Origin of the sequence: Halorubrum amylolyticum, assembly GCF_004114995.1 — an archaeon.
Classification (GTDB): Archaea; Halobacteriota; Halobacteria; order Halobacteriales; family Haloferacaceae; genus Halorubrum; species Halorubrum amylolyticum.
This window is the reverse complement of record NZ_SDJP01000007.1, coordinates 53,792-107,676: the sequence shown is the minus strand read 5'-3', so window position 1 is coordinate 107,676 and position 53,885 is coordinate 53,792. Positions and strand designations below refer to the sequence as shown.

Here is a 53,885-nt window from a genome sequence, read left to right as displayed (position 1 = left end):
TGGAGGTGGCCCACGTGTCGAGCACGTCGTTCTCGGGCTCGAACTCACCGTGGCCGCACTCCGGACAGGCGTCGACCGGCGGGTCGTCGGAGAGGGGATCGACGGGCAGGTCGGCCTTCTCGGCGACGACGACCTCGCCGCAGTCCTCGCAGTACCACACGGGGAACGGGATTCCGGAGGAGCGCTGCCGGGAGATGAGCCAGTCCCACTGCAGCCCCTCGACCCAGTGTTCGTACCGGCTGAACATCTTCTCCGGGGACCACTCCATCTCCCGGCCGATCTCGAGGTACTCGTCGGTCTTGTCGAGCATCTCGATGTACCACTGCTCGGTGACGAGGAACTCGACGCTCGTCCCGCAGCGCTCGTGGACGTTGACGGTGTGGGTGATGTCGCGGCGGTCGAGCAGCGCGCCCGCCTCCTCGAGGTCCTCGACGATGGCCTCGCCGGCCTCGTCGGCGTGCAGCCCCTCGTACTCCTCGGCGACCTCGGTCATGTGACCGGACTCGTCGATGGCGACCCGGAGGTCCAAGTCGTGGACTTGGTACCACTCGATGTCGTTCTGGTCGCCGAACGTACAGCACATCACGATGCCCGAGCCCGTCTCCATGTCGACGCGCTCGTCGGCGATGATCGGCACCTCGTGGCCGAACAGCGGGACCTCGGCGGACTCGCCGACGAGGTGCCGGTTCTCGTCGTCGTCGGGGTGGACGAAGACGGCGACGCAGGCCGGGAGGAGCTCCGGACGCGTCGTCGAGATGACGAACTCCTCGGGGTCGTCATCGGCCCCGTCGCTCCCGACGACCGGGAAGGCGATATCGTTGAAGTGGCTGGCCTGCTCGTCGTCCTCGGTCTCGACCTGCGAGATCGCGGTCTCGCACTCGGGACACCAGATCGCGGGCGCCTTCTCGCGGTACTCGCGGCCCTGGTCGTACAGGTCGAGGAACGACAGTTGGGAGACGCGCTGGACGCGCGGCTCGATGGTCTGGTAGGTGTGGTCCCAGTCGACGGAGACGCCGAGCGACTGGACGTTCTCGGTGAACTGCTCCTCGTACTGCGCGCACACCTCGCGGCACTTCGCTTGGAACTCGCGGCGCTCGAAGTCCTGATGGCGGATGTCGAGCTCGTCCTCGGTGAGCCGCTCGGAGGCGATCCCGTTGTCGTCGTAGCCGAACGGGAAGAACGTCGCCCCGCCGTTCATGCGCTCGAAGCGCGCGACGAAGTCCTGGAGGGTGAACCCGTACAGGTGGCCCATGTGGAGGCTCCCCGACACCGTCGGCGGGGGCGTGTCGATGGAGAAGACGGTGTTCGGATCGACCGGGTCGTCGTCGGGGTAGGCGTACGTCTCCTCGTCGACCCATCGCCGCTGCCACCGCGGCTCGACGGCGTCGGGGTCGTACTCACCACTGGGCATTTCACGCTCACGTTCCGCCGGTTCCCCCTTAACGGCCTCGGTTGTGTGGGGCGGAATTGCGCGGTCAGGCGCGACGAGGTGCGCGGAGAGGCGGTCAGACCGTGTCGTCGATGTCGTGGTCTGCGGCCATCTTCGACGCTTCCGCGGCGAACCGCTCGACCTCGTCCGCCGGGCTCTCGCCGAGCGCGGTCTCCTCGACCTCGCGGCCGGCGGTGATCCCGTCGCCCGTGAGGAGCCGCTGTTCGGCCAGCTCCTTCGTGTGCATGCGCTCGCCGTCCTCCGTGGCGTAGGTGAGCCGCACGAGCCCCTTCGAGTCGAACTGCCGGTCGACGAGCCAGACCGTGGTCATACGCGGCGATGGGCGCCTGCGACGCTTAAAAAGGACGGTCGCGGCGGACGGAGCGTCGATCGACGGCACCCCGATCTTGGCGATTGCGGTTGGCGCGCGCCTCCGAGCGCCCGAAGGGCGCGAGGAGCGCCGTGCGAGGGACGCGGCGACCAGAGAGGGACCGAAGGTCCCTCATGCAGCCGGCGCGTAGCGCCGGCGACGAAGGGAGCCGCGAGGTTGGGGAGGTGTGAGGTTGCGGTGCCGTGCGAGGCGGGGTGGGACTCAAAGGGGCACCCGGGAGGACGGGGCAGGCGATGTAAGCACCGCAACGAGGGAGCGGTAGCAACCGAGTGAGGCGCGCAGCGAGCGTGCCCCGTCCTCCCGGGTGGGGCTTTGGAGGTGTTCCCCGTTGATCCGCTGTCAGCGGCTTATAAGCGATCAACCGTGGCTTTAGCGATGGACGCATTCGAAACGATATCCCATCAATGATCGCATCGATCCGCGATCGGTCAGTGACCCGATTCAACGATCCATCGTAAGCCGTCGCCAGCGCTTTGTACCGCCTCGACGAACCGGGAGGCATGCGCGTGAAGTTCGACCGCGACACCTGCGTCGGGATGTTCCAGTGCGTCGCCGAGTGGGACGCCTTCGAGAAGAACCTGAACGACGGGAAGGCCGACTTGCGGGGAAGCGAGGAGGAAGAAGAGGACGTGTTCGTCGTCGACGTGCCCGACGGCGAGGAGTTCGACGCGAAGTTCGCGGCGCGGGTCTGCCCGGTCGACGCCATCGAGGTGTACGACGACGACGGCGAGCAGGTGGTGTAGACGACTCCGGATCTTCGATCGTTCGCTTCTAATCGACTGCTGGAAGATCGACGGTAAACGCCCCCAAAGCCCCAGCCACGACGGCTCGCGTGACTCGCTGCGCTCCTCGTCACTCGCTTCGCTCGTTCCTGCGGTGCTTGCGTCGTCAAGCGTCGCCCTCGCGACTGCCCCTTTGAGTCCCGCCCCGCACCGCAACCGCAGCCTCACACCTCCCCAACCTCGTCGCTCGCTTCGCTCGCGACTCCCTCGCACCGGCGTCGCCGGCGCTACGCGCCGGCTGCCAGAGGGACCGAAGGTCCCTCGCTGTTCGCGGCCCTCCGGGCCGCTCACCGGGGCGCGCCGATGTGAATACGTAGCAAGAGCGTCAGTCTCCGCCCGCTCCGGCTTATAAGCGCTCGGCGAGGTCCTCGGCGAAGTACGTGACGATCAGGTCCGCGCCCGCGCGCTTGAGCGACAGCAGCGACTCGTGGGCGGTCGCCTCGAGGTCGAGCCAGCCCTTCTCCGCGGCCGCGTGTATCATCGCGTACTCGCCGGAGACGTTGTACGCGGCGATCGGGTGGTCGAACTCCCGCCGGAGGTCGCCGACGATGTCGAGGTACGGGAGGCCGGGCTTCACCATCAGCACGTCCGCGCCCTCTTCGGCGTCGATCCGGGCCTCGCGGAGCGCCTCGCGGCGGTTCGCGGGGTCCATCTGGTAGTGCCGGCGGTCGCCGAACGCGGGCGCGCCGTCGGCCGCGTCGCGGAAGGGGCCGTAGAAGGCGGACTCGTACTTGACCGCGTAGCTCATCAGCGCCACGTCCTCGTGGCCCGCCTCGTCGAGGGCCTCGCGGATCGCCCGGATCTGTCCGTCGGTCATCGCCGAGGGAGCGACCATGTCCGCGCCCGCGGCCGCCTGCGAGACGGCGGTCCGGGCGAGTAGCTCCAGCGTCTCGTCGTTTTTGACGGTGAGCGTCGGGTCCGTCTCCGCCGACTCCTCGATCACGCCGCAGTGGCCGTGGTCGGTGTACTCACAGAGGCAGACGTCGCCGATCACGTACGCGTCGGTCTCGGCGGTGATCTTCCGGATCGCGCGCTGGACGACCCCGTCGTCCGCGTACGCGCGGGTGCCCTCGGGGTCCTTCGACTCGGGGATTCCGAAGAGGATGACGGCCTCGACGCCGGTCTCGCGGACCTCCTCGACGCGCGCGACCGCCTCGTCGACGGGGACTCGCTCGTGGCCTGGCATCGTCTCGATCGGCACGCGCTCGTCGGTCGTCGCGTCGACGAAGACGGGCGCGACGAGGTCCGACGCCGACAGCGAGGTCTCGCTGACGAGCGGGCGGACGCCGTCGGTGCGGAGCCGCCGCGGTCGGTCCGTTGGGTGCATGCCCGAGCGTTGGCTCCGGGAGGCCTTCTATGATCCGTCCGCGGCGAACCGGCAAACCGGCGAATAACGGGGAGCGAGGGGATCGACGGAGCGCTCCGGTCGGCGGCTACTCCGACGACTCGATGTCGATCTTGTCGCGGAGCGAGGCGAGCTCGTCGGACTCGGCGAGCTCCTCGACGCGCGCCTTGAAGTGCTCCTCGCAGAGCCCGACGACCACGCCGCTCTGCTCGGCCTCGTACGTGGCCTCCCGCTTGCAGTAGTGACACCGCATACGCGCCACTCTGTCGGCGTCGGGCTTAACCCTGTTCGTCGATCGGGAAGGTCGGGAATCCGAACCCGTTAGGCTGCGTCGGAGCGGGGGCCGCGATGAGGGTCCGGCAGCCGTTCGCGGACCGGCGCGAACGCTTCCGCCGTCAGCCCCGCCTCGGCGAGGGTGCGCTCGTGCACGTCGGTGCCGCCCGTCAACAGGAGGTCGCTCTCGGCGGCGACCCGCTCGACCCGCGCGTCGTCGACCGCACGCCCGTACGGGTAGAACCGCTCCACCGCGTCCAGCTCGCGGGCCACGTCGAGGGCGGCGTCCACGTCATCGTACCGGAAGGGGTGCGCGAGCCCGACGACCGCCGAGGCGTCCCGGAGCAGCTCGACGCCGCGCTCCAGCTCCGTCACCTCGCGCGCGACGTAGCAGGGACCGTCGTTCCCGATCAGCTCGTCGAAGGCGCCCGCGTAGTCGTACGGCGCCGGCGACTCGTCGATCGCGCGGGCGATGTGCGGGCGTCCGAGTCCGGGACGGAGCTCGACGCCGAGGTCGACCCCGAGCCGGTCCTCGACGGCGTCGAGGATCGCGGCCCCCCGCTGCTCCCGGTCGGTCTGGAGCCGCTCGATCTCGGCGTCGAGCGCGTCGGTGCGTTCGACCGCGTAACCGAGGAGGTCGAGCCGCTCGAAGCCGGCGTCGACGCGGAGTTCGATCCCGCGGACGACCCGGACGCCGTCGCGCTCGACGACCGGCGCGCCCACGTCCGGGTGCACGCGGTCGTGGTCGGTGATCGCGACCCAATCGAGGCCGGCCTCGCGGGCGACGTCGACGAGCTCGTCGGCCGTCAGAGTGCCGTCAGAGACCGTCGTGTGCGCGTGGAGGTCGGCGACGATCCGGTCCGTGTCCATGCCCGCCGTTCGACGACCGCGCACTAAGCGTCGGCGGTCGACCGGCGGCCGAGCATGCGAGTGATCGACAATATAAGGAAATATAATGTTCTTCTTCGGACTAAGGTTGTGCATGGACAATCATTAAGGACCGTCGGCGGCTCGTAGTAATTGATGCGCTTGAACGGCGTCGACGACCGACTCGAACGGCACCAATACCCGACGACCTCGGAGGAACTGATCGCGGCCCACGGGAACGCGACCGTAGAGCTCGCCGACGGCTCCGAGCGACTCGGAGACGTGCTGGAGCGGTTCGGAGAGCAGACGTTCGACGACGCGGACGACGTGTTCACCACGCTCCGCGCGGGCGTCTGTCACCGCGGGGTCGGTCGGCGGTTCTACTCGGACCGCGACCCGACGACCGACGACGACGGGCCGGCACCGGTCTCGTTCTGATCGGACGACGAAGCGGTACTCCGTTTTTCGAGCGATTCAGACGGAGAGCGACGCGCTCGCGGCTGGCGTGGTCACGTCCGGCGTCAACGCTGAGAGGGATTCGTACGACCTGTTGCCGACCGATCAGACCCAGTCGATCGCGGCCGACAGATCGAGCGGGACCGATCCCTTTCGATACCCTTCGACGCGTCCGTCCGGGCGCGCGCGGAGGACGACCGCCGGCCTGTGTCGGACCTCCGGTCGCGCCTCGCGCACGGCCGCCCAGTCGTCCGCGGGGAAGGAGGTGCAGTCCACGAAGAGGGTGGCGCCGCCGCCGTGCGCCTCCAGTTGCCCGCTCGTCTTCGTCTCCGCCGTGTCGCGGACCGCCGCGACGGGGTCGCTCGCGGAGCGCCCGGAGACGGGCTGCGGGCGCGTCACCTCGACCAGCGAGGCGGCCCCGGTGTTCGGGTCCGTCGCGCGGTAATCGAGCGAGTGGCCCGTGGTCACCTCGATCTCGGGAGTCACCTCGTAGCCGGCCTCGGTCAGGATTCGGGCCGCGGTGAACTCCGCGATCGCGGCGCTCATCCGGACCAGATCGAACGACGCCGAGGTTCCGAGCTTCCCCGCCATCACCTCGCGGTAGTCGTCGAGCGTCCCCGGATGAAGCGTCTCCTCGACGAAGCCGGTCCCCTCCTCCCGGGTCGCGTCGGGGAACCCGGCCGCGTGGTCGCGGAAGAACGCCCGGGTCGTCTCGGCGCCGTCCTTCGAGCAGAACACGGGCAGGAAGAACCACGAGACGTGCGGGTACGCAGCGAGCCACGGCTCCTCGTCGTGAAGCCCGGCGAGCAGCTCCCGCTGGACCCACCGCGCGACCGGGTAGGCGACCTCGTCGAACCCGTACTTGTCCGTCCGCCAGAGCTCGCTCGGCGTCTCCGTGTTGCCGACCCAGTACCCGACCGGCCCGCCGTTGGTCCCGCCCGGCGGGTCGCCGTCGTCGTCCGTCCAGCAGAACAGCGCGAACGAGCCGTCGTCCATGTCGAACCGCCGGGCCTCGTAGCCCGGCGGCGGGGCGAACCACGGGTCGCCCGCGGTTGCCCCGAGGTTGTCGTCGAGGGGGCGTTCGAGCCGCGCACGGACGCGGTCGGCGCTCCAGCCGCCGGACGCGCGCCTGAATCGGAGCGGTTTGGCCACGCCGGTGCTACCGCACGGTGGGGTTAATCGGTTCCGGTGGTCCGAAGCGAGCTACCGGAATCGGCCGGCGATCCCGTCCGTCGGTCGATCCTGCACTCCGATCAGTCTCGCCCGTCATTCCCTCGACAGACGTTTCGCGGATCGGATATTTCACCGACACATATAATACTGACAGTTTCCAAGCGAGAGTGTACCATGTCAATGGGTGCCTATGACGAGGCCGAGCACGAGCGTCGCGAGAAGAAGACCAGTGAAGTCGACGCCGATTTCGACGCCGAGCGGCCGGAGTACTCCGGATCGCTCACGTACGATTCCGGCGACTCCGCGGAGGCACTCCTCGACAAGTTCCAAGAGCTACAAGGAGAGTGAACCGACGGCTCGCGGACTTCTTCTCCGGTTCGGCCGATTCCTGACTCACTCGGACGTTCGTCGCTGAGTCGCGACGGCGCGATGGTCGTCAGGACAGCGCGACCCGTCAGAACGGTCAGGACAGCGCGATCGCCGCGGAACAGACGATCGCGACCGCGAGAACGTGGCCGACGACCGCCCCGAGCAGGACCGGTTCCTCGAGGAGGAACGGGACGAGCGCGAACTGGATCGCCGAGAACGCGACGTTCTCCGCGTCGAGCCGCCTGACTCGCGAGGTGGTCGCCGTCGGGGGGAGGTCGACGTAGACCGCGCGCCACAGCGCGACGACGGCGCTCCACCACGAGGTGCCGATCCGGTAGGTGAGGTCCCAGAGGATCGACAGCGTGAGGTAGACCACGGGAATCGGCGGGTCCGGGCCGAACAGCCGGGCGATCAGGGCGCCGTCCCACGCAATCACGTACGTGACGAGGGCGATGAACGCGAGCACGCCGAGGACGATCTCGATGCTCGACTCGAACAGCAGTCGCTTGTGCGCCGCCGGCGTCGGGAGCCGACGGTTGATCGCGCCGAGCCTGTGCATCTCGACGCTGCCGACGGCCGCCACCGCGACGGCGACGGTCCCGGCGACGACCGCGTCCCACAGCCCGTAGTACCAGCCGAGCGCCACCACCCCGGCCTGGTTTCCGGACCGATCGTTAAAAGGAGTCGCGCGGGAGTCGTGTCCACATGCACGCTGGCGAGTTCGAGGCGGTCCGCGGGGTGCCAGATCTGTACGTCCATGACACCGGGATGTACGGCACCGACGAGTACGGGGCCGTGTACGTGTACGACGCCGAGCGACCGGTCGTGATCGACACCGGAACGGGGGCGAACCGCGAGTCGCTGTTCGAGACGATAGACGAGATCGGGATCGGGCGCGAGGAGCTGGCGTGGCTCCTCCCCACGCACGCCCACCTCGACCACGCGGGCGGCGCGGGCCACCTCGCCGAGCGCTACCCGAACGCCGAGGTCCGCGTCCCCGAGAAGGGAGTCCGACACCTCGTCGACCCGGGCGCGCTCGTCGCCGGCACGAAGTCCGCCGTGCAGGACCAGTGGCAGTACTACGACGAGCCCGCACCTGTTCCCGAGGACCGCATCGCAGGGCTCGCCGACGGCGACCGGATCGATCTGGGCGACCGCGAGCTCGTCGTCCACGAGGCGCCCGGTCACGCGCCGCATCACGCGTTCTACCACGAACCCGACGCCGACGTCGTCTTCACCGCCGACGCCGCCGGGATCTACGTCCCCGAGGTCGACACGGTTCGCCTCACATCACCGCCGCCGCAGTTCGACCTCGACCAGTGTCTCACGGACCTCTCGGCCATCGAGGAGATCGATCCCGAGTACCTCTGTTTCGGCCACTTCGGCCCGCGCGAGTACGAGCCGTCGCTGATCGGCGAGGCGAAGCGGGCGTACGTCGAATGGGTCGAGGCCGTCCGGGAGAAGCGCGAGACGCTCGGCGACGACGAGGCCGTCGTCGAGCACTTCGAGGAGGCGAGCCGAGACGTGGAGTTCTGGAACCCGGAGCGCGCGCGGGCCGACGCGAGCCTGAACGCGCGCGGCGTGTTGACGTACCTCGATCGCGTCGAGGAGGAGTCGGAGGAGTAGGGACGCGGATGCGGAGGAAGACGAGTCCGGCGACGGAAACCTCCTAAACCCCGCGTCGCCTAGCCGTGCCCATAGATGGGCATCTTCGACACGATCCGCGCCGTGCTCGGGACGAGCGCCGAGACGGACGCGACCCGCGAGGCCGACCCCGAGGACCTCTTCGGGATGTCGACCGCGTACATGACGATGGAGGCTGACCTCGGCTACGACCACTGCGGGGAAGCCGCGCTGTGCTTCTCCGGCGTCGACAGCACCCGGTTCGACGACGCGGTCGAGGCGGTCGAGGCCATCCTAGAGGCCGGCGAGATCGACACCGGGACCGGATTCCACCGACACGAGGACGACCACGGCTACCAGTGGTTCGTGCTGGAGGACGACGATCCCGAAGATCTGGTGACGAGTATCCACTTCGCGGCCGACCAGTTCATCGAGGAGGGATTCGGCTCCCGCCTGCTCGCGGCCGTCTTCGGGTTCGAGAGCGGCGACGCGGACGCCTACTGGATCTACTCGTTCCGACGCGGCGCCTACTACCCGTTCTCGCCGAAGGGGACGAGCGACCGGAACCAGCAGGTCGAGTTCAAGCTCCAGTCCGTCCTCGACGGGGAGCTCGGCCTTGAAGACGACGAGTCCTACTGGTACCCGCTGTGGCCCGACGCGCCGGGGTACCATCCGTGGGAGTGACCCGATGACCGCGACGAAGGGCGATTCGGACCGTGCGTACGCCGGGCGGGACGCACCGCGAAAGCGGCTCCTCCGGGCGGTGGCCGTCCAGACCGCGGCGCTGAGCGCGGCCGTCCACATCCTGTGGGCGTGGCCGCGGCTCGGCGAACCCGCGGACGCGCGTCCCTACGTGTTCCTGCTCGGCGGGGCGTTCACCGTCGCGATCGCGGTCGCGACGCTGCGCGCGGACGAGTACCGGCGGCTGTACGCGCTCGGCGCCGGCACCCTCGCCGCGTTCCTCGTCGGCTACGCGGGATGGCACGGGGGCGGGACCGCGGCGGCGCTCGCGGGCGATCCGCTCGCGATCGTCGGCAAGGGCGCGGAGGTCGTCGGGGTCGCCGCGTTCCTCGCGCTGTACCGGCTCGCGCCGCCGACGAGCGTCGTGGTGGAACGACGGGAGGGGGGCGGGAACGAGGAGGATGGGACCGTGGACAACGGCGAGGACGCACGCGCATGAGCGAGACGTACCTGACGGTCGAGGAGTCCGCGACGGCGACGTTCGAGGTGCAGGGCTCGGAGTTCCTCGGGCACGTCGCGCCGGCCGACACGGTGGAGGCGGCCGAGGAGTTCGTCGACCGCGTTCGGACCGAGTACGACGACGCGACCCACAACGTGCCGGCGTACCGGGTGCCTGCCGGGGAGGCCTCGGCCCGGACGCCCGGCAGCGAGGTCATGCTCCGGGAGTACTCCTCGGACGACGGGGAGCCGACCGGCTCGGCGGGGAAGCCGGCGCTCAACGTGCTCCAGCAGCGCGAGATCCGGAACGTCGTCGCCGTGGTGACCCGGTACTACGGCGGGACGAACCTCGGCGTCGGCGGGCTCGCGCGCGCCTACTCGCGGGCGGTGAAGGACGGAATCGACGATGCCGGCGTGATCGAGGAGCGACCGCACCGCCGGCTGGTCGTGGAGACCGCGTACGACGACTCGGGGACCATCCGGGGCGTGATCGAGTCCTCCGGCGTCGAGTTCGACGCCGACTACGACGAGCGGGTGCGATTCGCGCTTCGGGTCCCCGTTGCCGAGGCCGAGTCGCTCGTTGAGCGGCTCAACAGCGCGACCAGCGGGCGGGTCGATATCGACCGGTAGTCGATGGATGATGGCGATCGATCGGTGGTAGCGATCGGCGGGGGGTGGCGAACAGGCGACGCGTGTCGGTGGTTCGGTTGCCCGCGGCGGTGCGTCGCGCTCCCGCCCAGTACGCCGCGGACGACGGTCAGGTCACGGCGGGGCTGGCGGCGGATTGATACTTCAACTGTCGGGCGCGTCCTAGAGGTCGGAGCGTCAAAGGGCGCTACGCGAACTTCCTGACGGTCATGTCGAGGGTGTCCAGATCGAGGATGGGCGCGTAGCCGGAGTCGGGGTCGATGTTGACGGACTTCTGGAAGTCGGTCTGGGCCTGCCAGCAGCCGGAGTTGACGGCGAGCACGTTGTGGTACTTCCCCCAGCCGAGCTTGTGGACGTGGCCGGTGTGGAACACGTCCGGCACGTCCTCGATGACGAGGTAGTCGCGCTCCTCCGGCGCGACGCGGGTGTGGCCGCCGAACTGCGGCGCGACGTGGCGTTTTTTCAACAGTTGGTACATCGCCTTGTGCGGCTCGTCGTAGCTCGCCTTCTCCTCGGGGAGCTCCGCGATCACCTCGTCGAGCGAGACGCCGTGATACATCAGCACGTCGACGCCCTCGACGGTGACGGTCGCGGGGTTCGAGACGATCTGGGCGTCGTGGACGTCCATGATGGAGCGGATCTCGTCGTTGAACCCGGGCTGGGGCTCCGCGAGCCGGACCGCGTCGTGGTTACCCGGGATCATCACGATCTCGGTGTCCGCCGGCACCTCCTTGAGGTGTTCCGCGAACGCCTCGTACTGGTCGTAGATGTCGACGATCTCCAGCTCCTCGTCCTGATCGGGGTAGACGCCGACGCCCTCGACCATGTCGCCGGCGAGCAGCAGATACTCGACCGGCTCGGCTTCGGGCGTGTGGAGCCAGTCGGTGAAGCTGCTCCACGCGTCGGCCATGAACTCGTCGCTGCCGACGTGAACGTCGGAGATCAACGCGGCCTGCACGTGGCGGTCGGCCCCCCCGGTTCGGTGGGTCCGAGGAACGTCCGGGAAGTGAAGCGAGTCGGCGAAGAGGATACCGGAGTCGTCGGCGAGCGTCCCCTCGACGGCGAGGCACTCGTCCATCAGGATCTCGTCGACGAGGTCGGCGAGGCCCTTGTCCTTCATGATCAGCGCGGGGAACGTTCCGGTCGTGTCCTCCAGTTCGACGAGCCAGTGGCCGGACTTGGTGGAGCGAACGTCGTTGACGAGCCCGATCATCGCGGCGTCGCTCCCCCCGGGCATCTCCGCGATCGCCTCGGCGGGCCGGTGGTTGACGCGGCCACGAAGCACCTTCGAGAGCCGCTCGTAGCGGTCGCGAAACGTCTTGACGAAGTCGCCGTACTCCCCGGTCCCGGTGCTTCGACCGGTCATGTCGTTGCCGACCTCGAGGTCGCGCAGATCGGGATCGTGGTGGGGGGTGGTGGCGGTGTTACGGTCGGCGTTGCGGTCGGGGTCGGACGGAAGGTTTGAGGAGGACCCCTCCATTTCGACTGGAGATCGCGTCTTCGAGGGTGGAGAGGGCGATTCGTCGCCGGTTCGGGTTGGAGGCGATTCGTCGGTCGGGGCGGAGTCGGGCTCGGTCGGGCCGGCGCCGGAAGGGGATCGGTCGTTCGTGACGGCGCGGACGTGGTCGGAGGTGATACGGAGGGCGTCGTCCGGGGCGCGGTCGACGACCGATTCGACGGCGGTAGCGGAGTCGGGCGCGCTCGCCAGGAGGGTGATCGCTTCGCGTTCGGCGTTGTATCCGTGTCTGGCGAGTTCCTTTGCGATCCGGGCGTTCGACTCCAGCGGCACGACATCTGAAAGGGGAGGGCGGCTCAAAACGGTTCCGGAGCCCCGTCGGTTACCCGAGATCGACCGCGACCGCGGCGACCGGGACCCGGAAGCTTATGACCGAAACCCGTCAACCCGAACGTAATGGACGAAGGGGATCGGTCGGGCGGCGACGAACCCGACCGGGAGACCGGATCGGCGGACAGCGATACCGGGAACGACGGTCCCGACGGGGGTGACCCTACCGCCGGCGACGACCGCGACGGCGACCGCTTCGCCGGCAACGGGTTCGCTGGCGACGATCCCATCGATGCCAGCGCGACCGACGGCGACGAAAGCAGCGAAAACGGCGAAAACGACGGGAGCGAGATGGGGTCCGAGAGAGATGTCGGGTCGGGTGGCGGGAGCGAGCGAGCCTCCAAGGATCGGAGCGAAACCGATCGGTCCGGAGTCGGAACGGGAGGGGACCGTACCGAAACGGAGCGATCCGGAGCCGAAACGGGACGGAGTTCGGACGCTTCCGACGGGGGGCTCCTGTACCGGTTCCGCCACGATAGGGAGGGGCCGCTGATGTGGGTCCGAGAGATGCTCTCCAGCGTCGCCATCGTGCTCGTGATCGGCCTGATCCTGTTCGGCGTCAGCGGCGTGTGGCCGCCGATGGTCGCGGTCGAGTCCGGGAGCATGGAGCCGAACATGGAGGTCGGCGACCTCGTCTTCGTCACGGAGCCGGGGCGGCTCGCGCCCGACGCCGCGGACAACGACATCGGCGTCGTGACCCACGAGGGCGGCGAGGCCGCCGACTACCGGACCTTCGGGTCCTACGGCTCGGTGGTGATCTACCGGCCGCCCGGGCGGACGGCCTCGCCGATCATCCACCGGGCGATGTTTCGCGTGGAGGAGGGCGAGAACTGGTACGACCGCGCCGACGACCGGTACCACAGCGCCGCCGACTGCGGCGAGCTCAACCACTGTCCCGCGCCTCACGACGGGTTCATCACGCTCGGCGACAACAACGGCGAGTACGATCAGGCGAACGGCCTCGCCGCGCCGGTCAGGGCTGACTGGGTGACCGGAGTCGCACGGGTTCGCGTGCCGTACCTCGGCTACGTCCGGCTGATCGCGACCGGACAGGCGGAGCCGGCCGACGTGGTGGCGACGAGCGTCGCGATTCGGGCGGAAGGGGTCGGGATCAATGGGGCCAGCGACGGGAGCGTGTCCGACGCGAAACCCATCGTTTCCGACGCGAATCCCATCATTTCGAGTGGAGACGCCGAACCGGTTGCGGTCGGCTGAAGGGAAAGGGGGATCGGAAGGAAGGCAGGGGATCAGAGGGAAGGCAGGGGATCAGAGGGAAGGCAGGGGATCAGAGGGAAGGCAGGGGATCAGAGGGAAGGCAGGGGATCAGAGGGAAGGCAGGGGATCGGAGAGAAAGCGGAAGGAAGAGAGAAATCGAAGGTCCGCTAATCGAGCCGTGTCAGTTATCGAACCGGGCCTGAACGAACGGCTGCGCGTTCTCGATGTCGCCGAGCCGGGAGTCCGACAGGAGGACGGCCTCGGTCTCCTCGACGGGTACCGACAGGCCCATCTCCTTCGTGCGGCCGTAGCGCCCCTTCGAGACGACGACGGCGTTAACGATCCCGAGCATGTCGAGCTCGCTGATGAGGTCGGTGACGCGGCGCTGCGTGAGCACGTCGGCGTCTATCTCCTCGCAGAGCCGCTTGTAGATGTTGAACACCTCGCCGGTGTTGATGTTGTGCACGCCGTTCTTTTCCAAGAGAATGACCGCGAACAGCACGATCTTGCTCTGGGTCGGGAGGGTGCGGACGACCTCGACGACGCGATCGAGCTCGATCTTGTCCTGCGCCTGCCGGACGTGTTTCTCGGCGACGATCTCGGCCTGCGAGCGCTCGGCGAGCTCGCCCGCGGTCCGGAGCAGATCGAGCGCGCGGCGGGCGTCGCCGTGTTCCTGCGCGGCGAACGCCGCACAGAGGGGGATCACGTCGTCGGTGAGCGCGTCCTGCTTGAACGCGATGTCGGCGCGGTGCTGGAGGATGTCGCGGAGTTGGTTCGCGTCGTACGGCGGGAAGACGATCTCCTCCTCGCCGAGGCTGGACTTGACGCGGGGGTCGAGGAAGTCGGTGAACTTCAGGTCGTTCGAGATCCCCATGATCGAGATGCGCGAGCGGTTGAGCTCCGAATTCATCCGCGAGAGGTTATAGAGGGTGTCGTCCCCGCTCTTCTCGACGAGCTTGTCGATCTCGTCGAGCATGATCACGACCACCCGCTCGTGGTAGTCGACCGCCTCGAAGAACGTCGAGTAGACGCGGTCAGTTGGCCAGCCGGTCATCGGGACCTCCTCCATCTCGTCGGCGTCGGCTTCGAGTTCGTCGATCCGCGCGTCGAGGTCGTCGACGGTCGCGAACTCGGTGTCGGTCAGGGCGGTCGGGTCGTCGACGGCGGTGGAGCGGAGCTCGCGACACCGATCGAGCCGGTCCGCGATGACCATCTGGTTCTTCTCGATGAAGGTGTTTGCGAGCTGCGCGAGGACGCGGTACTGCGTGTCCGTCACCTCGCAGTTGATGTACTCGACCTCGCAGGGCACGTCGTACTTCTGTGAGGTGGATTCGAGCTCCTGCGAGACGAACTTCGCGGAGGCCGTCTTCCCCGTGCCCGTCTTGCCGTAGATGAGGATGTTGGAGGGCGTCTCCCCGCGGAGCGCGGAGACGAGGATCGTCGCCATCCGGTTGATCTGGTCGTTGCGATGAGGGAGTTCGTGGGGGGTATAAGACGGACGGAGGACCTCTTTATTCTCGAAGATCGGTTCTCCGGAGAGCAGGTCGTCGAACAGGCCCTGATTCTCCTCGTCGTCGTCGAGGACGACGCCGTCGAAGTCGACATCCGGAGAGGACCGGTCTCGTCCGCCGCTTCCGACATCGATGTCCGCCGAAACGTCGTCGATGTCCGCCGAAACGTCGTCGATGTCCGCCGAAACCTCAGTCAAGGGGTCCGACTTCGGGTTAGCGTGCGAGCCTGACTCTACTGAGGCTGATTCCGTCGGGTCTGACTCCGGCGAGTCCGCTTGGGACGTCGAGCGATCGGACGGTGTCGATGAATCGAGCGACGGCGGATCGTCGAGATCAACGTCAGTTTCGTCGGTTTCGTCAGCGTCGTCCGTTCCGGAGTGATCTCCGGCGATCCCGCTGCCGTCTTCCGATTCACCGGTCTGCGATGTGTTCTCTCCTTCGTCCATTGGAACCCCCCTGTTTCAGGTGGAAGTCGCACGCGAAACAACGACAGATGTCGTACTCCGGCCTGAAACGTCGATACTCGACCGATCTCGTGGTCGAATACGTCCAGTTGATGCACTCGAACCAGATGAAGAGGGGGAACAAAAGTGTTACTCTCCGGACCCGAAATGGACCGTGTCGTTCGCGATCGACGGCAGAATCGGCGGCGAGATCGACGACGAAATCGCGGCGTTAGCACGCGGGACCCACTAGACGGGAAACAGGGGTGGCTTTTTTCAGTCGAACAACACGAACGTAACGGGAACCGCTCGTTGTCTCGGAGCTGGCTCCGGACATCTTCCGTTTCGCTTTCGGGTTGTCTGGTCGTCGTCGGTTATCCGCCGGACTGTCCGTTCCGTTCTTTTGACCCCCCACCCCTTCGTTTCGTGTGGAACACGGATTTGGTGGGTGGGGGGTGGTGGAGACGGTACCTATATAGCGGTGGTTTTATTATACTATCAATCGTAAGGTACCCTCGGCAGTCTCCTAGAATTAATTCATTACAAAAATTAGATAGATTAAGTAGGATCTAAATGGTATTTATCCCCGGTACGCTGTCATCCCTCTCCGCCCCCTACGCCGGTAGTGGTCTCCAGTCGAAACGAAGGGGTGGGGGAGGGGTGGAGATGCTACCAATGGTATGGCTGAAACAACCTACGTGAAGAACTTCGTGAGGCTGACATTCGGCTGGCGATAAAGCACCGGGTGTTCTTTCCGCTAGATATGCTCCAGCTAGATATGCTCCGGCTAGATATGACGCCTCTCCGAGGCGTCGACCTCGGTGAATGTACAACGATTCTTGCCGGTTCATTTCCCGTGGGTTCGTTTCTCGCCGATCCCCGACGTCCACCATGTCGTTAAGAATCCGTTAATAATTTGAATTCATTAATAATCTCGAATAAATGAACAACCGCAATCGAGGGTGTCAACGACCGCACGACCCGAATATCACCCGATCGGACGTGTCTGACGCAGTTCTTAAGTGAGAGGGGCGTGGATTCTACTGTAATTCCCCGAACACACGCTGGATACGCGGTATCGGGCGTTACCACACCGCACAGGGTGTCTGGGAGAGAACACAGGACTGGAGGTCAGGATGGGACTGCTCACGAATCTTAAAGACAGCATATCACGGGTCACCGACGGGCTGTTCGCGGCCGACGAACCCAAGCGGATCGGGATCTACGGACCGCCGAACGCCGGAAAGACGACCCTCGCGAATCGGATCGCACGCGACTGGACGGGTGACGCCGTCGGGCCGGAGAGCCATATTCCACACGAAACCCGCCGGGCGCGCCGGAAGGAGAACGTGGAGATCGAGCGCAACGGGCGCAAGGTCACCATCGACATCGTCGACACGCCGGGCGTGACGACGAAGGTCGACTACAAGGACTTCCTCGACCACGACATGGACAAAGACGACGCGGTCCGTCGGTCGCGTGAGGCGACCGAGGGCGTCGCGGAGGCCATGCACTGGCTCCGCGAGGACGTCGACGGCGTCATTTACGTGCTCGACTCTACGACGGACCCGTTCACGCAGGTGAACACCATGCTCATCGGGATCATCGAGTCGCAGGACCTCCCCGCGCTCATCCTCGCGAACAAGACGGACCTCTCCGAGTCGGACGTCCAGCAGATCGCGAACGCCTTCCCGCAACACGAGACGATCCCGCTGTCCGCGCTGGAGGGCGAGAACATGGACGAAGTGTACACGAATATCGCGGAGTACTTCGGGTAATGCCGGGCCCAACCCCAGACGTCGACGACGACACGCCCTCCGACGACTCCGACGACGGGGTCCGGATCGACATGATAAGCGGGGCCCGGATGGACGGACTCACCGGGATGGAGAAGATCCGGCTCATCCTCGACGGGGTCCGCGACGGTAACATCGTCATCCTCGAAGAGGGGCTCTCTCCGGACGAGGAGTCGAAGCTCATCGAGGTGACGATGACCGAGATCAGCCCCGACGACTTCACCGGCATCGAGATCGAGACGTACCCGAAGGCGGAGACCGCGGATCAGAGCTTCCTCGACAAATTGATGGGTCGAAACGCGACCCAGAAGCTCACCGTCATTGGCCCGGCCAACCAGATCGAGACCCTGCACAAAGACGAGAACCTCATCAGCACGCTCGTCTCCCGCAAGTAAATGCCACACCAGTGTACCACCTGCGGTCGGACGTTCCCCGACGGTTCCAAGGAGATGCTCTCCGGGTGTCCGGACTGCGGTGGGAACAAGTTCCAGTTCAAACCGGCCGGGGAAACCACCGACGAGCAGTCGTCACCCGCCACCGACGAGCAGCCGTCACCCGCCACCGACGAGCAGCCGTCACCCGCCGAGAACAAGCCGTCGAACACCGACCGGCAGTCACCTGACGCTGATCGACAGTCCACCTCCACCGGCGAGGGCGGCGCCTCCGTTACCGACGATTCCACCTCCGTCTCCCGACAGCCCGAAACTCAGACTCCGGACTCTCGGGGACCGGAGTCCGAGGCGCCAGACGCCCAGCCGATAGACTCCGAGCAGGCGGACTCGGAACACGTCCGCGAGCGGACCCACGAAGACGTGGCGCAAGCGAGCGCGCGCTCGGATGTCGTCTCGCCCGACGAACTCGACCGGGCGAGCCGAGGTGTCGAGACCGGTTCGTCCTCGACCGGGTCCGGTCCGGACGCACCGGCCGATCCGGAGGAGCCGCGCCCCGATATCGACGACCTCCGGGACGAACTCAACGAGCAGTTCGAGAGCATCCGGATCGTGAGTCCCGGGAAGTACGAGCTCAACCTGATGGAGCTGTACGACCGACAGGAGTACATCATTTCGCTCCAGGAGGACGGTCGGTACGTCATCGAGATGCCCGACGCGTGGGGCATCTCCGACGAGTAATCTCTCCCCGGTTTCACTCTCCGTTCTGCCTCCGGTTCCGCTCTCCGTTCTGCCTCCGGTTCCGCTCTCCGTTCTGCCTCCGGTTCCGCTCTCCGTTCGACGATCAGTCGATCGATATCTACCGCCCATCAGCCCCACTTCGCGGTCGATCCGAATCATCTGGCGACCCTTGTCGAAGAAGACACAGTTATGCGGCTTCCTCCGTTACGGGCGCCCATGTCTACCGATCACACTATCAGTGCAGCGTCTCGGTCGCTCTCTCTCCCGGGTCAATCGGGTCGGCCGGGCCGACTAATGCGACCGACTCGGCGGAGTCGATCGGCCGATAGCCAGCGACCCGTCGATAGCGAGGTGACCGTATGCGCGTAGTCGCCAAGTTCGGCGGCACGAGCCTCGGAAGTGGCGACCGGATCGAGCGCGCGGCGGACTCGGTCGCGAACGCGGTCGCGGCGGGCCACGAGATTGCGGTCGTCGCGAGCGCGATGGGGTCGACGACCGACGACCTCCTCGACGACATCACCTTCGAGACGGACGACGCCGACCGCGCCGAGATCGTCTCGATGGGCGAGCGCACCAGCGTCCGGATGCTCAAGGCCGCCCTCTCGGTCCGCGATGTCGACGCCGTCTTCCTCGAACCCGGCCACCCGGACTGGCCCGTCATCACGAACGAGCTCGGCGAGGTCGACGTCGAGGAGACGAAGAAGCGCGCGCGAAAGATCGCCGCCGAGATGGACGGGGTCGTCCCCATCATCACCGGCTTCCTCGCGGAGGACCACGACGGGAACGTCACGACGCTCGGCCGCGGCGGGTCCGACACCACCGCCGTCATGCTCGGCAACTACATGGACGCCGACGAGGTCGTGATCGTCACGGACGTCGAGGGCGTGATGACCGGCGATCCGCGGGTGGTCGAGGGGGCGCGCAACGTCGGCCGGATCACCGTCGACGAGCTGCGGAACCTCTCGTTCCGCGGCGCGGAGGTCGTCGCGCCGTCCGCGCTCTCGTACAAGGACGAGGACCTCGCCGTCAGGGTCGTCCACTACCAACACGGCGACCTGCTCAGGGGTGGCACCCGGATCGAGGGCGAGTTCGAGAGCCTGATCGACATGCGCGAGGAGCCGCTCGCGTGTCTCACCATCGCCGGGCGCGCGATCCGGAACCGCGCGGGCATCCTCTCGCAGCTCGCGAACGCGCTCCGCGAGGAGGAGATCAACATCGACGCGGTCGCCTCCGGGATGGACTCGGTCACCTTCTACGTCGATGTCGACCTCGCCGAGACGGCCGAGGCGCTGCTCCACGAGGCGGTCGTCGACGACGAGGCGCTCTCCTCGGTCACCGTCGCCGACCCGATCGCGGTTATCCGGGTGACCGGCGGAGAGCTTCCGAACCAGTCCGGCGTCATCCAGGAGATCATCGCTCCCCTCGCCGAGGACGGGATCAACATCATCGACCTGATCACGAGCGCGACCTCGGTCGCGGTGTTCGTCGACTGGGACGACCGCGAGGAGGCGCTCGAAATCGTTCAGGGCCGGTTCGACTGACGCTTCTCCCTCACCGACCCTCTCCGGTCTTATCCGTCCAAATCGGCCGAATCGATCACGTACCGCGTCGTCCGGCGCCCCTCGAACCGCGGTCCCGGCCCGGCCGACTCGAATCCCGAATTTTCGAGGATCGCTCCCGTTCGCTCGTCGTCCGGGACGACGACTTCGACGCCCATTCCTTCCCGTCGAGCGAACCGACGCGGCTCCTCGAACAGCCGCCGGATCGCCTCGTCGTCGCCGTCGAAGTCGGTCACGTGCACGGTCTCGCCGCGTGCATCGAACGCGACGAATCCGGTGACGGACGAACCGTCACCGTTGCTGTCGGCCGAACTGTCGGCACCGCCGGCTCCCCCATCGCCGCTAGTCCGTTCGTCGCCGCCACCGCTCTTCCCGCCGCTCCCTGCCACCGCGACGCGAACCGATCGGTCGTGGATCATGTCCTTCACGACCCCTCGTGGCCGATCGGTCGCCGTCGCCAGCGATTCGGCGTCCGATTCGAGCGCGTCACGGATTCGCATACAACGGATATCCGTCGGTCAGGGATAAAACCGGTGTCGGTACACGCTCCCGCGGAGCCCATCGATCGCACTCTCGCCGCCAGCTCCCGATCACGGTCTCGCCGAAGAATATAGCTTTAAACGACCGGCGGACACAGGGACTTCCATGAGCAAATCCACAAAGATCGTCGTCGGAACGATCGGCGTTTCGGCCGCGTTGTCGGTCCTTATCATCCTCTCGTACGTCTTCGCTTGATGTTCTCGACCCGTCCGCTCGACGACGACCTCGACGCGGTTCGCGAGGCCCATGCGCCGGGATCGTCGGTGCTCGATGTCGACGCGGACTTCGAGACGCTCCCCCCGGCCGCAGCGGAGGACCTCGGCCTTTTCGCCGACGGGCTCTCACCCGCGTCGTTTCCGGTCGAATGGCTCCCCGACGAGGTGCCGGACCTGCTCCGCAAGTACGCCGGTCCGACCTTCACGGTGGGGCTTCCGGGGGACGGAACCGTCGTCCGAACGACGCAGACAGACCCTCAGTCAGTACTCGTCAAACACCGCGCCGAGGGGACGCCCGACGACTTCCTCGCGTTCCTGATCGCGGACCGGCTGGTCCAGATCGGCGTCGAGCCGCCATCGGGATCGTTGCCCGAAGAGGTGCCGGACTCTACCCTTCCCGAGAGCTTCCTTCCGTTCTTCGGCGAGCGCTACCGCGACCTCGACGCCGCGATCCGGCAGCCCGATCCCGACACGGGCGCGTCCACGACCGGGCTCGGCCCCAGCGACGCCTTCCAGATCGCGACCGCGCTGTTCGACGCGTGGGTCGGGCTGTACACTCGCGACACCTTCGCGTCGTGGGAGGGAACCCATCCCCGGCTGTTCGACGCGTGGGTCGACGCCGGCGACAGCCTCGAAGGGCGGCTCGGCGGCCTCGCCGGCGAGGTCGCTCGGGGAGAGACGGAGTTCGCGAGCGCGACCGAATACGCCTGCTCGGCGGTCCGCCACGGCCTCGACCTGCCCGCGCCGTTCGCGGCACTCGACACCGCGGCGTACCGCGACCGCGGCGCTCCCTACGCGGTGGCGTGGGCGGAGAAGACCGTCGCGTCGATGGTCGACGCCGCGGAGTAGCGAGGCGGTATTACCGAAAAACAGCTGACTGCGCTATCTCACACGTCGACGGTCACGTTCCCGTCCCCGTCGAGTTCGATGACGCCCTCGAACAGCTCTCGGAACCGGTCCAGCGTCGCGACCTCGTGGACCTCTTCGGAGAGGTGGAAGATGCCGACCGCGTCGTGTTCCTCCAAGAGATCGAGGATGTCCGCGGCCGCCTCGTACACCGCGTCGTCGTCGGCGTAGTACGCCATCTCCGTGAGCGAGTCCACGGAGACGCGTCGCTTCCCCTCGTGTTCGGTGAGGAACCGTTCTACCCGGTCGACGACCCCGTCGAGGTCGTCCGGCGCGGAGACGTAGTACACGTCGTCCGAGGAGCGGCGGGAGTATCCGCGCTCGACGGAGAGGGTGTCGAGGATGGTCGCCTTCGTCTCGTCGACGTCGTAGTACTCCAGCTTCTGCTCGACCTCGCGCGCGGTGGTTCGCGTCGAGACGACGAGGAAGGCGTCGGTGTCGGTCTTCAGGAAGTCCGTGTCGATCCGGTCGGTCTCGCCGATGCTCGGGTGAACGAGGAGGAGCCCGGTTCCGCCCGGGATCGTTTCCGGCCCGTTCTCGATGGCGAGCGAGTAGTCCATGGGATCGGGAACCCGCCCGACCGACTTAACGATGCGGGGCACGGCAGTCGGTCGCCGTCCGCTTCTTCCGACCGACCCGCTCCCGGCCGGTTTTTTCACCGTCGGCACCGTCGACACGGTCGATGCCCGGCCACGACACCGCCCGCGACGTCTACCGGCAGGCGCTCCCGGTGATTCTCGTCAGTCTCGTCGCGGGGTTGTTCTCCGGGACGATCCTCGGCTCGGAGACGATGCGGGCCGGTATCTCCGAGGTGCCGGGACTGCTCCTGTTGCTCCCGGCGTTCCTCGCCACCCGCGGGGGCGTCTACGGCTCGCTCGGCGCGCGGCTCTCGACCGGGCTCCACCAGGGGCTCATCGAGCCGCGCTTCCGGCTGGATCGCCGGCTCACGAACGCGATCCTCGCCTCCTTCATCAACGGAATGACCGTCTCCGTGTTTATCGCGGTGATCACGTACCTCTGGCTACGCCTGTTCGGAAACGAGGGGAACCTCCTCGAACTGGTCGGAATCATGGTCGTCGCCGGCTTTCTCTCGGCGGTGCTCATGATCTCGGTGCTCATCGCCGTCATCTTCGTCGGCTACCGGCGCGGGCTCGACCCCGACAACGTGATCGGCCCCGTCGTGACGACGCTCGGCGACGTGTTCGGGATCTTCTTTCTCCTCGTCGGGATCTACGTCGTGGGGACCGTGTTATGAGCGGGTCTGAAGGCGACCGCGGCGGGAACCGCGACAGCGAGTACGTCGACGAGTGGTCGGTCCGCCGGATCGTCAGGACGATGATCCCGCTTTTGGCCGCGCTGTCGGTGCTCCAGCTCGTCTCCGGGACGGTTCTCGAAACGTACGAGGAGACCCTCGTGCAGAACCCTGCGCTCCTCGTGTTGGTCCCGGTCCAGATCGGGACCGCGGGGAACCTCGCGTCGATCACTTGTTCGCGGCTCACCACCCAGCTCTACCTCGGGACGTACGAGCTGAGCCCGTCGAATCCCGACCTCCGCGCCAACGTCGGCGCCGTGTTCGCGCTCGCGGGAACCGTCTTCGGCGCGGTCGGCGTCGCGGCGTGGGGGATCGGTGTCGCGCTCGGTGGGACCCTCGGACTCGGGCGCGTGCTGCTCGTCTCGCTCGTCTCGGGGCTGGTGCTCGCCGTTCTCGTCGTCGTCGCCAGCGTCGCCGCGGTCGAGGTGTCGTACCGCGTCGGGCTCAACCCCGACGACACGACCATCCCCGTCGTCACCAACCTCTGTGACGTCGCCGGCGTGCTCATTCTCTTCGCGGTGGTCTCTGTGGTCGTGTGAGGCGGGCATTCCCGTCGCCACTTGGGGTGCCGGCGCCCTCAGAACACGCTGTCGGCGGTCGCGGCGCCGACCACGCTGAACACCGCCCCGACGGAGACCGCCTTGAACGTCGTCCCCCACAGCTCCGCGCCGACCACGCCCTCCTCGATGAGGAAGGTCCCGGGGGCGTCGAAAAGCAGCGCGAGGACGGCTACGGAGCCGAACGCGACGATCATCAGCGAGACGAACCGAACGGGGATCCCGGCGACCTCTCGTTCGTCGTCCAGATCGCGATCGGTGTCGGCCCGGTAGAGCGCCGCGTAGCCGATCAGTCCGACGACGCCGGCGGTCAGGACCGCCTGCAGCCAGTTCATGCTGCCCGCCAGCACCCACACCTCCTCGGTGACGACGAACGGGCCCGCGAGGAGGAACCCCCCGACCGCCTGCTGTGCGGAGTCAGCGATCCGGAACTTCGGCCGACGGAGGCTCCGCGGTCGCTTCATACTCTTTGAAGGAACGTCAGCCGATAAAACGGCGACGCTTTTCACCCGCCCACCCGTTCGCCCGCGTATGAGCGTTCGCGAGGAGTTCGACGAGTGGGCGGCAGCGGGGAAGGACCGCGGCATGGAGGACCGCCACTGGCACACCGCCAAGCACGTCCTCGCGCGTATGCCGGTCGAGGCGGGCGACGCCGTCCTCGATCTGGGCACCGGCTCCGGCTACGCCCTCCGCGCGCTCCGCGAGCGGGGGATCGGGCGGGCGTACGGGCTCGACGGCGCGCCCGAGATGGCCCGCAACGCCCGGAGATACACCGACGACGACGCGATCGGGTTCCTCGTCGGCGACTTCGACGCGCTCCCCTTCGCCGACGACTCGCTCGACCGCGTCTTCTCGATGGAGGCGTTCTACTACGCGGCCGACCCGCACAACACGCTCCGGGAGATCCGACGGGTGCTGAAGCCCGGTGGCACCTTCTACTGCGCGGTCAACTACTTCGCGGAGAGCGAGCAGACTCACGCGTGGCAGGAGAACATCTCGGTCGACATGACGCTGTGGAGCCGGGCGGAGTACCGGGATGCGTTCCGCGAGGCCGGGCTGTACGTCGCCGAGCAGGACGCGATCCCCGACCGCGATATCGAGATTCCGGACGCCTCGGCGTTTCCGACCGACGACTGGGAGTCCCGCGAGGCGATGGTCGATCGATACCGAACGTGGGGGACGCTTCTGACGGTCGGCGTCGCCCCCTGACTCGGTTCGATCGATCATTAGTTGCGGGTCGAATACTTCCGAGACACGGACCGATCACGGACCGACCGTCGACCGCGCGGAACACCTCCAAATCCCCAGCCGCGAGGACGCCGCACGCTCGCTGCGTTCCTCGGTCACTCGCTCCGCTCGTTCCCTGCGGTACTTACATCGCCTGCGGCGTCCTCACGGCTGCCCCTTTGAGTCCCACCCCGCACCGCTCCGCACCGCTCCGCACAGCACCTCACGCCTCCCCAGCCTCGTCGGACCGGCGCGGCTGCGCCGGTCCGACTCCCTCGCGCGTGCTCCTCGCGGCCTGTTGGCCGCTCGGAGGCACGCGCCACCGCGGATCTCCGTATAAAAATACGTCGCCGTCGGCGGTCGCGGCCGCGCTCGTCGGCTTCCCTCACCGCCCCGTTCCGACGGTTTAAATCGGATCGGGACCCACCCTCCGGTAATGCAACCGAGTTCGCTCTCCGGGCTCCCCGCGGGCGTCGGCGAGGCGCTCGAAGCGGAGGGCGTCGCGGAGCTGTATCCCCCCCAAGCGGCCGCCGTCGAGGGCGGCGTCGCCGACGGCGAGAGCCTCGTCGCCGCCGTCCCGACGGCCTCCGGAAAGACGTTGATCGCCGAGCTCGCCATGCTCTCGGCGGTCGAGCGCGGCGGGAAGGCCCTATATATCGTCCCCCTGCGCGCGCTCGCCAGCGAGAAGAAGACCGAGTTCGAGCGCTGGGAGGAGTTCGGCGTCACCGTCGGCGTCTCCACCGGCAACTACGAGTCCGACGGCGAGTGGCTGGCGACCCGCGACGTCATCGTCGCCACCTCGGAGAAGGTGGACTCGCTGATCCGCAACGGCGCGCCGTGGATCGACGACCTCACCTGCGTCGTGAGCGACGAGGTCCACCTCGTCGACGACCCGAACCGCGGCCCGACCCTCGAAGTGACCCTCGCGAAGCTCCGGAAGGTGAACCCCGGGCTCCAGACGGTCGCGCTCTCGGCGACCGTCGGCAACGCCGACGTGATCGCCGAGTGGCTCGACGCCGAGCTCGTCGAGTCCGACTGGCGCCCCATCGACCTTCGGATGGGCGTCCACTTCGGCAACGCCATCGACTTCGCCGACGGGAGCAAGCGGGAGGTCCCCGTCGAGCGCGGCGAGGACCAGACCGCGCGGCTCGTCGCCGACGCGCTCGACACCGAGGAGGACGGGCAGGGCGGCTCCTCGCTCGTCTTCGTCAACTCCCGGCGCAACGCCGAGTCGTCGGCGCGGAAGCTCACCGACGTGACCGGCTCCCGGCTCACCGACGACGAGCGCGATCGACTCCGCGAACTCGCCGAGGAGATCCGCTCCGGCTCCGACACCGACACCGCCGCCGACCTCGCGGACGCGGTCGAGCAGGGGTCGGCCTTCCACCACGCGGGGCTCCGGAGCGAGGACCGCGCCCGCGTCGAGGACGCGTTCCGCGACCGGCTGATCAAGTGCATCTCCGCGACGCCCACGCTCGCTGCCGGCGTCAACACCCCCGCCCGCCGGGTGATCGTCCGCGACTGGCGCCGCTACGACGGGGAGTTCGGCGGCATGAAACCCCTCGACGTGCTGGAGGTCCACCAGATGTGCGGGCGCGCGGGACGCCCCGGCCTCGACCCGTACGGCGAGGCCGTGCTACTCGCGAACGACGCCGACACCAAAGAGGAGCTGTTCGAGCGCTACCTATGGGCCGACCCCGAGCCGGTCCGCTCGAAGCTCGCGGCCGAGCCCGCGCTCCGGACCCACGTGCTCGCCACCGTCGCCTCCGGGTTCGCCTCCACCCGCGACGGGCTCCTCTCCTTCCTCGACAACACCCTCTACGCGACCCAGACCGACGACGAGGGGCGGCTCGCGGCCGTCACCGACACCGTCCTCGACTACCTCGCCGTCAACGACTTCGTCGAGCGCGACCGCGACGGCGGGAGCGAGAGCCTGACCGCGACCGGTATCGGCCACACCGTCTCGCGGCTCTACCTCGATCCGATGAGCGCGGCCGAGATGATCGACGGGCTCCGGTCGGTCGCTCGGGCCGCCGCAGGCGCGGGAGCCGACGACGCCGGCACCGGCGAGTTCGTCAGGGCGGGCGAGGCGGACGGTTCGAGCGACGGCGACGAACCCGGATTCGGGACCTACACGCGCGCCGGCGAGGACGAGTCGGTCGAGGAGGGAGCGGAGGGGGCGAAGGGGGCGGAAGAAGAGGCAGACGAGGAGGCGACGAAGGCCCCCGAAGTCACCCCCCTCGGTCTCTACCACCTCGTCTGCCGCACACCCGACATGTACGAACTCTACCTGAAGTCGGGGGACCGAGAGGAGTACACCGAACTCTGCTACGAGCGCGAGGCGGAGTTCCTCGGCGACGTGCCCTCCGAGTACGAGGACGTGCGCTTCGAGGACTGGCTCGCGTCGCTGAAGACGGCCCGCCTGCTGGAGGACTGGGCCAACGAGGTCGACGAGGACCGCATCACGGAACGGTACGGGGTCGGTCCCGGCGACATCCGCGGGAAGGTCGACACCGCCGAGTGGCTCCTGCGCGCGGCCGAGACCCTCGCGCGCGACGTGGAGGGGGTCGGCGGCGACGCCGTGGTCGCGGTCCGCGAGGCCCGGAAACGCATCGAGTACGGCGTCCGCGAGGAGCTGCTTGATCTGTCCGGCGTCCGCAACGTCGGCCGGAAGCGCGCCCGGCGGCTGTTCGAGGCCGGGATCGAGACCCGCGCCGACCTCCGCGAGGCCGACAAGGCGGTCGTCCTCGGCGCGCTCCGCGGCCGCGAGCGCACCGCCGAGCGCATCCTCGAACACGCCGGCCGCGAGGACCCCTCGATGGACGACGTGCGGCCGGACAAGTCGGCCTCCGCGGCCGCGACCGCCGGCTCCGCGAGCGACGAGGACGGCGACGGACAGGCGAGCCTTGGTGATTTTCGATGAGCGACGCCGACGCCCGAGCCGACGACGCGCCCGCCTCGCCGACGGCTCCGCCCCATCGACTGATCGCGGGAACCGCCGCCGTCGACGACCTCGACGCGTTCCTCGCGTCGCTCGACGAGGTCGCATCGGAGACGGGCGCGGTCGTGCAGGCGTTCGACGCCGATCTCGTCGTCTCGGCTGCGTACCTTCGGGAGGCGACTCGCCTCGCCGCCCGCGCCATCGGTCGAGATGAGGCCGTCGCCCGCGATCCGGGCGTCGAGATCATGCTGTACGCGGCCGGCAGACGCCAGATCGACCGCGCGTTCACGGTCGGCGTCTCGGAGGGAGAACAGCGCGCGGTCCTCCTCGTCGCGGACTTCGGTGCGGTCCCGGGCGCGGGCCGGTCCGCCGCAGATCTCGACGCGGCCGCCGCGTCGGTGAGGGGGCTGCTCGCGTCGCCGTCGGAGTTCGCCGACGCCGGCGGGTTCGACCCCGCGTTCGATGCCGAGCGCGTCCGGGAGTTCTACGACATCGGCGACCGCGAGATCGCGGCGACCGCCGGCGGGCTCCCGGACATCGTCCGCGAACGCGTCGCGCTGCTTGACGTCGAGAAGTAGGGATCGAACGGGACTCGGAACGGAACCCCTTTGCTTCGGTTGGAAAACGCAGTACGTGACGGCGATTGTGTTCCAGTAGAAACTCAGACTCCAACCGAAACGACGCATGACCGTGGAGAGCGAGAGGCGGATTCGCCGACGCAGAGATCGACGGGTCGGACGAGAATCGACCGAAGCGAACCGCGAGAATAGTCCATCCTGGATTCGAACCAGGGTCGTTGCCCCCAGAAGGCAACAGGATTGGCCACTACCCCAATGGACTGTGCGCACTCATCGATAGCCAGTGGGTCTTTGTAAGCGTTGCGCGTCGCCGGCCCTCTGTTACGCGTTCACAGCCGCCTCCAGACTGATCGCCGAACGTGTGCATATCGATGCGCTTTAGCCGGTCGGATAGCCACGAACCTGTATGTACGTCGGACGATTCGTCGTCGTCGCCCCCGGTATCGGCGCCTACCGCGTCTCCTCGCGTTCGTTCCCGAACCGTCGCGTGACGGATCGGGGGGGAACGCTCACCGTCGGGCCGACTCCCGACGCGCCCGAGACGGACAACCCGTACGTCTCGTACAACTGCGCGCGCGCGGTCCGGACGCCCGCAGACGAGCCGCTGGCCGTCGTCGGCAACGGCTCGCACGTCGACCCGATCGCCGAGAAGCTCGAACTGGGATACCCCGCCCGCGACGCGCTGGCGACGCCCCTGCTCGCGCTCGACTTCGAGAAGGACGACTACGACACGCCGCGGATCGCCGGCGTGGTCGGCGCCGAGACCGCAACCGTCGGGGTCGTCCGCCGCGACGGGCTCGTGGTCGAGGCCGTCGAGGAGCCGACGATCGTCGCCACCTACGAGACGGACAGCCCCGAGCCGTACGCCCTCGCGGCCGCGGACGCCGAGACCCTCGATGCCGCGGCGGCCGCGACGGAGGTTCTCGGCGCCGACTTCGAGCACCCGGTGTGCGCCGCGGGCGCAACCGTGGACGACGGCGGCGTGACGCTGGCGTTCGACAACGACGCGGAGTGAGGAAACTCCGGGCGTTCACCTCCTTTCCGGCTCCCGACGGCTTTTGAGCCCGGCGGGCGACACGCCGGCATGGAACGAGTCACTGCGGCCGATTACCACGATATCGCCAAACCCGCGGACCCGCGGCTCTCCCCGGACGGCGACCGCGTCGCCTTCCTGCGACGGGAGCCGCTCGACGACGAGATCACCGAGTCGACGGTGTATCTCGCGGATGTCGACGGCGGCGACCCGCGCCGGCTCACCCTCGCCGAGGGGTCCGACGCGGAGCCGCGCTGGAGCCCCTCCGGCGACCGGATCGCGTTCACCGCCACGCGGGGGGCCGCCGACGACCGCCAGCAGCTGTGGGTGCTCCCGCTCTCCGGCGGCGAGGCGCGACGGGTCACCGACGCCGTCGGCGGCGTCTCAGAGATCGCGTGGTCGCCTGACGGCGAGCGGCTCGCCTTCGTTCAGTCGGTGACGGCCGAGGACCGCGAGGCGGACCGGGACCTGTCGGTCCCCGAGGAGTACGAGCCGGACGACCACCCCGACCCGCGCGTCGTCGACCGCACCGTCTACCGCTCCGAACAGCGCTACTTCGACGGTCGGCGGTCGCACGTCTACGTCGTCGACGCCGACGCGACGGTCGACGGCGCGACCGGCGACGACCCGGCCGCCGGAATCGAGCGCGTCACCGACCGCGACGCCGACTTCGGCGCGCCGGAGTGGGGTGACGCGGAGACCCTCTACGTCACCGAGCAGGTCGGCGACGACCCCGACGACTCGGTCGAGATCGCGATCCGAGCGCACGACTTCGCGATCGACGAGACCGAGACCGTCCACGAGACGGCCGGGTGGGGCGCCGCGCTCGCGGCGACCGGAGACGGCCGGGTCGCGTTCACCCACGCGGCGGCCGAGCGAGTCTCCATGCAGCAGACGGACCTGCGCGTGCTCGACCGCGAGAGCGGTGAGGTGACCGATCTCACGGCGACCCTCGACCGCGGGGTCGGCGACGCGATCGCCCCGCAGTGGGGGCCCGACGACGCGACGCTGTACTTCGCGACGCCCGACGAGGGGACGACCGCCCTCTGGTACGTCCCCGGCGACGGGAGCGCGGAGCCAGAGCGGCTCTGCCGACCCGGCACGGTGGCGGGCGGCACCGTCGGCGGACACGCGGGCGCCGGCTCCGACGAGGTGACCGTCGCGTTCGCCGCCAGCGAGTGGGACCACCCGGGCGACGCCTTCGTTTACGACGCCGGGGAGGACCTGACGACGCGGCTGACCGAGCTCAACGCCGACTACCTCGCCGAGCGCGAGATCCCGAAGCCCGAGGAGATCCGGTTCGAGTCGGACGGGGCGGAGATACAGGGGTGGGTGTTGACGCCGCCGGGGTTCGATCCGGACGGCGGGGACAACGGGACGGACGAGAAGTACCCCCTCGCGGTCGAGATCCACGGCGGCCCGCACGCGATGTGGTCGACGGCGGGGACGATGTGGCACGAGTTCCAGACGCTCGCGGCCCGCGGGTACGTCGTCTTCTGGTCGAACCCTCGCGGCTCGACCGGCTACGGCGAGACGTTCATGCAGGCCATCGAGCGCGACTGGGGCGCGGTCACCCTCGCGGACGTGACGGCGGGCGTCGAGACGGTCGCGGAGCGCCCGTACGTCGACGAGTCGAACGCCTTCGTCACCGGCGGCTCCTTCGGCGGCTTCATGACCGCGTGGACGGTGGGGCAGACCGACTACTTCCGCGCGGCCGTCTCACAGCGCGGCGTGTACGACCTGACCGGGTTCTACGGCTCGACCGACGCCGCGTACAAGCTCGTCGAGGGCGACTTCGACGCGGTCCCGTCCGACGAGCCGGCGTGGCTGTGGGAGCAGTCGCCGACCGGCCACGCCGACGCGGTCGACACCCCGACGCTGCTTATCCACTCCGAGGACGACACCCGAACGCCGATCTGCACGGCGGAGCTGTACCACCGAATCCTCCGGAAAAACGGCGTCGACACGCGGTTCGTCCGCTACCCGCGAGAGGGCCACGAGCTCTCGCGATCGGGCGAGCCCGTCCACGTCGTCGACCGCATCGAGCGGATCGCCCGCTGGTTCGACGGCTACTCCGAGCATCACGACGCGCCGCGCTCGCTCGACCGCCCCGACGAGGAGGGGTTGAGCGGCGGGGACGCGGCGGAGGGCGAGGAGAACGGAGAGAGGGACGGCGACGGGGAGTAGCGCCTACTCCCGGTTGTCCGGGTCGAACGCGTCGATCGCGGCGTGGACGCCCTCGACCCACTCGTCCAAGGCGTCGTGGAGGCGCTCCTTCGCCTCCGGGACCGGGATCGCGGTGTACTGATAGACGTAGCCGCCCGAGTCGAGCAGCCGGCGGCGACGCTCGACGAGCCCCTTCTCGCGCAGCGTCGACAGCGACCGGTTCACGTTCGACCGGTCCCGGTCGAGGGTCTCCGCGAGCTCAGCGACGGTGCTCCCCGGGTGATCGAGCAGCGTCAGGTACGTGCGGCTCTCGTGGTCTCGAACGCCGAACACGCACGAGAGCACGTGATCGAAGGAGGGCGACACGTCGCCGACGAGGTCCTCGATCTCGGGGTCGCTCATGGGCGCCGTTCGGCGGCGTTCGGGTTAAAAGTCGCCATCCGCGGTCCGCTGCGCGATAGCGGCGTCGGCGTTGTGGTCACCGCCGCTCAATCGTCGCCCGCGGCGTACCCCATCCGGCGGATACACCCGCGCATCCCCGACTCGTCGCTGTGGCGGTGGAGGTTCGTCGGCGTGTCGCAGTGGTAGGTCTCCCCGTCGTACCGGAGCACGACCTCGTGGTCGCCGCCGGCGACTTCGACGTCGACGACGATCCGCCGTCCGTCGTTGACGGCGTCGATGATCTCGTCGACCGACAGCTCGCCGGCCGCCACCCGGAGTACCTCGGTCATTGACGTGCGTTCGGGGCTCCGCGAGTTAAGTTCGGCGTGTTCGCGTCGGCGACGGTTCGCGTCGGCGACTGTTCGTGCCGGCGACTGTTCGCGCCGGCGACTGTTCGCGCCGACGACTGTTCGCGCCGACGACCCCGACGTTCGGTCGGTTGAACGGTCTCAGGTCATCGTCGAGTCCGGGCCGCCCTCCTCCTGCGGGGGCTCGACACCCTCGGCGGCGGCCACGTCGTCGGTGCGCTTCTCGGTCTCGACGTGCCAGCGGTCGATGTCGGACTCGTAGTCGGCGAGGATGTCGCTCACCGCCGCCTTCAGCTCGTCGTCGTTGACGTTCACCTCGAAGACGAACGTCTCGCCGTCCTCGCCGCGGCCGACCTCCTGAACGTTGGCGCTGACGAGCTCGTTGTCGAAGTAGTACGGCGCCATCTGGGTCATCACCTTCCGGTACACCGTGTCCTCGACCTTCCGGAGCGCCTTGCGGCTCGCGGAGTCGGCCGCGCGGGCGACGTGGCCGATCGACTCGCCCCAGCTCTCCACCGCGCTCTCCGTGTCGTTCTCCTCGACCTTCTCGTAGGACTCGGTGAGCTTCTCGCCGGCCGTCTGGAGGTCCTCGCCGGGGGATTTCCCGGCCTGTTCGCCCTCGCCTTCGCCGACGGACGCCTGCTCGGCGGTCTTCGCCGACACGTCCTCGTCGATGCGCTCGTGGGACTTCGGGCGCCAGTCGTCGAACTCGTGGAACGCGTCGCCGTCGGCGCCCGTCTCCCGGAGCGCCAGGGCGATCCGCTCGCCGTGCTCGACCACGTCGCCCCAATCCCCGCGCACCTTGAAGCCGGAGATGCTCTCTTCCATCGCTTGCCCCCCGCTACGACGCGAACGCGTATAAGTCTCTCCGACCTGACGTGAACTGCTACTCCCCGTACGCCAGCCGCCGCCCGATCGCGTCGAGGTGCGCTTTGAAGTCGCTCAGGAACCCGCCGGGCGACACGCGCCGGATCGACGACTCCGAGACCTCGATGCGATCGCCGGCGAACGGGTCCCGCTCGGCGCGCTCAGCCGGATCTCGGTCCCCGCTCACCGCGCCGACGACCGTCGACATCGAGCACCGACCGCACGCCTCCGTGCGGATCTCCTGGTCGTGGGCGTTCTGCGCCCGGGCCGTTTGGGTTCGGGCCTCCCGATCGGTCATGCGTGTTCTTGTCGTGCGTAGGCGTTCCACAGTGTTAAAACCGCCTCTCACTCCCGACTCCGCCGCGACCGGATTTCTCCTCCGAGCGGACCCCGACGGCCTTTTCACTCGTTCCGTGGAACGTGTTCACATGGGATATCGCGTCGTCGACACGGAGTCGGTCGAGCCGGAGCCCGACCGCCCCTGCGAGTGCCGGAAGCTCGCCGGCCCCGGCGGGCTCGAAGCGGCGGCGATCAACCGCTTCCGCGCGGAGCCGGGCGAGCAGCTCCCGCTGGCGTACCACTACCACGAGACCCAACAGGAGGCGTTCTACGTGGTCGACGGGACTCTCGCGGTCGAGACGCCGGCCGAGACCTACGAGGTGTCCGCGGACGACCTGTTCGTCGTCGATCCGGAGAGCCCCCAGCGGGCGTACAACCCCGCGGACGCCGACGCCCCCGTGACCGTGCTCGCGATCGGCGCGCCGCCGGCCGACGACGACGCGGTCGCGTACGAGCCGGCCGATGAGTGAGCGCGCCGAGCCGGAGGGCGACGGCGAGTATGCCGACGCGGCGACTCCGACGGAGGGCGACGACCGTCGCGTCCCCGAGGAGCTGCCGCCGGAGATCCGCGAGGCGGTCCCCGACTACGACGACGAGTACCTCGATCGCGTCTCCGACCGGCTGATGTACAGCTACGACCTCGACCGCGACGTCGCCGTCGACGGCGAGCGCTTCGAGATGACCGCCGAGATGCGGGTGCGCAACCAGAAGCAGTTCCTCCACCCCGCCCTGAGCTACGCGGACCACGACATGATGGAGTTCCTGTTCGCCCGGCGCGTCTCGACGCCGAGCGTGGGCGAGCTGGAGCGGCTCGTGGCGTTCGCCCACGGCGTCGCCGACGACCGCGTCGAGGGCCACGAACAGCACTACGGCACCGACGTCACCGTCGTGCTCGTCGCCGACCGGATCCCGGAGTCGGTCGCCGACTTCGTCGACGGGTTCCGCGACCGCACCCTCCTGAAGTTCGGCTACTACGGCCACTACGAGGTGAACCTGATCGTGGTCGCGCCCGACGACGAGGAGCTGGTCGCGAGCGAGGCAGCGGGCGTCGCCGGCGCGTTCCGTCTGTGGGAACGGGTCGACCCGCCGGACGAGGGGTTCTTCTCGCGGCTCGCGAAGCGGTTCTGGCGGTGAGGGTTCGGCACCGAAGAAATGACCGCGGAGGGCGCGGCGGCGGGGCGGGTCGCCCGCGTCAATCGTCGCTCGGTTCCACGGCCGAGCGGTCGCCGCCGCGAACGCTCGTGATGTTGCCGTAGCCGATGCGCACGAGCGACAGCGCGAGGTAGACGAGCACGGCCGCGAGCACGATGCGGACGACCATCGAGATCTGGCCGCCGATACCGGTGACGCCGCCCTGGACGAGGTTGACGAAGAACCACTGATACCCCGCCAGGAACGCTAAGGCGATCACGGTGATGGCGACCATGATGGCCATCGGCACGCCCGTGCTGACGAGCTGTTTCGTCTCGTCCCAGTTGGCGAGCCAGACGGTTCCGGTGAGCAGCGCGAGCGCGGCGAGCAGCTGGTTCGCGCTCCCGAACAGCGCCCACAGGGTCGCCCACTCGCCGGAGATGACCAGCGCGTACGCGATCAGCCCCTGGATAACCGGATTCGTGTACCGACCGCGGGCGAACGAGCCGACGCCGCCGCCGAAGCCGGTCTCGCTTACGGCCCCGTTGGTGCCGACGATCTCCTCCATCATGTATCGGCCGAGCCGCGCGGCCGTGTCCGTGGAGGTGAGCAGGAAGCTCACGAGCACCAGCGCCATGAACGGGGCGCCGTACTCGGCGGGAATGTTGAGGCTCGTGAGGATGATCCCGCCGCCGGTCGCGAAGTTCGGCAGCGCGCCGCCGATGCCGCCGGCCGCGGCGTCGGACGCGAACCCGGCGATGGCGAGCGCGGACAGCGCCGTCGCGGCGAGCAGCCCCTCACCGAGCATGCCGCCGTAGCCGATGAGGCGCGCGTCGCTCTCCTTGTTCAGCTGTTTGGCCGTCGTCCCCGAGGAGACCAGCGAGTGGAACCCGCTGATCGTCCCGCAGGCGATGGTGACGAACAGCATGGGGAAAAGCGGGTACGGCGCCCGGCTGTCGACCCCCATGAACCCCTGGAACGGTTGGATGCTGCTGTCGATCACGAGCGGCTGCGAGGCGCTGCCGAGGATCGTGCCGACGATGATCGCCAGCAGCGCCCCGCCGACGCCCGCGTACAGCAGGAACGACGAGAGGTAGTCGCGCGGCTGTAGCAGCGTCCACACCGGGAGCGCGCTGGCGATGATCGCGTATATCAGGATGACGGGCACCCAGGCGGCCGTGTTCCCGCCGAGCGCGCCCGCGCCCGGCACCCACGAGCCCGTGCTCCCCTCGAAGAGAACGAACGTGCCCGCGGTGTGGGAGGCCTCGCCCGCCAGCTCGAAGAACGCGAACGGGTACTGGATGCCGACCCAGACGCCCGCGAACACGCCGGCGACGAACAGGACTGTCCCGGGGATGAACGGGCCGTCGAGCTGGTAGAGGTAGACGCCGAACATGACCGCGAGCGCGATGTACACGAAGCTCGCGGTCGCCGCCGACGGGAACGCGTTCAACACGATCCCGACGACCAGTGCGAACACGGCGACGACGAGGATGATCGTGAGGAACGCGAACCACAGCAGCAGGTTCTTGCCACGTTCGCCGACGTACTGCCCCACGATGTACCCGATCGACCGACCCTCGTGTCGGATCGAACTCGACAGCGAGATGAAGTCGTGGACCGCGCCCATCAGGGGGTTCCCGATGGCGACCCACAGAAGCGCCGGGACCCAGCCCCAGATGGCTCCCGCGGTGATCGGGCCGACGATCGGCGCGCCGCCCGCGATGCTCGAGAAGTGATGCCCCAGTAGTACCGGTTTCTTCGACGGTACGTACTCCTGTCCGTCCTCGTACTTGTGCGCCGGCGTTTCCCGCTCGTCGTCGAGTTCGACGAACTGCGAGAGGTACCGCGAGTACCCCATATACCCCACGGTGAACGTGCCGAGCACGGCAACGACGATCCAGATTACGTTTGTCATAGGTTCCCAGCCTCGTGGTATCGATTCACGATATGCTACTTAAGTATTATCTTCAATAGTGACATACGGGGAGCGTCTCCCCGCAGGTGCGTGATTACGCCCGCCCGATAGCGGTTTATTCCCCCCACCAGACGGTAAAATACACCGCGGCAGCGCTCGGGCGTTATCGCGCGCGGTCGCGGCCCGCACGCGGTCGCGGTCTCACCGGTCGGCGCGGGCAGTCTCACCGGTCGGCGCGGGCAATCTCACCGGTCGGCGCGCACTGGGCCGCCGTCGTCGACGTGGTCGCCGTTTCCGCCGGGCTCGTCGCCGGCCGCCTCGATATCGAGGCGTTCCGCGACCTCCGCGAGGACGTCGCCGCGGACCTCCGTGGTCCGGGACTCGATCTCGGCGACCAGCGGCGGATCGAACGTCTCTCGGACCTGATCGAGCCGCTCGCGTTCGGTCGCGACCTTTTCGCGGAGGTAGCGTGCTCCCCGCCCCTCTTCGTCGTCGTCGGGCTCCGGGGTGAGCTTGTTCGCGACGAGCCCGCGGACGCGCAGGTCGCGCTCGCTGAACCCCTCGATCGCCCGCTCCGTCTCGTTGATCGAGAGCTGGTCAGGATTCAACACGAGGAAGAAGGCGGCCTCGTTCCGCATGGTCTCGCCGGCGAACTCGAAGAACTCCTTGCGCCGCTGGAGGCGTTCCAGGACGGGGTCGCCGTCCATCAGGCGCCGCGGCTCCATGTCGCCGATCGCGGCCTTCTCGAACAGGTCGATCGACTGCTTGCGCTTGTACAGCAGCCGATCGATCCAGTCGCCGAGGAACTCGGGGAGCCCTAAGAGTCGGAGCGTCGACCCGGTCGGCGCGGTGTCGAAGACGATGCGGTCGTACGACTCTCCCTCCTCGCGCATCACGCTCACGAACGCGTCGAACAGCGCGGCCTCGTACGCGCCGGGCGTCCCGTGGGACAGCTCCAGCTGGCGGTTGATCTCCGAGACCATCGCCGCCGACACCTGCTCGGAGAGCGACTCGCGGATCTCGCCGAGGTGCCGCTGCATCTCGTCTTCGGGATCGATCTCCATCGCGTCGAGCCCCGCGATCCCGTCGACCGGGGCGGGGTCGTCGCCGAACCGCTGGTCGAACACGTCCGACACCGAGTGGGCGGGGTCCGTCGAGACGACCAGCGTCCGCACGCCGTCGTTCGCGCAGCGGGACGCGTACGCGCAGGAGACGGTGGTCTTGCCGACCCCGCCTTTCCCGCCGAAGAAGACGAACCGCTCCATCAGAAGTGGTACTGCTGTCCCTTCCGCTCTATCAGGGTCTCACGATCCCATAGCCGCCGCTCCCACGCCTCGAACTCGTCTTCGAGGTAGGGGAGCAGCTCCGCGGTGTAGTACGAAACCGGCGAGGGAATCCCGAACGCGTCGGGGAAACACGCGAGCATGAACTCGTCTTCCGTGTCCTCCGCTTCCTTCTCGATCTTCTCGTAGGCCGGATGGGTGATCATCCCGTGGTACAGCCCGCGGACCCACTCTTCGAGGGCGGCCCGAAAGGCGGCGATCCGGTCGGCGACTGTCATGATCCACCGTGACACGCGGGCGCGGTAAAAGCTGTCGCGGGCCGCGGGGCGTCGCGCCTGCCCCGCCCCTGCCAGCCGTCGAGCCGATCAGGCGGAGCTGCCGTCGGCGGCGAGTTCGCCCTGCGTCTCGTCTGCGTCGTCGCCCTCGTCGAGTTCCGGCTGATCGCCGTCGTCGGGACTCGGGGAATGGACGCTGTTGCCGAGCGCGCCCCAGACGAGATACAGCATCACGACGACCATGAGCAGTGTCATGACCGTCGCGACGATCCCCACTGCGGACACGTACTGGAACATGGTGCGCGGTCCGCGGGCGCGACGTATCAACGTATCGGCTTCCGACGGGCGGACGGTGTTCGCCGTCTCGGGGAACGCGCCGCCGCCGAGTTGAAGGGAGCCGCCGCCCGACTGATCCCATGGACGACCGGACCCCGGTGACCGTGCTCTCGGGAAGCCTCGGCGCGGGCAAGACGACCCTGTTGAACCACCTCCTGCGGAACACCGGCGACCGCGACATCGCGGTGCTCGTCAACGACATGGGCGACGTGAACGTCGACGCCGAGCTGATCGCCGAGGAGTCCGAGGTCGACGTCGAGGGCGTCACGGAGCTGTCGAACGGCTGCATCTGCTGTGAGCTGCAGGACGACCTGGAAAGCGCCGTGGTGCGGCTCGCGAAGGAGCGCTCCTTCGACGCCCTGGTCGTCGAGTCCTCGGGGATCTCGGAGCCCGCGCCGGTCGCGCGGCTGTTCACGACCGAGTCGCGCGCGGCGGCCCGGTACCGGGTTGACGCGCTGGTGACCGTGATCGACACGCGGCAGTTCCTCGACGACTTCGCGGGCGAGGGAACCCCGGATCGGCGCGTCGACCCGGAGGCGGACGGGGCGACCGGTGGCGGGACGACCGGCGAGGATACCGACGGCGACCGCCCCCTCTCGGACCTCCTCGTCGAACAGATCGAGGTGTCGAACCTCGTGGTGTGCAACAAGGCTGACCTCTGTACCGACGCGGAGATCGACGTGGCGGTCGAGCTCGTGGGCGCGCTCCAGCCCGACGCGGAGACGGTCGTCACGGAGTTCTCCGCCGTCGACCCGGACCGTATCCTCGGCGTCGGCCTGTTCGACGAGCGCGAGGTCGGAGACCTGCCGGGCTGGAAGCGGGCGCTGGCCGAAGACGGTTCAGGCGACGGTGGCGAGCACGACGACGGTGGCGAGCACGCTCACCGCCATCCCGACGAGGTGTACGGCGTCACCTCCTTCACCTACCGCCGCCGCCGACCCTTCCACTCGGAGCGGCTCGCCGCGCTCCTCCGTGACCTCCCGGACGACGTGGTCCGCTCGAAGGGGACGCTGTGGGTCGCCGGCACCGACCAGCGCCAGCAGGTCGGACAGGCCGGGCTGTCGGTCCGCGCCGAGGCGCTCGGGCCGTGGATCGCGAGCCTCCCGTCGGTCGAGCGCGACATGCTGCGCTCGAACCGCCCCGACTTGGAGTGGGACGACGAGCACGGCGACCGCCGGACCGAGTTCGTCGTCATCGGCACGGGGATCGACGAATCTTCGCTCGTCGACCGGCTCGACGACGCGCTCGTCACCGACGCGGAGTGGGAGGCGTTCCGCGCCGACGAGCCGGCGATCGACCACCAGTTCCCGACCGAACAGGGCAAGGTGGTCGCGCTTCGCGAGCCCTGACGCCGCTCGCCAAGCGCGCGTCACCCGCGCACCCGATTCACCGATCGTCCGCGGTCAGCAGGCGCATCCGGGACCGCCGGCGCGCTTCGCGTCGGCCCCGCTAATGTGCGATTGTGACGCATTGTCGCGAAGACGGTGTGCCGACGAGGGACGACGCCGGGTCAAAGCAGCGGGAGCGTGAGCGCGACCAGCACGACGCCCAACCCGAGCGCCCCGTAGAACAGTCGCTCGACGCGCGGACCCGGCGGGAGGGGGCCAGCGTCGAGCGCGGGCGCGTCCCGGATTAACTGGCAGCAGGCGACCCCTGTTGCGCCGGCGAACGCCGCCCCGGACAACGCCAGCGCCGGCCGCAGCGAGAGTCCGTACGCGAGCCCGTATATCGGCCCGAGGGAGAACGCGAGCATGAACGCGAGCTCCACGGTGACGAGGAAGGGGACTGGGTCGACCGGTCTCCATGTTTATAGAGAATCAAGGAGAATACCTGCGCCTGAAGACCTGTCTCTTACCCATAACTCACTATCAGAGCGTAAATTCAATGTGGAGAGGTGAGAGAAGAATGAATTGGTCAGATCTCCGTCAATATCTACCCAAGATCAGAGAGATCTCGACGAAGCCGCTTGAGGAATTCGAGAGAAGTGGTGATTCCCATGGGTTCCGCTGAATGAGTCGCGTGAGCGCTCATTCAGCACCGAGTTCGTATCCTTCAGCCCACATGCGTAGCTTCTGGAGTCCTTTCCACATCGTTTCCCACCCTGGTGGTGGATCTGAACCACGATCAAGATAACCGCCGAGCTTAGCCACGCTTACTGCGTATCCTTTCCCATCTTGACCACTCAATTCTGGAAATTCCGTTTCCAGAAGTGTGCGCTCTGCCTCACTCAACAGGGTTTCCGGGGATATTGAGCTGTCACCACGAGCAAGCTCTCGTAGCTCCAAAACTTTCCACGCAATCACTGAATACACACTCAGCAGGATCTCCATCCGCTCCCAAGATTGCAACTGCCGTTCTTCGATTTCACAGCCGCTCTTGAGCACTTTGTGCCAGTCTTCAATCCGCCAGCGAAGGCCGTAATAGAACGAGAAGATGTACAACTTCTGGGCGTTCAAGAAGTTCATCCACCGTCTCGCATGCGTCTGTGAAGAGTACGGTATCAGCCTCGAAGCCGAGTCGGAAGCGTGGACGAGTCAGACGTGTCCTGAGTGTGGCGACCACGAGGAGACGGTTCGTCACGGGGATACGCTGACGTGTTCGTGTGGATTCGAGGGGCACGCCGACCTCACGGCGTCAGAGACGTTCCTTCGAGAACACAGCGATTGCGAAGTCAGGCCGATGGCACGGCCCGTGCGGTTCGAGTGGGATGACCACGATTGGTCGGGGAAACCATACCCTCACGAAAGTCCCAAAGAAGTGCGCACGAACCCGCAAGTTGCCTCCGTGAGTCGGTAGCCGAACCCCCAACGGAGGAATCCTCGCGCTTTAGCGCGGGGAGGATGTCAAAGGCGGGTGACGTTCGTCGCGCGCGGACCCTTCTCCGCCTCCTCGATGTCGAACTCGACTTCCTGACCCTCTTCGAGGTCCGGGCCGCCGACGTCCTCCATGTGGAAGAACACGTCCTCGTCCGCGTCGTCAGTCTCGATAAATCCGTAGCCGCCAGTGTCGTTGAAGAAGTCAACTTCACCTTTCGCCATTGCGTCCATAATAGGGGTGACCGCATAAAAGGCTTCCGCGAGCGGTGCGGGAGTGCGAACGGGTCTCACAAGCGGCGTCACGAACGGAGCCCGCGATCGGGAGTCGATTCTCCTCGAGGCACGCATCCCGGGGCACGCGTCCTCGGAGTACGTCTTTCGTCCTCGGAGTACGTCTGCCCCTCGAAGTACGTCTCATCGACCGCTCGTGCGCCCCCGGATCGACCACGATCGCGAGGGGCGCGGAACAGACGACACAATCCAAACACGTCGGCGGCGGCTCCGGGGAGCGAGTCCCCGAAGACTCCGCCACGTTAGTAACTACTATACGACCCCGGTTCGGAACCGTTAGGTATGAGTCAGTCGTACAATCGAGGCCTCATCGAGGACTTCAGCCGGTGGCGGGAGTTCGAGGCGGGGATGTGGGCTTGGATCTTCCATAAGTTCACGGGGTGGGTGCTCATCGGCTACCTGTTCACCCACATCGCCGTGTTGAGTACCGCGATCCCGGCAGCCGACGGCGCGACGATGATGTTCCAGGGGTCGGAGACGGACGTGTTCACGGCGACGATCGTCAGCCTCGAAGGGCTGCTTTTAGTGCGCATCCTGGAAGTCGGCCTGCTCGCGGTCGCCGTCTTCCACATGCTCAACGGCACCCGGCTCCTCCTCGTCGACCTCGGCGTCGGGCTGGAAGCACAGGACAAGAGCTTCTACGCGTCGCTGATCTTGACCGGAGCGATCACCGTCGCGTCCGTTCCGACCTTCATCGCGGGGGCGTTCTGAGATGGCCGAGCGCTACTCCTCGTTCAACTCCGGCGGTCGGATGTGGCTGCTTCAGCGCGTCACGGCGGCGTTCCTGCTGGTCGTGCTGGCGTTCCACTTCTTCCTGCTCCACTTCGTCCACCACGCCGACGAGGTCTCGCTCGCGGCGAGCTCGGCGCGGATGGAGCAGCTGAGCTACTACTCGCTGATGGTGCTGTTCCTCGTGACCGCGACGTTCCACGGGGTCAACGGCGTGTACAACGCCCTTATCAATCAGGGGCTGACCGGCACCAAACGCACGGTCGTCAAGTGGACGCTCGTGGCCGCGAGCGTCGTGCTGCTGTTCCAGGGGATTCGGACGGCGAACGCGTGGGCGGGCGGCTTCCCACTGCTCTGAACTATGAGTACGCAGACACCGACACAGACCGAGGAATCGAGCGACACCGACGCCGAGGCGGACGCCGCCTCGAAGGGCGACGAGCGTCGAGACGAGAAGCGACGGCGCGCCGCCGAGGAGCGCGCGCGCCGGCAGGCCGAAGAGGCCGAGAAGGCCGCCGTAGACGAGGAGACGATCGAGCTGAAGGTGTTCCGGTACGACCCGGAGATCGAGGGGAAACAGGACCCGCGGTTCGACACGTTCCACGTCCCGTTCACGAAGGGGATGACCGTCCTCGACGCGCTGATGTACTCGCGGGACACGTACGACTCCTCGCTCACGTTCCGCCACTCCTGTCGGCAGGCCGTCTGCGGCTCCGACGCGATGTTCGTCAACGGGGGCCAGAAGCTTGCGTGTAAGACCCAGATCGCCGACCTCGAACAGCCGATCCGCGTCGAACCGCTCCCGCACGCCGAGGTCCGGAAGGACCTCGTCGTCGACATGGAACACTTCTACGACCAGATGGAGGCCGTCGAACCGTACTTCCAGACGAACGAGTACCCCGACGGCGAGTTAGAGGAGCAGCGCCAGACGCGGGAGAACCGCGAGAAGATCAAGATGTCGACCCGGTGTATCTGGTGTAGCGCGTGTATGTCCTCGTGTAACATCGCCGCCGGCGACAACGAGTACCTCGGCCCCGCCGCGATCAACAAGGCGTACCAGTTCGCCATGGACGAGCGCGAGGGCGAGGAGATCAAACAGCAGCGGCTGGAGATCATCGAACAGGAACACGGCGTCTGGCGGTGTCAGACTCAGTTCTCCTGTACGGAGGTGTGCCCGAAGGACATCCCCCTCACCGAGCACATCCAGGAGCTGAAACGCGAGGCCGTCAAAAACAACCTGAAGTTCTGGTGAGCACGGTGGACACGCTCAAGGGACTCCAAATCTAACGAGATACCATACAACAATGCACGAACACGACGTTATCGTTGTCGGCGCCGGGGGGGCGGGACTCCGGGCGGCGATCGCGGCACAGGAAGCGGGGGCCGACGTGGCCATCGTCTCGAAGCTCCATCCGGTTCGATCGCACACGGGCGCGGCCGAGGGAGGAATCAACGCGGCGCTGCGCGACGCCGACTCCTGGGAGGACCACGCCTACGACACGATGAAGGGGTCCGACTACCTCGGGGACGCCCCCGCGGTCGAGGCCCTCTGTCAGGAGAGCCCGGAGGAGGTCATCCAGCTCGAACACTGGGGGATGCCCTTCTCCCGCGAGGAGGACGGGCGCGTCTCGCAGCGACCGTTCGGCGGGCTCTCCTTCCCCCGGACCACCTACGCCGGCGCGGAGACCGGCCACCAGATGCTCCACACGATGTACGAGCAGGTGGTCAAACGCGGAATCACGGTGTACGACGAGTGGCACGTGATGGAGCTAGCCGTCACCGACGAGGAGGACCCGGACGACCGGACCTGCCACGGCGTCGTCGCCTACGACATCCAGAGCGGCGAGATCAGCGGCTTCAGCGCCGAGAACGGCGTCATCCTCGCGACCGGCGGGATGGGACAGGTGTTCGATCACACCACCAACGCGGTCGCGAACACCGGCGACGGCGTCGCGATGGCGTACCGCGCGGGCGTCCCGATGGAGGACATGGAGTTCATCCAGTTCCACCCGACGACGCTGCCGTCGACGGGCGTGCTCATCTCCGAGGGCGTCCGCGGCGAGGGCGGCATCCTCTACAACGAGAAGGGCGAGCGGTTCATGTTCGAACACGGCTACGCGAACAACGACGGCGAGCTCGCCTCCCGCGACGTGGTCTCCCGCGCCGAGCTGACCGAGGTCAACGAGGGCCGCGGTATCGAGGACGAGTACGTCCACCTCGACATGCGCCACCTCGGCGAGGAGCGCATCCTCGACCGACTGGAGAACATCCTCCACCTCGCGGAGGACTTCGAGGGCGCCGACGGGCTCACGGAGCCGATGCCGGTCAAGCCCGGGCAGCACTACGCGATGGGCGGCATCGAGACGAACGAGTTCGGCGAGACCGTTATCGGCGGCCTCTACGCCGCCGGCGAGTGCGCCTGCGCGTCGGTTCACGGCGCGAACCGCCTCGGCGGCAACGCCCTGCCGGAGCTCATCGTCTTCGGCAAGCGCGCCGGGCGCCACGCGGCCGGCGAGGAGATGGGTGAGGCCGAGGTCACGACCGGAAAGGACGGCGACTGGGAGCCGGCCGACTACGAGTTCGAGGTCGAGGTCGGGGAGACCGGCGGACAGGGACCCGCCGCGGCCGACGGCGGCGCGGTAGCGACCGATCCCGACGGCGTGCTCGAAGCCGAGGTCGAGCAGGCCGAGGCCCGCGTCGAGGAACTGCTCTCGCGAAAGGGTCGGAACCACGCCGAGATCCGCTCGCAGGTCCAGGAGACGATGACCGCGAACGTCAACGTGTTCCGCGAGGAGGGCCGACTGGAGGAGACGCTCGGCGACCTCCGAGAGGCCCGAGAGGCGTACAAGGACGTGGCCGTCTCGGACCCGTCCCGAACGTTCAACACCGACCTCATCCACACGATGGAGACCCGGAACATCCTCGACATCGCCGAGGCGCTCACGATGGGCGCGCTCGCGCGCAAGGAGTTCCGCGGCGCTCACTGGCGGAAGGAACACCAAGAGCGGAAAGACGAGGACTGGCTGAAACACACGCTCATCTCGTGGAACGACGGCGAGCCCGAGCTGTGGTACAAGCCGACAATCCTCGAAGGCGAGAGTAAGACGTACGAGCCGAAGAGCCGGTCGTACTGAACGGCGAGCCGACCACGATCGATCCGGATCGTTCACGGTTTCCTATCCGTCGTCGGTCGAAGTCCGGCGGGAGTCCGCCGGACGCGGCGGCGATGAGGTCACCGACGCCGACCGCGTTTTGACGTGTCCCGTCCGCGTTCGCTCCGCTGTCGGCCGTCTGTATGCCTTCGACGATCGTTGAATGGGGGGTTTATTATCGTCGAATTCAATGGATCGGACAAGATGTTAGAGACAGAGACCGCACGCACCGCGGCGCCGGCCCTGCCGCCGGAGCTGCAGTCTCCCCGCGCGAAGCTCGTGTACCTGTACCTGACGACGAACGGCAACGCCACCGTCTCGGAGATGGGCGACTCGCTCGGGATGAAGAAGCTCTCGCTGTACAGCATCCTGAAGACCCTCCGGAAGGAGGGGATGGTCGACTGCGACGGCGACACCTACGCGCTGAACTGACGGTACGGTTCGGTCGTTCCCCACCGCTCCCGCCAGCGGAGCGTTTACCAGCCCGCGGGACGCAGTGTGTCCGTGGACGCGAACCAAAACGAGCTCCGGAACCCGTTCGGGATGGACGCGGACTGCGAGAACTGTCCCGAGCTGTGCGGCTCCCGCGACCGCGTCGTTCACGGCTACGGTGACGTGGGCGGCGAGTTCCTCGTCGTCGGCGCGCGCCCGAACACGACCGCCGAGGCCAACGGCGTCCCCTTCACCGGCACCGGTGCCGGCGAGCGGGTGCAGTCGATCTTCGCCGACCTCGGGTTCGTGCGGTCGGCGCCGGACGCGGCGGAGCCCGACGTGCAGAACGTATTCTTCACGAACCTGACGCGCTGTCGCCACCCCGAGCGCGAGCCCACCGATCGGGAGGTCGAGACCTGCGAGCCGTTCCTCAACGCGGAGATACGGATGATCAACCCCCAGATCATCGTTCCGGTCGGCGAGCGACCGCTCCGCGAACTCGCGGTCGCGTACACCACCCGACGGCCGGACTCCTTCGACGTCGACGCCGAGCACGCGACGACGATCCGGGGGCGCGGCTTCGAGCTGGTGCCGATGAAGGAACCGGCCGAGATGACCGACGCCGAGGCCGACGCGTTCCGGGAACACATGCGCGAGAACGTGTTGAGTCGGGATTACCGGCAGACGAAGGGACGGCGGAGCCGGTGAGGTGCCGTCTCAGCGGGCGGCGGTCGTCAGTCGGCCGCGTCGTCGAGATCTCCCACGTCGTCGATCGCGTCCCCGAGGAGGTCGGTCGTCGCGTCCTCGCTGTCCGCGCCGAACGCGCAGTCGATGAGGATGTGGCCGCCGAGCGTCGTGGGTGAGATCACCTGATCCGCCCCGGCCCGTCGGAGCTTGTTGACGTTCTCGCGCTGGGTCACCGCCGCGACGATCCGCACGTCGGAGTTGAGCTGTCTGGCGGTGAGGATCGCGAGCGCGTCGCGAGCGTCGTCGTTCGTCGCGACGACGACCGCGCGGGCGCCGGCGAGGTTGACCCGTTCCAGCGGTTCCACGTCGCTGGGGTCGGCGGTGTACACTGGGACGTCGTGGTCTGCGAGCCGCTGGGCGGCGGTCTGGTCGGTAGTCACGACGGCGTACTCGACCCCGTCGCGGGCGTCGAGTTCTTCGAGGATCGGTTCGGTCAGGTCCCCGTAGCCGAGCACGAGGACGTGGTCGTCGAGGAGGTCGATCTGTTTGTCGGTCATTTTTCCGAGCGCCTTGGAGAGCTGCGCCTCGATGGCGGGTGTGAGGAGGACCCCGAGCGCCACCGCGAACGCGGCGACGTTCATCACGAGCGAGGAGAGCACGAACAGCTGGGCGATGTCGGCGGCCGCGCCGGCCTCCGGGGTCACGTCCCCGTAGCCGACCGTGGAGGCGGTGACGACGGTAAAGTAGAACGCGTCGACGATGGTCTCGACCCCGTTGAACTGGTCGCGGAGCGCGTACGTGCCGACCGTCCCGTACGAGATGGCGGTCACGAGCGCCGCGCCCGCCGCGAGCTGCGTCGGCGACGGGGAGAAGTCCCTGTCGAACCGTCGCCGGTTGAACGCGAGCGCGGGTGCCGACAGGACGGACAGCGCGACCAGCGGGAACGACAGCACCGACGCCTGCATCAGTCCCTGAACAGCGGTTAAAGGAAGCAAAACCGCCGTGGAGTGCCAGCCGACGCGGTAGCCGTTCTTCAGCGCGAAGCCGCTTCCGAGCATCGCGAACCCCGTGATCGTGCCGGTGAACCCGACGGTCTGGCGGACGACCGCGGGGACGTACGGCGCTAGCGGCCCGTCGACGCCGAGCCCGCCGATCTGGGCGAGGCCGGCGAGGATAGACAGCACCGCGACCGCGAACGTCAGGAGGATCGACGCTCGGACGGTCACCCAATCGCGGGTCAGCTCCATGGCGGGTGGTCGCCGACGGCGGACTTAAACCCCGCGAGCGGGGCCGGCTGCCTCTCCGGGGAGTTGACGGGCGGCCTGCGACGCTCCCGGCGCCGACACACGTTTAACCGCTCCGCCGGTTGGGGGGCGTATGTCACTGCCCGTCGAGATCGTCTTCGGGATCTACCTCGGCGTCATCACCGGGATCGTCCCCGCGCTGGTCGCCGGCGTGCTCGGGTTCGTGTTCAAGTACGTCACCGACGTGACGATCCCCGGGCTCGGGGTGGTCGTGTTGTCGCTCGCGATCGCCGGCGTCAACGGCGGGCTGCTCGCGCTCAACGACGAGACGATCCGGTCGTCGGAGCGCGCGCCGGCGATCCTCACGGCGATCGTCGTGGTGTTGATGCTCTCGATGTACGCCCACGCGCAGGGGGACCGACTCGGCGCCAGCGTTCCAAAGCGGATCTCGCTCAAACAGCTCCGGGACCGGACCCTCTCGACCGACGTGATCGAACTCGTCGGCGGCCGCGGGCGGGTCTCCGTCGAGGTGGCCGGCGAGGTGAGCGACATGGAGGGGTACCCGCCGCTGCCGGCCGAGACGCGCCGGGCGATCCTCGACGGCGACTGGACGTTCCCGGCCGACCTCCCGCTCGCGGAGCTGGAAGACCGGTTCGCGGAGCGGCTCCAGACCGAGCTCGATCTGGCCGACGTGGCGGTCCGGATCGACGAGCAGGCGCGCGCGACGGTGTCCGCCGCGCCGCCGACCGGGGCGCTCTCGAAGCGGGTCCCGGCCGGGAAGCGAGCGGTGTCGGTGTCGGCGCTCGTGCCGACCGGCATCGCCCGCGGCGACGTGGTCCGCGTGGTCACCCCGGACCTCGACGTCGGGGGGGCCGTGCTCGCCGCGCGGTCGAGCGGGAAGCCGGAACCGGGAGCCGGTGCGGCGCCCGCACCCGACTCTCCCGGCGGCGACGGCGCGAATCCGGAGCCGGACGAGGACGCCCGGACCGACGGCGGAGCGGCGACCGTGACCTCCCCGCCGGCGGCGACCGCGCCCACGACGACCGGCGGCGAGGGGCGGGTGACGGTCGCCGTCGACCGCTCCGAGGCGACGGCGCTCCTGCGCGCCGACCGGGGACGCGTGCTGGTGCTGTCTCGCGGCACCCGCCGCGAGTACGAGCTCACGGCGCTGTTGCGGCGGACCGGCAAGCGGTTCCGGAAGGTCTCGGTCGTCGCCGGGGGGCCCTTGGACGGCCACACCATCGGCGGGGCCGAGATCCGCGAGGCGTACGACGTGGCCGTCCTCGCGGCGCGTCACGAGTCGTGGACGATCGCGCCGAGCGGGTCGCAGTCGCTGTCGGCGGGCGACGAGCTGTTCGTCGTCGGGAGCCGCGACGCGATCGACCGGTTCGCGGAGGTGGCCGCGTGATTTCCGCGGTCGCCGCGGTCGCCGGCGCGGAGGCCGTTGCCGCGAGCCCGGACGCGGCGAGCGTCGCCGTCGTCACCGCGACCGCCGTCGATGTCGGATTCGCGCGGCCGCGGCAGGCGGCGGTCACCCTCGTCACGTTCGCGGTCGTCGCCGCGCTCGTCGCGGGGAGCGCGGCGCTGGCCTACCGCTGGTACTTCCGCACGGAGATCCCCGAGGGAGTGACCGGCCTGCTCGGCGTCGCCGTCGTCGCGCTGTACCTCAACACGACCTCGCTGGGGTCGGTCGCGGTCGGCGACAACCCGGCGCTTCTGGCGCCCGAGAGCGTGTTCTTCAACGTCGTCTCGCTGGGCGTGGCGGCGGTAACGGCGCCCGTCGGCCGGTACGCGGGCGACCGGCTCGCGGTCGACGTCTTCGCGCTCTCCGGGGCCAAACAGCTCGAAGGCGAGCTGAGCGGCGTCGTGCGCGCGGTGGGTCGGTTCACGGCGGTGACGCTCCCGCCGGCCGACGAGATCGGCGACATGGACACGTACGACCCGGTCTCGCCGGAGAAGAAGGCGGAGCTCGCCGAGAGGACCCTGCTCTTCCCGCGGAAGCTCTCGGCGGAGGAGCTCCGCGAGCGGCTCGTCGCCCGCCTCAAGGAGGAGTACGGCGTCGGCTACGTCGACGTCGACCTCGACGCGGACGGGACGGTAGAGTACTTCGCGGTCGGCTCCCGCGCCGCCGGGCTCGGGCCGACGCTCGCGCCGGGATCGGCGGCGATCGCGGTGGCGGCGGACCCGCCGAACAACGCCACCGCCGGCGACACGGTCCAGCTGTGGCGGGACGACCCGGAGCCGAAGCGCGTCGCGAGCGGCGAACTGCGCGGGGTCGCCGGCGACGCCGTCACCGTCGCGCTCGACGAGTCGGACGCCGAGCGCCTGACCGACGAGGGGGGGTACCGGATCGTGACGCTTCCCGCGGAGCCGCAGGCGGACCGGGAGTTCGCCTCCCTGTTGCGGAACGCGGACGAGACGATGGCGGCCGTGACCGTCGAGGCGGGGAGCGACCTCGACGGGAGCACCGTCGGTCAGGTCGACACCGTCGTCGCCGCCGTCCGCCCGGCCGACGGGTCGGTCCAGCCGATCCCGCCGCGCGCGTACGCGTTCGGCGCCGGCGACCTCGTGTACCTCGTCGGACGCCCGGACGCGATCCGTCGGTTCGAGGCGGCCGCTGCGGGGGGTAAGACGGCGCCCGCGGACGGTGGAGGCGACGCGGACGGTGGAGGCGACGCGGACGGTGGAGGCGACGCGGGCGGTGGAGGCGACGCGGGCGGTGGAAGCGACGCGGGCGGCAACGGCGGGAGCGGCGGCGAGGCCGACGGCGGCGGAAGTGGCGACGGCGAGACCGACGACGGCGGACGCGATGACACCGGCGAGACCGCGGCTCCCGGAGACGCGGACGGGGCGCAACGCTCTTGAGTCGCCCGCGCGGGGATCACGCGTATGGAGTGGAAGCTGTTCGCCGACCTCGCAGAGGTCGCCGGCGGACGAGAGATCGACGTGGCGGCGGAGCCGGGAGACACGGTCGGCGACGCGCTCGACACGCTGTTGGAGGCCCGCCCTGACCTCCGCGACCGGGTGCTCGACGACGGCGAGGTCGCCGACCACATCAACGTCCTCCGGAACGGCCGGAACGTCCGCCACGACGACGGGATGGACGCGACCCTCGAAGCGGGCGACGAACTGGCGCTGTTCCCGCCCGTAAGCGGGGGCGCCGTCGGGCGGTAAAGGGGCCGGGAGGCGGGCCGATCGATAGGTCGATAGATCGGTCGTTTCAAACGGTCGCGCACCGCACCTCTCGCCATGAGCAACAGCGACGACGACGGTGGGCACGAGGGACGCGAATCTCACGCCGACGGTGACAACGACCACGAGTCGGAAGAGACCGGGGGCGATCCGCCGCGCGAGGAGTTCCACGAGGACCCGGTCGGGCACGTCCGCGCGACCGCCGACATGACGGTCGGGCAGCTGGTCGAGGGGTACGGCGACGCGGGTATCGGCGCGGCGTCGGTCAACGAGGCGGGCGACGTGCTCGCGGAGATGTTCGCGAACGACGACTGCACCGTGTTCCTCTCGTTGGCGGGCGCGATGGTGCCCGCCGGAATGCGTCGGATCGTCTCCGACCTCATCCGAGACGGCTACGTCGATGCCCTGGTGACGACGGGCGCAAACCTCACCCACGACGCCATCGAGGCCATCGGCGGGAAACACCACCACGGACGGACCCACGACCCCGAGAAGACCCCCCGCGAGCACGACGAGCGGCTCCGCGACGAGGGCGTCGACCGCATCTACAACGTCTACCTCCCGCAGGAGCACTTCGCCGCGTTCGAAGGTCACCTGCGCGAGGAGGTGTTCCCGGAGTTGGTGGGAGAAGACTCCGTCTCTATCGCCGACCTCACCCGCGAACTCGGCCGGGCCAACGCCGCGGTCAACGAGCGCGACGACGTGGCCGAGGACCCCGGCGTCGCCGCCGCGGCCTACGAGTGCGACGTGCCCGTCTACTGCCCGGCCGTGCAGGACTCCGTGCTCGGGTTACAGGCGTGGATGTACGCCCAGACCGCCGACTTCACGCTCGACGCCCTGGCCGACATGACGGCGCTGACCGACCTCGCGTTCGACGCCGACGACGCCGGCTGCCTGCTGGTCGGCGGCGGCGTCCCGAAGAACTTCACGCTCCAGACGATGCTCGTCACCCCCCGCGCCTACGACTACGCGGTCCAGATCACGATGGACCCCGAGGCGACCGGCGGGCTCTCCGGCGCCACCTTGGAGGAGGCCCGGTCGTGGGGGAAACTGGAGACGGACGCGCGCAACGCCTCGGTCTACGGTGACGCGACCGTCATGCTGCCGATGCTGATCGCGGCCGCTCGCGAGCGCGTGGAGTAGTGTGGCTTCGACGGCTACTGGACCCTGACGGCTACTGGATGTGGCCTTCGCGGCGGAGCTGGTCCGCGTCCTCGTCGTCGTACCGCCACTCGACGTTCGCCTTCTCGTCCTGCCAGTCCCACGGTTCCGCGAGGACGACGTCGCCCTCGCTGATCCACGTTCGGTACTTCATGCGGCCGGGAATCCGGCCCATCCGCGTCTCGCCGTCGACGCAGCGCAGTCGCACGTGGTTCCCGCCGAGGTGTTCCGTCACCACGGCGAACACTTCGTCGTCCGAGGGCATTCGGAGGTTCCGACGCCCGGATTCTTCGCTCATACAGTTCGTATGACGGTCGTCCGTATAAGTGATGGGAGACGCGTGTGCGCGTTTCTCGTGAGAGTTATTGGCAGGGATCTCGGACGGCTCGGTCGGCCTCGGATCGCGTGAACCGCCGTTCGACGTCGCCCTCAGACCCCGCCGGAGCGGGTCCAGCCGAACGCGGCGTCGACCTGCGCGAACGTCTCCGCCTGATCGCCGGAGTTGTCGACGACGACGTGGTCGGTCTCGATCCGGTCGAACAGCTCCTTGAAGTGGAGGTGGACCTCGAAGTCGGCGTCGCTGATCCCGTCGCGACGCTCGATCCGGCGCTCGACGACCGCCTCGTCGCACTCCACCTCGACGAGCGCGAGCCCGTCCGCGGCGCGCTCGCCCGTCTCGCGCGCGTCCGCGCGAAACCGCGCGTCGGCGAACGTCGCGTCGAGGACGACGGCGGAACCCTCGGCGACGCGGTCGCCGGCGCGGTCGATCAGCTCCGCGTAGACGGCCTCGGTCTCCGCGTCCGTGTACGCCGGCTCGTCGAACAGCTCCTTGCGGATCACGTCGGTCCGGAGGACCTCGCCGCCGACGCGGTCGGCGATCCGCTCCGCCACCGTCGTCTTGCCGACGCCCGGCAGTCCGCAGACCACGACCAGCGCGCCGGCGGACGCCTCCGCGGCCGACGGCGCGCTCGCGTCGTCCGCCGGGTCGGCCCCGTCACCCGTCGGGCGGGTGGCCGCCCCCTGCGGCCCCGTACCGTCGGTCGCGTCACCGTTCGACATGGGCACCTCTCCCGGTTCCGGTGGTCAGCTGCCCTCCGTAACTCATCCATCCGCACGGTCCGTCGAGAGGTAAATGAAGCTTCCCTTCAGCGGCGGGGACGCGGGACACCGAGCACCGTCGCCGTTCCCTCGGACCGGGCGATCCGCCGAGCGAAGCGTTCAAATCCCGCCGCGACGACGGGTCTCGCATGAAGGACATGGAGTCGCTCGTGCTCGATCAGGACGACGAGACCCTCGCGCCCGCGGTGGTGGTGGCGACGATCGCCCTCCTCGCCGTCTTCGTCGTCGGATTCCTGGTACAGATCGTCGGCCTGATCGCGTGAGCGTCGTCGGCCCGATAGGCCCCCGCTGCCACCGATTCTCGCCCCGTTCGTCTCCTTTTTAAACACGGGGGCGGGTCGACGGGTATGGCGCGCGACCTCCTGACCGAACTCCTCGACCGCAACGACGAGCACGTCGCGTCGCTCGACGCGGAGACCTTCGGGGGCCAGCGCGACGGCCAGCGCCCCTCGGTCGTCTCCGTCTGCTGTTCGGACTCCCGCGTGGCTCAGGAGGGGATGTGGGCGGTCGATCGGCCGGGCTTCCTCTTCACCGCCGGCAACATCGGGAACCGCGTGAGCGACCGCGTCGACGGCGAGCGCGTGCTCGCCGGCAGCGTCGCGTACCCGCTCGCCTACACCGGCACGGACGCGCTCGCGGTCGTCGGACACACCG

61 protein-coding genes and 2 pseudogenes (2 of these 63 running past the window's edge) are annotated in these 53,885 nt (G+C 68.3%); 37 read left to right on the top strand and 26 right to left on the bottom strand.

The genetic code is table 11. From position 1 onward, the window contains the following. Both ESO89_RS08130 and ESO89_RS08125 read right to left on the bottom strand, forming a co-directional pair. A protein-coding gene (locus ESO89_RS08130) for a valine--tRNA ligase (protein WP_128905035.1) crosses the window boundary here: on the bottom strand, positions 1–1,411 show its 5' portion. It extends 1,265 nt beyond the left edge of the window; only the first 1,411 of its 2,676 coding nucleotides appear in the window; it begins with the start codon at positions 1,409–1,411; its stop codon lies off the left edge, out of view. Positions 1,412–1,505: 94 nt separating this feature from the next. Further along, positions 1,506–1,760, bottom strand: coding sequence for a hypothetical protein (locus ESO89_RS08125; protein ID WP_128905034.1), 255 nt, complete (start codon positions 1,758–1,760; stop codon positions 1,506–1,508). A 560-nt stretch (positions 1,761–2,320) separates the two neighbouring features. Here ESO89_RS08125 and ESO89_RS08120 point away from each other — a divergent pair. Then, positions 2,321–2,563, top strand: coding sequence for a ferredoxin (locus tag ESO89_RS08120; protein WP_128905033.1), 243 nt, complete (start codon positions 2,321–2,323; stop codon positions 2,561–2,563). A 385-nt stretch (positions 2,564–2,948) separates the two neighbouring features. Here the strand turns inward: ESO89_RS08120 and hemB are convergent, their stop codons facing one another. The 3 genes from hemB to ESO89_RS08110 all read right to left on the bottom strand — a co-directional run bounded on the left by hemB (position 2,949) and on the right by ESO89_RS08110 (position 5,090). After that, entirely contained in the window at positions 2,949–3,929 is a 981-nt protein-coding gene (gene hemB / locus ESO89_RS08115) for a porphobilinogen synthase (RefSeq protein WP_128905032.1), read from the bottom strand. A gap of 106 nt (positions 3,930–4,035) precedes the next feature. Next, a complete protein-coding gene (locus ESO89_RS18510) occupies positions 4,036–4,200 on the bottom strand; it encodes a DUF6757 family protein (RefSeq protein WP_164932768.1) in 165 nt (54 codons plus the stop codon). A gap of 68 nt (positions 4,201–4,268) precedes the next feature. Next, positions 4,269–5,090: a PHP domain-containing protein gene (locus ESO89_RS08110; protein ID WP_128905031.1), complete on the bottom strand. Its 822-nt coding sequence runs from the start codon at positions 5,088–5,090 to the stop codon at positions 4,269–4,271. Positions 5,091–5,243: 153 nt separating this feature from the next. Here ESO89_RS08110 and ESO89_RS08105 point away from each other — a divergent pair, with 153 nt between their 5' ends. Continuing rightward, on the top strand, positions 5,244–5,525 hold the full coding sequence (locus tag ESO89_RS08105; RefSeq protein WP_128905030.1) for a DUF5789 family protein: 282 nt from the start codon (positions 5,244–5,246) through the stop codon (positions 5,523–5,525). 123 nt (positions 5,526–5,648) lie between these two features. Here ESO89_RS08105 and ESO89_RS08100 read toward each other — a convergent pair whose 3' ends face one another. After that, positions 5,649–6,695, bottom strand: coding sequence for a DUF5784 family protein (locus ESO89_RS08100; RefSeq protein WP_128905029.1), 1,047 nt, complete (start codon positions 6,693–6,695; stop codon positions 5,649–5,651). Positions 6,696–6,896: 201 nt separating this feature from the next. On the opposite strand from ESO89_RS08100, the gene ESO89_RS18505 reads away from it, so the two are divergent. Continuing rightward, positions 6,897–7,064, top strand: coding sequence for a DUF5786 family protein (locus tag ESO89_RS18505; RefSeq protein WP_170938337.1), 168 nt, complete (start codon positions 6,897–6,899; stop codon positions 7,062–7,064). 115 nt (positions 7,065–7,179) lie between these two features. Here ESO89_RS18505 and ESO89_RS08095 read toward each other — a convergent pair whose 3' ends face one another. Further along, positions 7,180–7,830 (bottom strand): DUF7530 family protein, encoded by a 651-nt coding sequence (locus ESO89_RS08095; RefSeq protein WP_394345376.1) that lies wholly within the window; start codon positions 7,828–7,830, stop codon positions 7,180–7,182. Here ESO89_RS08095 and ESO89_RS08090 point away from each other — a divergent pair. The 4 genes from ESO89_RS08090 to ESO89_RS08075 all read left to right on the top strand — a co-directional run bounded on the left by ESO89_RS08090 (position 7,791) and on the right by ESO89_RS08075 (position 10,517). Continuing rightward, positions 7,791–8,711 (top strand): MBL fold metallo-hydrolase, encoded by a 921-nt coding sequence (locus tag ESO89_RS08090; protein WP_128905028.1) that lies wholly within the window; start codon positions 7,791–7,793, stop codon positions 8,709–8,711. The genes ESO89_RS08095 and ESO89_RS08090 overlap by 40 nt on opposite strands. A gap of 75 nt (positions 8,712–8,786) precedes the next feature. Continuing rightward, on the top strand, positions 8,787–9,392 hold the full coding sequence (gene pspAB, locus ESO89_RS08085) for a PspA-associated protein PspAB (protein WP_128905027.1): 606 nt from the start codon (positions 8,787–8,789) through the stop codon (positions 9,390–9,392). 4 nt (positions 9,393–9,396) lie between these two features. Further along, the gene (locus ESO89_RS08080) at positions 9,397–9,888 is read left to right on the top strand and encodes a hypothetical protein (protein ID WP_128905026.1); all 492 of its coding nucleotides are present in this window, start codon (positions 9,397–9,399) and stop codon (positions 9,886–9,888) included. Continuing rightward, complete coding sequence (locus ESO89_RS08075; protein ID WP_128905025.1) at positions 9,885–10,517, top strand: IMPACT family protein; 633 nt, start codon at positions 9,885–9,887, stop codon at positions 10,515–10,517. The genes ESO89_RS08080 and ESO89_RS08075 overlap by 4 nt, the downstream gene beginning before the upstream one ends. Before the next feature lie 205 nt (positions 10,518–10,722). Here the strand turns inward: ESO89_RS08075 and ESO89_RS08070 are convergent, their stop codons facing one another. After that, positions 10,723–12,324 carry a DNA-directed DNA polymerase II small subunit gene (locus ESO89_RS08070; RefSeq protein WP_128905024.1) on the bottom strand — a complete coding sequence of 534 codons (1,602 nt, stop codon included), beginning with the start codon at positions 12,322–12,324 and terminating at the stop codon, positions 10,723–10,725. 123 nt (positions 12,325–12,447) lie between these two features. Here ESO89_RS08070 and ESO89_RS08065 point away from each other — a divergent pair, with 123 nt between their 5' ends. After that, positions 12,448–13,596 carry a S24/S26 family peptidase gene (locus ESO89_RS08065; protein WP_128905023.1) on the top strand — a complete coding sequence of 383 codons (1,149 nt, stop codon included), beginning with the start codon at positions 12,448–12,450 and terminating at the stop codon, positions 13,594–13,596. 181 nt (positions 13,597–13,777) lie between these two features. On the opposite strand, the gene ESO89_RS08060 is transcribed toward ESO89_RS08065, so the two are convergent. Continuing rightward, positions 13,778–15,553, bottom strand: coding sequence for a Cdc6/Cdc18 family protein (locus ESO89_RS08060; RefSeq protein ID WP_128905022.1), 1,776 nt, complete (start codon positions 15,551–15,553; stop codon positions 13,778–13,780). A 1,133-nt stretch (positions 15,554–16,686) separates the two neighbouring features. Between ESO89_RS08060 and ESO89_RS08055 the strand changes: the two genes are divergently transcribed. The 4 genes from ESO89_RS08055 (at position 16,687) to ESO89_RS08040 (ending at position 20,017) form a co-directional block, all read left to right on the top strand. Then, a complete protein-coding gene (locus tag ESO89_RS08055; RefSeq protein WP_128905021.1) occupies positions 16,687–17,328 on the top strand; it encodes an Era-like GTP-binding protein in 642 nt (213 codons plus the stop codon). Then, positions 17,328–17,741, top strand: coding sequence for a DUF2073 domain-containing protein (locus tag ESO89_RS08050; protein ID WP_128905020.1), 414 nt, complete (start codon positions 17,328–17,330; stop codon positions 17,739–17,741). The genes ESO89_RS08055 and ESO89_RS08050 overlap by 1 nt, the downstream gene beginning before the upstream one ends. Then, a complete protein-coding gene (locus ESO89_RS08045; RefSeq protein ID WP_128905019.1) occupies positions 17,742–18,476 on the top strand; it encodes a Zn-ribbon domain-containing protein in 735 nt (244 codons plus the stop codon). It abuts the gene before it with no gap. 359 nt (positions 18,477–18,835) lie between these two features. Next, positions 18,836–20,017: an aspartate kinase gene (locus ESO89_RS08040; RefSeq protein ID WP_128905018.1), complete on the top strand. Its 1,182-nt coding sequence runs from the start codon at positions 18,836–18,838 to the stop codon at positions 20,015–20,017. Positions 20,018–20,046: 29 nt separating this feature from the next. Here ESO89_RS08040 and ESO89_RS08035 read toward each other — a convergent pair whose 3' ends face one another. Further along, positions 20,047–20,535, bottom strand: coding sequence for a hypothetical protein (locus ESO89_RS08035; protein WP_128905017.1), 489 nt, complete (start codon positions 20,533–20,535; stop codon positions 20,047–20,049). Positions 20,536–20,680: 145 nt separating this feature from the next. Here ESO89_RS08035 and ESO89_RS19490 point away from each other — a divergent pair, with 145 nt between their 5' ends. After that, positions 20,681–20,770: a hypothetical protein gene (locus tag ESO89_RS19490; protein WP_449272009.1), complete on the top strand. Its 90-nt coding sequence runs from the start codon at positions 20,681–20,683 to the stop codon at positions 20,768–20,770. Continuing rightward, positions 20,770–21,639 carry a DUF7089 family protein gene (locus ESO89_RS08030; RefSeq protein ID WP_128905016.1) on the top strand — a complete coding sequence of 290 codons (870 nt, stop codon included), beginning with the start codon at positions 20,770–20,772 and terminating at the stop codon, positions 21,637–21,639. The genes ESO89_RS19490 and ESO89_RS08030 overlap by 1 nt, the downstream gene beginning before the upstream one ends. A gap of 38 nt (positions 21,640–21,677) precedes the next feature. Here the strand turns inward: ESO89_RS08030 and ESO89_RS08025 are convergent, their stop codons facing one another. Beyond that, a complete protein-coding gene (locus ESO89_RS08025) occupies positions 21,678–22,256 on the bottom strand; it encodes a DUF7090 family protein (RefSeq protein WP_128905015.1) in 579 nt (192 codons plus the stop codon). Between the two features lie 122 nt (positions 22,257–22,378). On the opposite strand from ESO89_RS08025, the gene ESO89_RS08020 reads away from it, so the two are divergent. After that, a complete protein-coding gene (locus ESO89_RS08020) occupies positions 22,379–22,951 on the top strand; it encodes a magnesium transporter (RefSeq protein WP_128905014.1) in 573 nt (190 codons plus the stop codon). After that, entirely contained in the window at positions 22,948–23,547 is a 600-nt protein-coding gene (locus ESO89_RS08015; protein ID WP_128905013.1) for a magnesium transporter, read from the top strand. The genes ESO89_RS08020 and ESO89_RS08015 overlap by 4 nt, the downstream gene beginning before the upstream one ends. A 38-nt stretch (positions 23,548–23,585) precedes the next feature. Here ESO89_RS08015 and ESO89_RS08010 read toward each other — a convergent pair whose 3' ends face one another. Next, the gene (locus tag ESO89_RS08010) at positions 23,586–24,029 is read right to left on the bottom strand and encodes a DUF2391 domain-containing protein (RefSeq protein WP_128905012.1); all 444 of its coding nucleotides are present in this window, start codon (positions 24,027–24,029) and stop codon (positions 23,586–23,588) included. Positions 24,030–24,096: 67 nt separating this feature from the next. On the opposite strand from ESO89_RS08010, the gene ESO89_RS08005 reads away from it, so the two are divergent. The 5 genes from ESO89_RS08005 (at position 24,097) to ESO89_RS07980 (ending at position 31,531) form a co-directional block, all read left to right on the top strand. Continuing rightward, positions 24,097–24,774: a class I SAM-dependent methyltransferase gene (locus tag ESO89_RS08005; protein WP_128905011.1), complete on the top strand. Its 678-nt coding sequence runs from the start codon at positions 24,097–24,099 to the stop codon at positions 24,772–24,774. Positions 24,775–25,228: 454 nt separating this feature from the next. Then, complete coding sequence (locus ESO89_RS08000) at positions 25,229–27,715, top strand: ATP-dependent DNA helicase (RefSeq protein WP_128905010.1); 2,487 nt, start codon at positions 25,229–25,231, stop codon at positions 27,713–27,715. Then, positions 27,712–28,311: a KEOPS complex subunit Cgi121 gene (gene cgi121 / locus ESO89_RS07995; protein ID WP_128905009.1), complete on the top strand. Its 600-nt coding sequence runs from the start codon at positions 27,712–27,714 to the stop codon at positions 28,309–28,311. Before ESO89_RS08000 ends, cgi121 begins: the two co-directional genes overlap by 4 nt. A gap of 406 nt (positions 28,312–28,717) precedes the next feature. Next, positions 28,718–29,326, top strand: coding sequence for an IMP cyclohydrolase (locus ESO89_RS07985; protein WP_128905008.1), 609 nt, complete (start codon positions 28,718–28,720; stop codon positions 29,324–29,326). 69 nt (positions 29,327–29,395) lie between these two features. After that, positions 29,396–31,531: a S9 family peptidase gene (locus ESO89_RS07980; RefSeq protein WP_128905007.1), complete on the top strand. Its 2,136-nt coding sequence runs from the start codon at positions 29,396–29,398 to the stop codon at positions 31,529–31,531. Between the two features lie 3 nt (positions 31,532–31,534). Here ESO89_RS07980 and ESO89_RS07975 read toward each other — a convergent pair whose 3' ends face one another. The 4 genes from ESO89_RS07975 to ESO89_RS07960 form a co-directional block, all read right to left on the bottom strand. Then, positions 31,535–31,912: a helix-turn-helix domain-containing protein gene (locus tag ESO89_RS07975; RefSeq protein ID WP_128905006.1), complete on the bottom strand. Its 378-nt coding sequence runs from the start codon at positions 31,910–31,912 to the stop codon at positions 31,535–31,537. A gap of 86 nt (positions 31,913–31,998) precedes the next feature. Next, positions 31,999–32,241: a hypothetical protein gene (locus ESO89_RS07970; RefSeq protein ID WP_128905005.1), complete on the bottom strand. Its 243-nt coding sequence runs from the start codon at positions 32,239–32,241 to the stop codon at positions 31,999–32,001. A gap of 159 nt (positions 32,242–32,400) precedes the next feature. Next, positions 32,401–33,087 carry a DUF5828 family protein gene (locus ESO89_RS07965; protein WP_128905004.1) on the bottom strand — a complete coding sequence of 229 codons (687 nt, stop codon included), beginning with the start codon at positions 33,085–33,087 and terminating at the stop codon, positions 32,401–32,403. 58 nt (positions 33,088–33,145) lie between these two features. After that, a complete protein-coding gene (locus ESO89_RS07960; RefSeq protein WP_394345375.1) occupies positions 33,146–33,424 on the bottom strand; it encodes a hypothetical protein in 279 nt (92 codons plus the stop codon). Between the two features lie 130 nt (positions 33,425–33,554). Between ESO89_RS07960 and ESO89_RS07955 the strand changes: the two genes are divergently transcribed. Then, positions 33,555–33,935 (top strand): cupin domain-containing protein, encoded by a 381-nt coding sequence (locus tag ESO89_RS07955; protein ID WP_128905003.1) that lies wholly within the window; start codon positions 33,555–33,557, stop codon positions 33,933–33,935. Then, a complete protein-coding gene (locus ESO89_RS07950) occupies positions 33,928–34,599 on the top strand; it encodes a hypothetical protein (protein ID WP_128905002.1) in 672 nt (223 codons plus the stop codon). Before ESO89_RS07955 ends, ESO89_RS07950 begins: the two co-directional genes overlap by 8 nt. Positions 34,600–34,657: 58 nt before the next feature. Here ESO89_RS07950 and ESO89_RS07945 read toward each other — a convergent pair whose 3' ends face one another. The 4 genes from ESO89_RS07945 to ESO89_RS07930 form a co-directional block, all read right to left on the bottom strand. Next, positions 34,658–36,514, bottom strand: coding sequence for a carbon starvation CstA family protein (locus ESO89_RS07945; protein ID WP_128905001.1), 1,857 nt, complete (start codon positions 36,512–36,514; stop codon positions 34,658–34,660). Between the two features lie 245 nt (positions 36,515–36,759). After that, on the bottom strand, positions 36,760–37,779 hold the full coding sequence (locus tag ESO89_RS07940; protein WP_128905000.1) for an ArsA family ATPase: 1,020 nt from the start codon (positions 37,777–37,779) through the stop codon (positions 36,760–36,762). Next, positions 37,779–38,075: a hypothetical protein gene (locus ESO89_RS07935; RefSeq protein WP_128904999.1), complete on the bottom strand. Its 297-nt coding sequence runs from the start codon at positions 38,073–38,075 to the stop codon at positions 37,779–37,781. The genes ESO89_RS07940 and ESO89_RS07935 overlap by 1 nt, the downstream gene beginning before the upstream one ends. Before the next feature lie 87 nt (positions 38,076–38,162). Next, positions 38,163–38,369: a hypothetical protein gene (locus tag ESO89_RS07930; RefSeq protein WP_128904998.1), complete on the bottom strand. Its 207-nt coding sequence runs from the start codon at positions 38,367–38,369 to the stop codon at positions 38,163–38,165. A 119-nt stretch (positions 38,370–38,488) separates the two neighbouring features. On the opposite strand from ESO89_RS07930, the gene ESO89_RS07925 reads away from it, so the two are divergent. Further along, positions 38,489–39,757: a CobW family GTP-binding protein gene (locus ESO89_RS07925; RefSeq protein WP_128904997.1), complete on the top strand. Its 1,269-nt coding sequence runs from the start codon at positions 38,489–38,491 to the stop codon at positions 39,755–39,757. 161 nt (positions 39,758–39,918) lie between these two features. Here ESO89_RS07925 and ESO89_RS07920 read toward each other — a convergent pair whose 3' ends face one another. After that, positions 39,919–40,161 (bottom strand): hypothetical protein, encoded by a 243-nt coding sequence (locus tag ESO89_RS07920; protein ID WP_241686165.1) that lies wholly within the window; start codon positions 40,159–40,161, stop codon positions 39,919–39,921. Between the two features lie 274 nt (positions 40,162–40,435). Further along, positions 40,436–40,831: pseudogene (locus ESO89_RS07915) on the bottom strand (IS4 family transposase); the annotation flags it as partial. A 1-nt stretch (position 40,832) separates the two neighbouring features. Here ESO89_RS07915 and ESO89_RS07910 point away from each other — a divergent pair. Continuing rightward, positions 40,833–41,204 (top strand): annotated as a pseudogene (locus tag ESO89_RS07910) (zinc ribbon domain-containing protein); the annotation flags it as partial. A gap of 47 nt (positions 41,205–41,251) precedes the next feature. Here the strand turns inward: ESO89_RS07910 and ESO89_RS07905 are convergent. Further along, complete coding sequence (locus ESO89_RS07905; protein ID WP_128904996.1) at positions 41,252–41,446, bottom strand: cold-shock protein; 195 nt, start codon at positions 41,444–41,446, stop codon at positions 41,252–41,254. Between the two features lie 351 nt (positions 41,447–41,797). On the opposite strand from ESO89_RS07905, the gene sdhC reads away from it, so the two are divergent. From sdhC to ESO89_RS07875, 6 genes are all read left to right on the top strand, one after another. After that, positions 41,798–42,226 (top strand): succinate dehydrogenase, cytochrome b556 subunit, encoded by a 429-nt coding sequence (sdhC, locus tag ESO89_RS07900; protein WP_128904995.1) that lies wholly within the window; start codon positions 41,798–41,800, stop codon positions 42,224–42,226. 1 nt (position 42,227) lies between these two features. Then, on the top strand, positions 42,228–42,602 hold the full coding sequence (locus ESO89_RS07895) for a succinate dehydrogenase (RefSeq protein WP_128904994.1): 375 nt from the start codon (positions 42,228–42,230) through the stop codon (positions 42,600–42,602). A gap of 3 nt (positions 42,603–42,605) precedes the next feature. Continuing rightward, the gene (locus tag ESO89_RS07890; RefSeq protein ID WP_128904993.1) at positions 42,606–43,496 is read left to right on the top strand and encodes a succinate dehydrogenase/fumarate reductase iron-sulfur subunit; all 891 of its coding nucleotides are present in this window, start codon (positions 42,606–42,608) and stop codon (positions 43,494–43,496) included. 52 nt (positions 43,497–43,548) lie between these two features. Then, entirely contained in the window at positions 43,549–45,378 is a 1,830-nt protein-coding gene (locus tag ESO89_RS07885; protein ID WP_128904992.1) for an FAD-binding protein, read from the top strand. Between the two features lie 222 nt (positions 45,379–45,600). Next, complete coding sequence (locus ESO89_RS07880) at positions 45,601–45,828, top strand: helix-turn-helix domain-containing protein (protein ID WP_128904991.1); 228 nt, start codon at positions 45,601–45,603, stop codon at positions 45,826–45,828. 72 nt (positions 45,829–45,900) lie between these two features. After that, the gene (locus ESO89_RS07875; protein ID WP_128904990.1) at positions 45,901–46,536 is read left to right on the top strand and encodes a uracil-DNA glycosylase; all 636 of its coding nucleotides are present in this window, start codon (positions 45,901–45,903) and stop codon (positions 46,534–46,536) included. 26 nt (positions 46,537–46,562) lie between these two features. On the opposite strand, the gene ESO89_RS07870 is transcribed toward ESO89_RS07875, so the two are convergent. After that, positions 46,563–47,762 carry an NAD-binding protein gene (locus ESO89_RS07870; RefSeq protein WP_128904989.1) on the bottom strand — a complete coding sequence of 400 codons (1,200 nt, stop codon included), beginning with the start codon at positions 47,760–47,762 and terminating at the stop codon, positions 46,563–46,565. 130 nt (positions 47,763–47,892) lie between these two features. Between ESO89_RS07870 and ESO89_RS07865 the strand changes: the two genes are divergently transcribed. From ESO89_RS07865 to ESO89_RS07850, 4 genes are all read left to right on the top strand, one after another. Continuing rightward, the gene (locus ESO89_RS07865) at positions 47,893–49,167 is read left to right on the top strand and encodes a potassium channel family protein (protein ID WP_128904988.1); all 1,275 of its coding nucleotides are present in this window, start codon (positions 47,893–47,895) and stop codon (positions 49,165–49,167) included. Then, a complete protein-coding gene (locus ESO89_RS07860; RefSeq protein ID WP_128904987.1) occupies positions 49,164–50,624 on the top strand; it encodes a cation:proton antiporter regulatory subunit in 1,461 nt (486 codons plus the stop codon). Before ESO89_RS07865 ends, ESO89_RS07860 begins: the two co-directional genes overlap by 4 nt. A 24-nt stretch (positions 50,625–50,648) precedes the next feature. Beyond that, positions 50,649–50,933: a ubiquitin-like small modifier protein 1 gene (locus tag ESO89_RS07855; RefSeq protein ID WP_128904986.1), complete on the top strand. Its 285-nt coding sequence runs from the start codon at positions 50,649–50,651 to the stop codon at positions 50,931–50,933. Between the two features lie 75 nt (positions 50,934–51,008). Then, entirely contained in the window at positions 51,009–52,094 is a 1,086-nt protein-coding gene (locus ESO89_RS07850; protein ID WP_128904985.1) for a deoxyhypusine synthase, read from the top strand. 31 nt (positions 52,095–52,125) lie between these two features. Here the strand turns inward: ESO89_RS07850 and ESO89_RS07845 are convergent, their stop codons facing one another. Together ESO89_RS07845 and ESO89_RS07840 are read right to left on the bottom strand one after the other, a co-directional pair. Beyond that, a complete protein-coding gene (locus ESO89_RS07845; RefSeq protein ID WP_128904984.1) occupies positions 52,126–52,410 on the bottom strand; it encodes a translation initiation factor eIF-1A in 285 nt (94 codons plus the stop codon). Positions 52,411–52,541: 131 nt separating this feature from the next. Next, positions 52,542–53,171: an AAA family ATPase gene (locus tag ESO89_RS07840; RefSeq protein ID WP_128904983.1), complete on the bottom strand. Its 630-nt coding sequence runs from the start codon at positions 53,169–53,171 to the stop codon at positions 52,542–52,544. 188 nt (positions 53,172–53,359) lie between these two features. On the opposite strand from ESO89_RS07840, the gene ESO89_RS19190 reads away from it, so the two are divergent. Continuing rightward, a complete protein-coding gene (locus tag ESO89_RS19190; RefSeq protein ID WP_277750260.1) occupies positions 53,360–53,494 on the top strand; it encodes a hypothetical protein in 135 nt (44 codons plus the stop codon). Between the two features lie 84 nt (positions 53,495–53,578). Beyond that, a protein-coding gene (locus ESO89_RS07835; protein ID WP_128904982.1) for a carbonic anhydrase crosses the window boundary here: on the top strand, positions 53,579–53,885 show its start. 416 nt of this gene lie beyond the right edge of the window; only the first 307 of its 723 coding nucleotides appear in the window; its start codon is at positions 53,579–53,581; its stop codon lies beyond the right edge, outside the window.

Excerpts from the sequence above, each read along its gene's own strand:
- ESO89_RS08055 (WP_128905021.1), top strand. The coding sequence starts at position 16,687 with ATGGGACTGCTCACGAATCTTAAAGACAGCATATCACGGGTCACCGAC.
- cgi121 (WP_128905009.1), top strand. The coding sequence starts at position 27,712 with ATGAGCGACGCCGACGCCCGAGCCGACGACGCGCCCGCCTCGCCGACG.
- ESO89_RS07945 (WP_128905001.1), bottom strand. The coding sequence starts at position 36,514 with ATGACAAACGTAATCTGGATCGTCGTTGCCGTGCTCGGCACGTTCACC.
- ESO89_RS08075 (WP_128905025.1), top strand. The coding sequence starts at position 9,885 with ATGAGCGAGACGTACCTGACGGTCGAGGAGTCCGCGACGGCGACGTTC.
- ESO89_RS07985 (WP_128905008.1), top strand. The coding sequence starts at position 28,718 with ATGTACGTCGGACGATTCGTCGTCGTCGCCCCCGGTATCGGCGCCTAC.
- ESO89_RS07895 (WP_128904994.1), top strand. The coding sequence starts at position 42,228 with ATGGCCGAGCGCTACTCCTCGTTCAACTCCGGCGGTCGGATGTGGCTG.
- hemB (WP_128905032.1), bottom strand. The coding sequence starts at position 3,929 with ATGCACCCAACGGACCGACCGCGGCGGCTCCGCACCGACGGCGTCCGC.
- ESO89_RS07845 (WP_128904984.1), bottom strand. The coding sequence starts at position 52,410 with ATGAGCGAAGAATCCGGGCGTCGGAACCTCCGAATGCCCTCGGACGAC.
- ESO89_RS07890 (WP_128904993.1), top strand. The coding sequence starts at position 42,606 with ATGAGTACGCAGACACCGACACAGACCGAGGAATCGAGCGACACCGAC.
- ESO89_RS08105 (WP_128905030.1), top strand. The coding sequence starts at position 5,244 with ATGCGCTTGAACGGCGTCGACGACCGACTCGAACGGCACCAATACCCG.
- ESO89_RS08110 (WP_128905031.1), bottom strand. The coding sequence starts at position 5,090 with ATGGACACGGACCGGATCGTCGCCGACCTCCACGCGCACACGACGGTC.
- ESO89_RS08030 (WP_128905016.1), top strand. The coding sequence starts at position 20,770 with ATGTTCTCGACCCGTCCGCTCGACGACGACCTCGACGCGGTTCGCGAG.
- ESO89_RS07930 (WP_128904998.1), bottom strand. The coding sequence starts at position 38,369 with ATGTTCCAGTACGTGTCCGCAGTGGGGATCGTCGCGACGGTCATGACA.
- ESO89_RS08090 (WP_128905028.1), top strand. The coding sequence starts at position 7,791 with ATGCACGCTGGCGAGTTCGAGGCGGTCCGCGGGGTGCCAGATCTGTAC.
- ESO89_RS08065 (WP_128905023.1), top strand. The coding sequence starts at position 12,448 with ATGGACGAAGGGGATCGGTCGGGCGGCGACGAACCCGACCGGGAGACC.
- ESO89_RS07975 (WP_128905006.1), bottom strand. The coding sequence starts at position 31,912 with ATGAGCGACCCCGAGATCGAGGACCTCGTCGGCGACGTGTCGCCCTCC.
- ESO89_RS08035 (WP_128905017.1), bottom strand. The coding sequence starts at position 20,535 with ATGCGAATCCGTGACGCGCTCGAATCGGACGCCGAATCGCTGGCGACG.
- ESO89_RS07955 (WP_128905003.1), top strand. The coding sequence starts at position 33,555 with ATGGGATATCGCGTCGTCGACACGGAGTCGGTCGAGCCGGAGCCCGAC.
- sdhC (WP_128904995.1), top strand. The coding sequence starts at position 41,798 with ATGAGTCAGTCGTACAATCGAGGCCTCATCGAGGACTTCAGCCGGTGG.
- ESO89_RS07920 (WP_241686165.1), bottom strand. The coding sequence starts at position 40,161 with ATGCTCGCGTTCTCCCTCGGGCCGATATACGGGCTCGCGTACGGACTC.
- ESO89_RS07970 (WP_128905005.1), bottom strand. The coding sequence starts at position 32,241 with ATGACCGAGGTACTCCGGGTGGCGGCCGGCGAGCTGTCGGTCGACGAG.
- ESO89_RS08000 (WP_128905010.1), top strand. The coding sequence starts at position 25,229 with ATGCAACCGAGTTCGCTCTCCGGGCTCCCCGCGGGCGTCGGCGAGGCG.
- ESO89_RS08040 (WP_128905018.1), top strand. The coding sequence starts at position 18,836 with ATGCGCGTAGTCGCCAAGTTCGGCGGCACGAGCCTCGGAAGTGGCGAC.
- ESO89_RS07840 (WP_128904983.1), bottom strand. The coding sequence starts at position 53,171 with ATGTCGAACGGTGACGCGACCGACGGTACGGGGCCGCAGGGGGCGGCC.
- ESO89_RS19190 (WP_277750260.1), top strand. The coding sequence starts at position 53,360 with ATGAAGGACATGGAGTCGCTCGTGCTCGATCAGGACGACGAGACCCTC.
- ESO89_RS07865 (WP_128904988.1), top strand. The coding sequence starts at position 47,893 with ATGTCACTGCCCGTCGAGATCGTCTTCGGGATCTACCTCGGCGTCATC.
- ESO89_RS07960 (WP_394345375.1), bottom strand. The coding sequence starts at position 33,424 with ATGACCGATCGGGAGGCCCGAACCCAAACGGCCCGGGCGCAGAACGCC.
- ESO89_RS07885 (WP_128904992.1), top strand. The coding sequence starts at position 43,549 with ATGCACGAACACGACGTTATCGTTGTCGGCGCCGGGGGGGCGGGACTC.
- ESO89_RS08025 (WP_128905015.1), bottom strand. The coding sequence starts at position 22,256 with ATGGACTACTCGCTCGCCATCGAGAACGGGCCGGAAACGATCCCGGGC.
- ESO89_RS08050 (WP_128905020.1), top strand. The coding sequence starts at position 17,328 with ATGCCGGGCCCAACCCCAGACGTCGACGACGACACGCCCTCCGACGAC.
- ESO89_RS07870 (WP_128904989.1), bottom strand. The coding sequence starts at position 47,762 with ATGGAGCTGACCCGCGATTGGGTGACCGTCCGAGCGTCGATCCTCCTG.
- ESO89_RS08120 (WP_128905033.1), top strand. The coding sequence starts at position 2,321 with ATGCGCGTGAAGTTCGACCGCGACACCTGCGTCGGGATGTTCCAGTGC.
- ESO89_RS07855 (WP_128904986.1), top strand. The coding sequence starts at position 50,649 with ATGGAGTGGAAGCTGTTCGCCGACCTCGCAGAGGTCGCCGGCGGACGA.
- ESO89_RS07965 (WP_128905004.1), bottom strand. The coding sequence starts at position 33,087 with ATGGAAGAGAGCATCTCCGGCTTCAAGGTGCGCGGGGATTGGGGCGAC.
- ESO89_RS07905 (WP_128904996.1), bottom strand. The coding sequence starts at position 41,446 with ATGGCGAAAGGTGAAGTTGACTTCTTCAACGACACTGGCGGCTACGGA.
- pspAB (WP_128905027.1), top strand. The coding sequence starts at position 8,787 with ATGGGCATCTTCGACACGATCCGCGCCGTGCTCGGGACGAGCGCCGAG.
- ESO89_RS08125 (WP_128905034.1), bottom strand. The coding sequence starts at position 1,760 with ATGACCACGGTCTGGCTCGTCGACCGGCAGTTCGACTCGAAGGGGCTC.
- ESO89_RS08005 (WP_128905011.1), top strand. The coding sequence starts at position 24,097 with ATGAGCGTTCGCGAGGAGTTCGACGAGTGGGCGGCAGCGGGGAAGGAC.
- ESO89_RS18505 (WP_170938337.1), top strand. The coding sequence starts at position 6,897 with ATGGGTGCCTATGACGAGGCCGAGCACGAGCGTCGCGAGAAGAAGACC.
- ESO89_RS08010 (WP_128905012.1), bottom strand. The coding sequence starts at position 24,029 with ATGAAGCGACCGCGGAGCCTCCGTCGGCCGAAGTTCCGGATCGCTGAC.
- ESO89_RS07940 (WP_128905000.1), bottom strand. The coding sequence starts at position 37,779 with ATGGAGCGGTTCGTCTTCTTCGGCGGGAAAGGCGGGGTCGGCAAGACC.
- ESO89_RS08080 (WP_128905026.1), top strand. The coding sequence starts at position 9,397 with ATGACCGCGACGAAGGGCGATTCGGACCGTGCGTACGCCGGGCGGGAC.
- ESO89_RS18510 (WP_164932768.1), bottom strand. The coding sequence starts at position 4,200 with ATGCGGTGTCACTACTGCAAGCGGGAGGCCACGTACGAGGCCGAGCAG.
- ESO89_RS08015 (WP_128905013.1), top strand. The coding sequence starts at position 22,948 with ATGAGCGGGTCTGAAGGCGACCGCGGCGGGAACCGCGACAGCGAGTAC.
- ESO89_RS07925 (WP_128904997.1), top strand. The coding sequence starts at position 38,489 with ATGGACGACCGGACCCCGGTGACCGTGCTCTCGGGAAGCCTCGGCGCG.
- ESO89_RS07935 (WP_128904999.1), bottom strand. The coding sequence starts at position 38,075 with ATGACAGTCGCCGACCGGATCGCCGCCTTTCGGGCCGCCCTCGAAGAG.
- ESO89_RS07950 (WP_128905002.1), top strand. The coding sequence starts at position 33,928 with ATGAGTGAGCGCGCCGAGCCGGAGGGCGACGGCGAGTATGCCGACGCG.
- ESO89_RS07980 (WP_128905007.1), top strand. The coding sequence starts at position 29,396 with ATGGAACGAGTCACTGCGGCCGATTACCACGATATCGCCAAACCCGCG.
- ESO89_RS19490 (WP_449272009.1), top strand. The coding sequence starts at position 20,681 with ATGAGCAAATCCACAAAGATCGTCGTCGGAACGATCGGCGTTTCGGCC.
- ESO89_RS08060 (WP_128905022.1), bottom strand. The coding sequence starts at position 15,553 with ATGGACGAAGGAGAGAACACATCGCAGACCGGTGAATCGGAAGACGGC.
- ESO89_RS08045 (WP_128905019.1), top strand. The coding sequence starts at position 17,742 with ATGCCACACCAGTGTACCACCTGCGGTCGGACGTTCCCCGACGGTTCC.
- ESO89_RS07880 (WP_128904991.1), top strand. The coding sequence starts at position 45,601 with ATGTTAGAGACAGAGACCGCACGCACCGCGGCGCCGGCCCTGCCGCCG.
- ESO89_RS08020 (WP_128905014.1), top strand. The coding sequence starts at position 22,379 with ATGCCCGGCCACGACACCGCCCGCGACGTCTACCGGCAGGCGCTCCCG.
- ESO89_RS07850 (WP_128904985.1), top strand. The coding sequence starts at position 51,009 with ATGAGCAACAGCGACGACGACGGTGGGCACGAGGGACGCGAATCTCAC.